Raw genomic sequence first — 48,063 nt, 5'->3', positions numbered from 1 at the left:
CCGTGGGTGAGCTCGTCGCGCGTTCCGAGGCCGACCTCCTCGACATCCGCAACTTCGGTGCGAAGTCGATCGACGAGGTCAAGGCGAAGCTGGCCGGCATGGGCCTGGCCCTGAAGGACAGCCCGCCCGGATTCGACCCCACGGCCGCTGCGGACGCCTTCGGCGCCGACGACGACGCGGACGCGGGTTTCGTGGAGACCGAGCAGTACTGATCGGTCGCAGCCGGTGAGCATCCGCTCATCGGGTTCCTGACCCCGGTACCTGATACGGCCGGGGCAGACACACAGGAGAAGAACAATGCCGAAGCCCACCAAGGGTGCCCGTCTGGGCGGCAGCGCCGCGCACGAGAAGCTGCTCCTCGCGAACCTGGCGAAGAGCCTCTTCGAGCACGGCCGTATCACCACCACCGAGGCGAAGGCCCGCCGCCTGCGCCCGTACGCCGAGCGTCTGATCACCAAGGCGAAGAAGGGCGACCTTCACAACCGCCGTCAGGTGCTCCAGGTCATCACGGACAAGAGCGTCGTCCACACGCTCTTCACCGAGATCGGCCCGCGTTACGAGAACCGTCCGGGTGGCTACACCCGCATCACCAAGATCGGTAACCGCCGTGGCGACAACGCGCCCATGGCCGTCATCGAGCTGGTCGAGGCGCTGACGGTGCAGCAGAAGGCCGTGGGTGAGGCCGAGGCCGCCACCAAGCGTGCGGTCAAGGAGGCCGACGAGGCCAAGGCTGCGGAGACCACCGAGGCGCCGGCCGAGGAGGCCGCTGCCGAGGAGTCGGAGGCCTGAGTCTCTGCCTGACGTGAAGCGGGTCCGCCCTTCGGGGCGGGCCCGCTTTCGCGTCCCTGAGAGGATTTCCACGTGAGCGAAGAAGTACAGCCCGGGTTCGTCCGTATCCGCCTCGACCTGTCCTACGACGGCACCGGCTTCCACGGCTGGGCCAAGCAGGCCGGCGGCAGGCGGACCGTGCAGGGTGAGATCGAGGACGCCCTGCGTACGGTGACACGGTCGAGGGAGACGTACGACCTGACCGTGGCCGGCCGGACCGACGCGGGCGTGCACGCGCGCGGGCAGGTGGCACACGTCGATCTGCCCGAGGGCGTCTGGCGGGAGCACCACGAGAAGCTGCTCAAGCGGCTCGCCGGGCGGCTGCCGAAGGACGTGCGGGTCTGGGCGCTCAGGGAGGCTCCCAGCGGCTTCAACGCCCGTTTCTCGGCCGTCTGGCGGCGCTATGCCTACCGGGTGACGGACAACCCCGGGGGAGTGGACCCCCTGCTGCGCAACCACGTCCTGTGGCACGACTGGCCCCTCGACGTGGACGCCATGAACGAGGCCGCGCGGGCGCTGCTCGGCGAGCACGACTTCGCCGCGTACTGCAAGAAGAGGGAAGGGGCCACGACCATTCGGACCCTTCAGGAGCTCAGCCTCGTGCGCGGGTCCGACGGGATCGTCACGGCCACCGTGCGCGCCGACGCGTTCTGTCACAACATGGTGCGCTCGCTGATCGGCGCGCTGCTGTTCGTCGGGGACGGGCACCGCGGGCCGGAGTGGCCCGGAAAGGTGCTGGCCGCGGGGGTGCGGGACTCCGCCGTACACGTCGTACGGCCGCACGGGCTGACCCTGGAGGAGGTCGGCTACCCCGCCGACGAGCTGCTGGCCGCGCGCAACAAGGAGGCGCGGAACAAGCGGTCGCTTCCGTCGGCGGGGTGCTGCTGAGCTACCGGTTCGCCGCCGCGGACGCCTGGGCCTGGCCGCGGCGGTAGATCTGGTTGAAGATGAACTGCTGCAGGTCGTTGCCGACGGAGAAGACCTGGGTGTCCTTGTTGGTGACGTTCTTGCCGTTGAGGAAGCCGCCGGTGGTGAAGTAGGCGTAGCGGCCGACGGCATTCGTGGTCGTCAGGCAGATCGCGGCGTTGCAGAAGTCCTTGACGCCCTTGCCGGGCAGGGAGCGCACCACGGCCTTCTTGGTGGCCTGTTTCCTGACCTTCGTGGCCTGCGCCTGGTCGTCGAAGACGGCGACGCCGACGGTGATCGCGACGCCTCCGCTGGTGTAGGTCGCGCGGATCAGGCGGGTGCAGCCGCCCGCGGTGAGGATCTTCGGCAGGTTGCCGCCGGCGGCCGAGGCGCAGTTCGTGGTGTCGGCCGTGGCGCCCTTCTTGTACACGGTGGTGCCCATGGTCAGCTGGGTGCCCGGGAAGAGCGTGTCGGCGCTGAGCGGGGCGGTGTCCTTCTTGGCGCTGGATATGAAGTCCTTGGGGTCCAGCGGCGGCGGGGCGCTGGTGGGCGCGAAGGACGGCGTGGCCGAGCCGCTGGGCACGGAACCGCTCACGGGCAGGTTCGTGGGCGTGCCGTGGGCGTCGTTGCCGCTGTTCGCGGAGACGACGGCCATGGCGACGGCCGTGCCGACGGCGACCGTGGCGACCGCGCCGGCGCCGACGAAGAGCAGCTTGCGGCGCTTGTTGCGGCTCTCCGATGCCTCGGCGAGCGCTGCCCAGTCCGGGGTTCCGTCGTCACCGCCGCTGTTCCAGGACTGCTGCTGGGAATGCGGTTTCCAGGGATCCCACTGAGACTGGGGTCCCCCCTGCCCGTAACTCATGGGGCGCATCTTAGACGGGGGGCGCGGCTCGGCACGCTGATCGCTCGTTTTGACCCTCGCCGACGACCCCGGTATTCTGCTTGTTCGTTGTGTATTGGCTTGCTCATTCTCACGGGACGGGCCCTTACACCGGTCCACCGGGCCGATGACCAGCGACCCCATGTACGCGGTATGCGTCGCCGCCGTGCGGTCCAGGCTGTCGTGATCGTTTCGGTGACCTGTTCAGGACCATTCACTCGAAGCGAAGGCTACGAACCGTGCGTACGTACAGCCCCAAGCCCGGCGATGTGACGCGCCAGTGGCACGTCATCGACGCTCAGGACGTTGTCCTGGGCCGTCTCGCCACCACTGCAGCGACCCTTCTCCGGGGCAAGCACAAGCCGATCTACGCGCCCCACGTCGACGCTGGTGACTTCGTCATCATCATCAACGCGGACAAGGTGCACCTCTCCGGCAACAAGCGGACCCAGAAGATGGCGTACCGCCACTCCGGCTACCCGGGTGGTCTGCGCTCCGTCCGTTACGACGAGCTGCTCGCCAAGAACCCCGAGAAGGCCATCGAGAAGGCCGTCAAGGGCATGCTCCCCAAGAACACCCTGGGCCGTCAGATGCTCACGAAGCTGAAGGTCTACTCGGGCGACCAGCACCCGCACGCTGCCCAGCAGCCGGTGCCGTTCGAGATCACCCAGGTCGCGCAGTAAGTCCGGCCACCCCCTAAGACTGAAGAGAATCTGAGGAGAATCGTGGCCGAGACCACTGCCGAGCAGCCGATCGAAGAGATCGACATCGAGAGCTACACCACCGAGTCCGAGGTCCCCGTCGAGGGCGAGTACACCTCGGAGTCCCTGGCCTCCCGCTTCGGCGAGCCCCAGCCGGCCGCCGGCCTGGGCCGCCGCAAGAACGCCATCGCCCGCGTCCGGATCGTTCCGGGCACCGGCAAGTGGAAGATCAACGGTCGCACCCTCGAGGACTACTTCCCGAACAAGGTGCACCAGCAGGAAGTCAACGAGCCCTTCAAGGTGCTCGAGCTCGACGGCCGCTACGACGTCATCGCCCGCATCGCCGGTGGCGGTGTCTCCGGCCAGGCCGGTGCCCTCCGTCTCGGTGTCGCCCGTGCCCTGAACGAGGCCGACGTCGACAACAACCGCGGCCCGCTGAAGAAGGCCGGCTTCCTGCGCCGCGACGACCGCGCGGTCGAGCGGAAGAAGGCCGGTCTGAAGAAGGCCCGCAAGGCTCCGCAGTACAGCAAGCGCTAAGCGTCGCCTGCTCGTACTCCGAACGCCCCGGCGGCACGCCACATGTGCCGTCGGGGCGTTCGTTTATCCCAGTCGAGGGCGTATAACGACACAAGACGCTCAGGTGCTCAAAGGCTTGTGCGATCGGATGGAGGACAAGTGGGACGACTCTTCGGCACGGACGGCGTGCGCGGCGTCGCCAACGCGGACCTGACGGCCGAGATGGCGCTCGGCCTGTCCGTTGCGGCGGCCCACGTGCTCGCCGAGGCGGGCAGTTTCGAGGGCCACAGGCCGACGGCGGTGGTCGGTCGGGACCCGCGGGCGTCCGGGGAGTTCCTGGAGGCGGCCGTGGTCGCCGGCCTCGCGAGCGCCGGCGTGGACGTGCTGTGCGTCGGTGTGCTGCCGACGCCCGCGGTGGCGTATCTGACCGGCGCGCTCGGCGCCGACCTGGGCGTGATGCTCTCCGCCAGCCACAACGCGATGCCGGACAACGGCATCAAGTTCTTCGCCCGCGGCGGCCACAAACTCGCCGACGAGCTGGAGGACCGGATCGAGGCGGTGTACGACTCCCACCGGCACGGCGAGCCGTGGGAGCGGCCGACGGGTGCGGGCGTGGGCCGCGTGCGGTCGTACGCCGAGGGCTTCGAGCAGTACGTCGGCCACCTGCTGTCCGTCCTCCCGAACCGGCTCGACGGACTGAAGATCGTCCTGGACGAAGCGCACGGCGCGGCCTCGGGGGTCTCGCCGGAGGCGTTCGCGCGGGCCGGCGCCGAGGTCGTCACGATCGGCGCCGCGCCGGACGGTCTGAACATCAACGACGGCTGCGGCTCGACCCACTTGGGCCTGCTCAAGGCCGCGGTGGTCGAGCACGGCGCCGACTTCGGCATCGCGCACGACGGCGACGCCGACCGGTGCCTGGCCGTGGACCACACCGGCGAGGAGGTCGACGGCGACCAGATCCTCGCCGTGCTGGCGCTCGCCATGCGGGAGCACTCCGCGCTGCGGGCCGACACCGTCGTCGCCACCGTGATGTCCAACCTGGGCTTCAAGCTGGCGATGGAGAAGGCCGGGATCCGCCTGGTGCAGACCGCCGTCGGCGACCGGTATGTGCTGGAGGAGATGAAGGAGCACGGGTTCGCCCTCGGCGGCGAGCAGTCCGGGCACGTCATCGTCCTCGACCACGCGACCACCGGTGACGGCACGCTGACCGGGCTGCTGCTGGCGGCGCGGGTCGCCGAGACCGGCCGCAGCCTGCGCGAGCTGGCGTCGGTGATGGAGCGGCTGCCGCAGGTGCTCATCAACGTGCCGGACGTGGACAGGTCCCGGGTCAGGACCTCGGCCGAACTCGCGGCCGCCGTCAGCGAGGCGGAGCGGGAGCTGGGGGAGACGGGACGGGTGCTGCTCCGGCCGTCCGGCACCGAGCCGTTGGTGCGGGTGATGGTCGAGGCGGCGGACATCGACCAGGCGCGGTCGGTGGCCGGCCGGCTGGCCGACGCGGTGAAGTCGGCTCTGGGTTAGTCCAGCGGGATGCGGCCGGGGCGGGAGTGCTTCCTGCCCCGGACGTCCCACACGTGTGCGTCCTTTCGCGCGACGCGAGTCACTCTATGAACCTAATAAAGGATGCGTGATCGATCGCTGTCGGTATCCCTTCCGTCGAGGCCGTCCCGTGTGACGCGCCCCCCTCGACGGAAGTGAGAAAACCCAGCATGAAGATCGTGAGCAGTACCTTGAAGCGAGCGGTCGGTCCGGCCCTGGTGGCGGGACTGGTCGTCACCTCGGCCGCCACCCCGGCCGCCGCCCAGACACCGGGCTCCACGGCGTTCCGGCTCTTCGGCATGGCTTTGCTCCAGGCCCGCTCCGGCGTGGCGAACCACGTCACGGCCAGAGTCGACCCCATCACCCACCATCTGATCTTCACCGACACCACGGGCATCGCGGTCGGTCCAGGGTGCACCCGAGTGCCCAACGACCCCAACAGCGCCGACTGCGGCGTTGTCACCAGCATCGCGGTCCAACTGGGCGACGGGAACGACACCTTCGACGGTTCCATGGCTCCGGTCAACTCCACCGTCGACGCCGGTACGGGCGTCGACATGGTGACCACCAACGGCGGCAACGACACGATCGGTGTGCAGGACAACGCCGGCGGTGACGTCGTGAACTGCGGCGGTGGCACCGACACGGTGTTCCGCGACCCCGGCGACACCGTCGTCAACTGCGAAAGAGTGTTCTAGAGGCCCCTGTCTAGAGCTTGCGCAGTCTCAGCCGCTGGACCTTGTGGTCCGGTCCCTTGCGGACCACAAGGGTGGCCCGGCCGCGGGTGGGGGCGATGTTCTCGACCAGGTTGGGCTTGTTGATCGTCCGCCACAGGGTGCGGGCGTAGTCCAGGGCCTCGTCCTCGGAGACCTGGGTGTACTTGCGGAAGTAGGAGTCCGGGTCCTGGAAGGCGGTCTGGCGCAGCTTCCTGAAGCGGCTGAGGTACCAGCGCTCGATGTCCTCGGCACTGGCGTCGACGTACACGCTGAAGTCGAAGTAGTCGGCGAGACCGACCCGGGTGCGGCCGTCCTGGCCGGGCAGGGCGGGCTGCAACACGTTCAGGCCCTCGACGATCAGGATGTCGGGGCGGCGGACCGTGAGCTTCTGGTCCGGGACGATGTCGTAGATGAGGTGGGAGTAGACGGGGGCCGTGACCTCGGCCTTGCCCGCCTTGATGTCGGCGACGAAACGGGTCAGGGCCCGGCGGTCGTAGGACTCGGGGAAACCTTTCCGCGACATCAGGCCGCGCGCCTGGAGCTCCTTGGTGGGCAGCAGGAAGCCGTCCGTGGTCACCAGCTCCACCCTTGGGTGCTCGGGCCAGCGGGAGAGCAGCGCCTGCAGCAGGCGGGCGACGGTGGACTTCCCTACGGCCACCGAGCCGGCGACGCCTATGACGAACGGGGTGCCGGACTGGGAGCCCTGCTCGCCGAGGAAGGTGTTCAGCGCGCTTCTGAGGCCGTCCGTGGCGCCGACGTAGAGGTTGAGGAGCCGGGACAGCGGGAGGTAGATGTCCCGCACCTCGTCCAGGTCGATCACGTCGCCCAGACCGCGCAGCTTCTCCACCTCCTCGGCGGTGAGCGGCAGCGGCGTCTTGTCGCGCAGCGCGCTCCACTCGGCGCGGGTGAGGTCGACGTAGGGAGTCGCCTCCGGCCTGTGCCGGTGGGCGCTCCGGGGCATCGAGGAGACCGGTGAGATCACAGTCCATTGTTAACGGAGTTTGAACACGACGGCGGGTGGGCTCCGTCACGCCTCCAGTGAGGGGGAAGCGGTGGCCCAGGTCTCCCGGTGATGTCCCTGACGGCCGGGCGACGTGTTTCCGAGGCGTGCCCGTGGAACGTCGCGGCGCCGTCCCCGCACCGGACCGTTCGACCACGAAACGGCCCTCGTACGGCGGTGGGAATTTCCGATTTCGGGCAGGCGGAGGCCAGTTCGGGCCGTTCGCGGGTCGTAGGCTGCGACTCATGTGCGGAATCGTTGGATACGTAGGATCACAGTCGGCGCTCGAGGTCGTGATGGCCGGGCTGAAGCGGCTGGAGTACCGGGGTTACGACTCGGCGGGTGTCGCCGTGCTGGCCGACGGCGGGCTGGCCGCGGCGAAGAAGGCCGGGAAACTGGTCAACCTGGAGAAGGCGCTGGCCGAACGGCCGCTGCCGACGGGCCCGACGGCCATCGGCCACACCCGCTGGGCCACGCACGGCGGCCCCACGGACGCCAACGCCCACCCGCATCTCGACAACGCGGGCCGGGTCGCCGTCGTCCACAACGGCATCATCGAGAACTTCGCCGTCCTGCGGGCCGAACTCGCCGAGCGCGGCCACGAACTGACCTCCGAGACGGACACCGAGGTCGTCGCCCACCTGCTGGCCGAGGAGTTCTCCGCCGGCGCGGACCTCGCGGAGGCCATGCGGCTGGTGTGCCGGCGGCTGGAGGGCGCGTTCACGCTGGTCGCGGTGCACGCCGACGAGCCGGACGTGGTCGTCGGCGCGCGGCGGAACTCGCCGCTGGTGGTGGGCGTTGGAGAGGGTGAGGCGTTCCTGGCCTCGGACGTCGCCGCGTTCATCGCCCACACGCGCTCGGCGATCGAGCTGGGCCAGGACCAGGTGGTGGAGCTGCGCCGCGACCGCGTGACGGTGACGGGCTTCGACGGCCGCCCGGCCGAGGTCCGCAGCTACCACGTGGACTGGGACGCCTCCGCCGCGGAAAAGGGGGGTTATGACTATTTCATGCTCAAGGAGATCGCCGAGCAGCCCAAGGCGGTCGCCGACACGCTGCTGGGCCGCATCGACCCGTCGGGTTCGCTGACGCTGGACGAGGTCCGCATCTCGCCCTCCGAGCTGCGGGAGATCGACAAGGTCGTCATCGTCGCGTGCGGTACGGCCTTCCACGCCGGCCTGATCGCCAAGTACGCCATCGAGCACTGGACGCGCATCCCGTGCGAGGTGGAGCTGGCCAGCGAGTTCCGCTACCGGGACCCGATCCTGGACGGCCGCTCCCTGGTCATCGCCATCTCCCAGTCCGGCGAGACCATGGACACCCTGATGGCACTGCGCCACGCCCGCGAGCAGGGCTCCAAGGTGCTGGCGATCTGCAACACCAACGGCTCGACGATCCCGCGCGAGTCGGACGCGGTGCTCTACACGCACGCCGGACCGGAGGTCGCCGTGGCCTCCACCAAGGCGTTCCTGACCCAGCTGGTGGCCTGCTACCTGGTGGCGCTGTACCTGGGCCAGGTGCGCGGCACCAAGTGGGGCGACGAGATCCAGGCCGTGATCAAGGACCTGTCCCGCATCTCGGTGGAGGTCGAGCAGGTCCTGGAGACGATGGAGCCGGTGCGTGAGCTGGCCCGGAGCCTGGCGTCGAAGAACACGGTGCTGTTCCTGGGCCGGCACGTGGGCTACCCGGTCGCCCTCGAAGGCGCCCTGAAGCTCAAGGAACTCGCCTACATGCACGCGGAGGGCTTCGCCGCGGGCGAGCTGAAGCACGGCCCGATCGCGCTGATCGAGGAGGACGTGCCGGTCGTGGTCGTCGTCCCGTCGCCGCGCGGCCGCTCGGTCCTGCACGACAAGATCGTCTCCAACATCCAGGAGATCCGGGCCCGTGGGGCGCGCACGATCGTGATCGCGGAGGAGGGCGACGAGGCGGTGGTCCCGTACGCCGACCACCTGATCCGCGTCCCGGCCACCCCGACCCTGCTGCAGCCGCTGGTGGCGACGGTGCCGCTCCAGGTCTTCGCGTGCGAGTTGGCCACCGCCCGGGGGAACGAGGTGGATCAGCCGCGCAACCTGGCCAAGTCGGTCACGGTCGAGTAGGGGCGGGTGCGGCCACTCGTCTGCCGGGTGCCCGTTTCGGGCGCGGGCTCAGTGCACCGAGAAGCCGCCGTCCACGAAGATCGACTGGCCGGTGACATAGGCGGAGGCGCGGCTCGCGAGGAAGACGGCCGCGCCCTCGAAGTCCTCGGCCAGTCCGTTGCGGCCGGTCATCGTGCGGGCGGCCAGGGCGGCCACCTTCTCCGGGTCGGACGACAGCCGCCGGTTGAGCGGCGTCATCACGAACCCCGGCACCAGGGTGTTGACGGTGACGCCGTACGGCGACCAGGCCTCGGCCTGCGAGCGGGCCAGCGACTCCAGCGCGCCCTTGGAGACGCCGTACGCCCCGCTCTGCACGAAGGCGCGGTGGGCCTGCTGGGAGGTGAGGTGGATGATCCGGCCGAAGCCGCGCTCCGCCATGCCGGGCCCGAACCGCTGCCCCAGCAGGAAGGGCGCCTGAAGGTTCACGGCCATGGTGGTGTCCCACACGTCCTCGCCCAGTTCGCCCATCGGCGGCCGCAGGTTGATCCCGGCGGAGTTGACGAGGATGTCCGGCTCGCCGAAGACACCGGCGGCCTCCTCGGCGGCCGCGCGCGCACCGTCGCGGGTGCCCAGGTCGGCCGCGACCCAGCCGGCCCGGCCGCCCTCGGCCGTCAACTCGCCGACGGTCTCCTCCAGTTGCTCCTTGGTGCGGGCCACGACCACCACGCTCGCGCCGGCCCGCGCCAGCGCCCCGGCGATGGCCCGGCCGATGCCGGAGCTGCCGCCGGTCACCACGGCGACACGGCCGTCCAGCGAGAAGAGTTCGGAGAGATAGGCCTGGGATGTCATGGACGGAGCGTAGACGGCACGGGCCCTGACCGGCAGTCGGGTTTCGGCAGGTGGGCGGGTGCGGCCGGGTCCGCGACCGTAGGCTGCCCGGCATGAGCATCATCGGAGTGGGGATCGACGTCGCCGAGATCGACCGGTTCCGCGCGTCCCTGGAGCGGACGCCCGGGCTGGCCGACCGGCTGTTCGTGGCGCGGGAACTGCTGCTGCCCAGCGGGGAACGGCGCGGGGTCGCCTCGCTCGCGGCCCGGTTCGCCGCCAAGGAGGCGCTGGCGAAGGCGCTGGGGGCACCGCCCGGGCTGCACTGGACCGATGTCGAGGTGTACGTCGAGGACAGCGGGCAGCCCCGGCTGCGGGTGACGGGCACCGTGGCCGCGCGGGCCGCGGAGCTGGGTGTGCGGTCCTGGCATGTGTCGCTCAGTCATGACGCGGGCGTCGCCTCGGCCGTGGTGGTGGCCGAGGGCTGAGCCCCCCGGGTGTGGGCGGTGGTGGTTCCGGGGCAGACTCGGTGCCATGCGTAGTGCGTACAGCGTGGAGACGGTGAGGGCGGCCGAACGGGCCCTGATGGCGCGGCTGCCGGAGGGTGCGCTGATGCAGCGGGCCGCCGCGGGGCTGGCCGCCGCCTGCGCCGAGTTGCTCGGACGGGTGTACGGCAGCCGGGTGGTGCTGCTCGTCGGCAGCGGCGACAACGGCGGGGACGCGCTGTACGCCGGGGCGCGGCTGGCCCGGCGCGGGGCCGGGGTCACGGCCGTACTCCTGACGCCCGAGCGGGCGCACGCGGGCGGACTCGCCGCGCTGCGGCGGGCGGGGGGCGCGGTCGCCGCGGCCGATTCCGCCGGCGGGCTGATCGAGCGGGCCGACCTCGTCGTGGACGGGATCGTCGGGATCGGCGGCAAGGGCGGGCTGCGGCCCGAGGCCGAGGCCCTGGCCCTGGCCGCCGGGCGGTCCCGGGCCGCCGTGGTGGCCGTGGACCTGCCCAGCGGGGTCGAGGCGGACACCGGGGAGGTGCGGGGGGCGGCGATCCGGGCCGATCTGACGGTGACCTTCGGAACGTACAAGCCGGGCCTGCTGATCGATCCGGCGCGGGAGTACGCCGGGGTGGTGCGACTCGTCGACATCGGTCTCGACCTGCCCGCCGGGCCCGAGCTCCACGCCCTGCAACACGCCGATGTGGCACGGCTGTTGCCGGTGCCCGCCGCGGAGAGCGACAAGTACCGGCGCGGGGTCGTCGGCATCGCCGCCGGGTCCGCGCGCTATCCCGGCGCCGCCGTGCTCGCCGTCTCCGGGGCGCTGCGGGGCGGGGCGGGGGCCGTGCGGTACGTCGGGCCCGCGGGGGAGGCGGTCATCGCCCGCTTCCCGGAGACGCTGGTGTCCGACCAGGGGCCGGCGAAGGCGGGGCGGGTACAGGCGTGGGTGGTCGGGCCGGGCGCCGGGGAGGACGCGGCGAGCGTCGCCGAGGTGCTCCGGGCGGACGTGCCGGTGCTGCTCGACGCGGACGGGCTGCGGCTGGCCGACCGGGACGCGGTGCGCGGGCGTACGGCACCGACCCTGATGACGCCCCATGCCGGGGAGGCGGCCGCGCTGCTCGGGGTACGGCGCGAGGAGGTCGAGGGGGGCCGGCTGGCCGCGGTACGGGAGCTGGCGGCGGCGTACCGGGCGACGGTGCTGTTGAAGGGCTCCACGACCCTGGTCGCCGACGCCGGGGGCGGGGCCGTGCGGGTGAACGCCACGGGGACCTCCTGGCTGGCCACGGCGGGCAGCGGTGACGTGTTGTCGGGCCTCGCCGGGTCGCTGCTGGCGGCGGGCCTGTCCGCGCTGGACGCGGGGAGCGCGGCGGCGTATCTGCACGGCCTGGCGGGGAGGTTCGCGGCGAACGGGGCGCCGGCGGGGGCGCATGACGTGGCCGAACAGATTCCGGAGGCCTGGAGGGACGTGCGCGCGCTGTAGCCGACAGGGGGGACCGGTGCTGCGGTGCGGCACGACTGCCCGCAGCGGCGGGGCCGCCTCGAAGCCGCCGCCCCCACCCGCGCAGCCGCACCCTGACGACCACCGGCGTACCCAGGTCCACCCCCCGGGGTGACCCTCCCGCGCGGCACCGCTGATCCGGCGGAGCCCCACGCTTGGCTGATCGCATGATCAGCAGACGAATCGCGTCCAGAGGCGTCGCGGTGCTGCTCGCCACCGCGACGGCTCTCCCGGCGGCCGGCACCGCCATGGCCTCCTCGGCGGCCGGCGCCCCCGCGGCCGGCGCTCCCGTGCCCCCCGCCCCTGCCCCCGCCCCCGAGCTGGTCCCCGGTGTCGCCCCCGGGCCGGGCCGGCCCTGGCAGATCGACACGCCCGACCAGGCGTTGCCGCCGAAGGTGTACACGCCCAGCGCCCAGGAGGACGCCGTGGAACCCGAGCCCGCGGCGCCGGGGACGTACGACCTCATCGAGTACGTGCCGCTCGCCGACGCCGTCGGCAAGGCGACGTGCAGCAAGCAGGCCGGGCCCTATCAGCGGCAGGTGGAGAAGTGGCTGAAGCTGAAGGTCGACGGGAAGCAGTCCGCCGCCGACTGCAAGGCCGTCCGCGCCTTCCAGCTCAAGTACAAGATCAAGCCCGCCATCGGCTTCGCCGGGCCCGTCACCTGGTCGACCATGATGCTCGTCTCGGCGAGGAAGAACCCGAACGCCGCCAGGAAGTGCCCCGTCCGGTCGTACAAGGTCGCCTGTGTCGATCTGGACCGTCAGCTCACCTGGGTCCAGAAGGGCTCCGAGGTGGAGTTCGGGCCCGTGCCCATGCGCAGCGGGCGCACGGGGCATCTCACGCGCAAGGGCTGGCACACCATCTACTGGCGGCACAAGAACCACTGGTCGACCCTGTACGACCAGCCCATGCCGTACGCCCAGTTCTTCGACGGCGGCGAGGCCTTCCACGCCGTCTACGGCAGCATCTACACCACCGTCGGCTCCTACGGCTGCGTCAACCTGACACTCGGCGACGCCGCCAGACTGTGGGACGTTCTGAAGAAGGGCGACCACGTCTACGTATGGGGGAAGCGGCCGGGTACCTGAGTTCCCGAGACTGCGACCGGGGCCCTGACGGCCCTCTGAGAGACTGGGGGCGCGATGAGTGAGACTGCGACTGTGCCGACCGCCCCCCTGCGCGCCCGTGCCGAGATCGATCTGGGCGCCCTGCGGGCCAATGTGCGCGCCCTGCGTGCCCGGACGCCGGGCGCGGCCCTGATGGCCGTGGTCAAGTCCGACGGCTACGGCCACGGGGCGGCGGCCTGCGCCCGCGAGGCCCTGGCAGCGGGCGCGACCTGGCTCGGCACGGCCACGCCCGAGGAGGCCCTCGCGCTGCGCGCGGCCGGACTGCAGGATCCCCTCCTGTGCTGGCTGTGGGTGCCGGGCGGCCCCTGGCGGCAGGCGATCGAGGCCGGCATCGACGTGTCGGTGAGCGGTATGTGGGCGCTGCGCGAGGTCGTCGCGGCGGCCAGGGAGGCCGGGCGGCACGCGCGCGTGCAGCTCAAGGCCGACACCGGGCTCGGCCGCAACGGCTGCCAGCCCGGGGCGGACTGGGCCGAGCTGGTCGCCGAGTCCCTGCGCGCCGAGGCCGAGGGGCTGGTGAAGGTCACCGGGCTGTGGTCGCACTTCGCCTGCGCCGACGAGCCCGGCCATCCCTCCATCGCCGCCCAGCTCGGCCGCTTCCGGGAGATGCTGGCGTACGCCGAGCAGCAGGGGGTGCGCCCCGAGGTGCGGCACATCGCCAACTCGCCCGCCACCCTCACCCTGCCCGAGACCCACTTCGACCTGGTCCGCGCGGGTATCGCCCTGTACGGCATCTCACCCAGCCCGGAGCTGGGCACCCCGGCCGACTTCGGGCTGCGCCCGGTGATGACGCTCAGCGCCTCGCTGGCCCTGGTCAAGCACGTACCCGGCGGGCACGGCATCAGCTACGGCCACCACTACGTCACGCCCGGCGAGACCACGCTCGGCCTGGTGCCGGTGGGCTACGCGGACGGCATCCCCCGGCACGCCTCCGGCACCGGTCCGGTGCTGGTCGACGGCAAGTGGCGCACGGTCGCCGGCCGGGTGGCCATGGACCAGTTCGTGGTGGACCTCGGCGGCGACGAGCCCGCGGTGGGCAGCGAGGCCGTGCTGTTCGGGCCCGGTGATCGCGGTGAGCCCACCGCCGAGGACTGGGCGCAGGCCTGCGGCACGATTGCATACGAAATCGTCACGCGCATCGGAACCCGGGTTCCGCGCGTCTATGTGAACGGGTCCGTGTGACGGCGTCCGAGCGGCGGCGCCCATGTGACGCGTCCGTGTGACGCGTTCATGTGACCGTGTCCATGCGAACGGGGAAGGACCCGGGTAACCCGTTGGGGGCGCGCGACCGGGATCACGTGTAACTCCGGTCATACCTGTTACCGCCGGAGCACAGGCACCATCGTCGCACCAACCCAGCGAACTGCAGTACGGCGAAGAGGAGCGGTACGTGAGCGAGAGCAGTGCCGAGGCCGTGGCGGACGTCGTCGCCTCGGCGGCCGCCTCCGCCGCGGGGGCGGTCGGCAGCTGGCGCAAAGCGACCGGCATCGCCGGTGCCGCGATAGGGGTGATCGCCGCGGGTGCAGCGGCCGGCGTCGCCATAGAGCGGATGACAGTGGGGCGCGGGATGCGCAGGAAGGCCCGGCTCGCGCTGGACTCCGCGGGCCCCTACGGCACCCTGCGCGGCACCCCCGGCAAGGCGATCGCCGACGACGGCACCGAGCTGTACTACGAGGTCGACGAGGTCGAGCCCGACCCGGGCCCGAACGTCTCCCCGCGCCGGCGCCGGCTGTTCGGCCGTAAGGCCCCCGCCCCGGTCACCGTCGTCTTCTGCCACGGCTACTGCCTCAGCCAGGACTCCTGGCACTTCCAGCGCGCGGCCCTGCGCGGGGTCGTGCGCACCGTGCACTGGGACCAGCGCAGCCACGGCCGCTCCGGGCGGGGCGTGGCCCAGACCCGGGACCGGGTGCCGGTCACCATCGACCAGCTCGGCCGCGATCTGAAGGCCGTCCTCGACGCCGCCGCACCGGAGGGCCCGGTCGTGCTGGTCGGCCACTCGATGGGCGGCATGACGATCATGGCGCTCGCCGCCCACTTCCCCGAGCTGATCGCGGAGCGGGTCGTCGCCACCGCCCTCGTCGGTACCTCGTCCGGGCGGCTCGGCGAGGTCAACTTCGGGCTGCCGCTCGCCGGCGTCAACGCCGTGCGCCGGATCCTGCCCGGAGTGCTGAAGGCGCTCGGGCAGCAGGCCGAGCTGGTGGAGAAGGGGCGCCGGGCCACCGCCGACCTGTTCGCCGGGATCATCAAGCGCTACTCGTTCGCGGGGCGGGACGTCGACCCGGCCGTCGAACGGTTCGCGGAGCGGATGATCGAGTCCACGCCGATCGACGTGGTCGCCGAGTTCTACCCGGCCTTCACCGACCACGACAAGACCGAGGCCCTCGCCTGTTTCCGGGACATGCCCGTGCTGGTCCTGGCCGGTGTCCAGGACCTGGTCACGCCCAGCGAGCACAGCGAGGCCATAGCCGACCTGCTGCCCGAGGCCGAGCTGGTCCTCGTCCCGGACGCCGGGCACCTGGTGATGCTGGAACACCCGGAAGTGGTCACCGACCGCCTCGCCGACCTGCTCACCCGGGCGGGTGCGGTACCCGCAGGAGCTACGGTTATGGGCTATGGAAGCACCAGCAGCACCGCAGAACCCCGCTGAGACCCGGCTCACGATCACCGCGCCCGAGCAGATGCGGGAACTGGGCCGCAGGCTGGCCAAGCTGCTGCGCGCGGGTGACCTGGTGATGCTCAGCGGTGAGCTCGGCGCGGGCAAGACCACGCTGACCCGCGGGCTCGGCGAGGGGCTCGGCGTGCGCGGCGCGGTCACCTCCCCGACCTTCGTGATCGCCCGGGTTCACCCCTCCCTCGGCGACGGCCCGCCCCTGGTCCACGTGGACGCCTACCGGCTCGGCGGCGGCCTGGACGAGATGGAGGACCTCGACCTCGACGTCTCGCTGCCCGACTCGGTGATCGTCGTGGAGTGGGGCGAGGGCAAGGTCGAGGAGCTGACCGAGGACCGGCTCCAGGTCGTCATCCACCGCTCCGTCGGCGACACCACGGACGAGGTACGGCACGTCACCGTCACGGGGCTGGGGGAGCGCTGGGCGGACGCGGGCCTGGAGACGCTCGCAGCCTGAGCGCCAGGATTCCGACAGGCCGTCGGCAACATGTTGCGCGGAACGTACCGGGCGTGGTCACATGGTGTCCAGCCCGTAGTTAGGCGTACCTAACTACGCCCGCCCCCGCACGTCAGGAGGCGTCCCATGACCGAGTCCGGTTCCACCGCCGTGTCCATGCGCGACCTCTTGGCGTCATGCGAGGCGGCGAAGGCGGTCTCCCGTCCACCCCGGGCCCCTGAGGAGCGCCCGCGTCCCAAAGAGGCGCCGCACACGCCCGAGGACACCTCGCGGGACCCACGAGCGGCGGCTTAACGCACGACCACCACCCGCACCCCGATCGTCGCGAACATCCACATCGCATCCCCGTCGGCCCGGCTCTCCCGAATCCCCCCGGTCCGCACCTTCGGACCGGCAGCCGTCCGCGGAGCGACCGCCGCGCTGAACCCGATCGCGATCCCGTCCACGCTGGTGAACCGGACCACATGCTCGACGGGAACCCCGTCCGTGCCGGTGGTCGCGCTCGACCGGGACGTGACCCAGTACATGCCCGGCGGAGGGTCGACCGTGCCAGGGTCGACCTTGAAGCTGCGCTCCAGCCGGTTCCCGGTGTCGACCAGCCAGACCCGGTCGTCGTCCACCGAGTACACGACCCGTTCACCCGTACCGGACCCGCCCGGCACTGCGGTCGGGCTGTGCCGGTGTGCCGTGGCGGTCACCGCGGCCGCGTTCGGGCCGGGCCTGCCGCTCAGGCTCGCCGGTACGTTCGCCCGGGCCTGGAAGGCGAGGAAGCCGACGGCTCCGAGGGCCGCCGCGGTGAGGCCGGCCACGATCGCCGAGCTGGTCCCTGCCACGTGCGCCCACCTCTGCCTCGTGCGCCCTGCCTCGTGCGCTGTGTACTCGTGCGCTGTGTCTCATGCGATATGTCGTACTTCGTACAGACCGTAGCAGTCAGTGACCGTCCGCCCCGGACGGCCATGCACGCGGCGCGGGCGCCGTAGGCTGTTCGCGTGCTCTTGCTCGCTCTGGATACCGCAACACCCGCCGTCACCGTCGCGCTGCACGACGGCACGGACGTCATCGCCTCGTCGAGTCAGGTGGACGCGCGCCGGCACGGAGAGCTGCTGCTGCCGGCCGTGGACCGTGTGCTCGCCGAGGCCGGGCTCGGACTGGACGCCGTCACCGGCATCGTCGTCGGCATCGGCCCCGGCCCCTACACCGGCCTGCGCGTCGGCCTCATGACCGCCGACACCTTCGGTCTGGCGCTCGGCGTCCCCGTCCACGGCGTGTGCACGCTGGACGGCCTCGCCTACGCCGCCGACATCGAGAAGGGCCCCTTCGTCGTGGCGACCGACGCCCGGCGCAAGGAGGTCTACTGGGCGACGTACGCCGACTCCCGCACCCGGCTGACCGACCCGGCTGTCGACCGGCCGGCCGACATCGCCGGGCAGGTCGCGGGTCTGCCCTCGGTGGGCGCGGGCGCGCTGCTCTACCCGGACACGTTCCCGAGCGCCCACGAGCCCGAGCACGTCTCCGCCGCCGCCCTCGCCTCGCTCGCCGCGGAGAAGCTGGCCGCCGGCGAGGAACTGCCCGCACCCCGGCCGCTGTACCTGCGCCGCCCGGACGCGCAGGTGCCCAAGAACTACAAGGTGGTCACCCCGAAGTGACCGTACGACTGCGCGAGATGCGCTGGTGGGACATCGACCCGGTCCTGGAGCTGGAGAAGGACCTGTTCCCCGAGGACGCCTGGTCCCGGGGCATGTTCTGGTCCGAGCTGGCACACGCGCGGGGTCCCGAGGCGACCCGGCGGTACGTCGTGGCGGAGGAGGCCGGCCGGATCGTCGGATACGCCGGGCTCGCCGCCTCCGGCACTGCACCCGACAGCGGCTCCGCCGCGGTCGGCGACATCCAGACCATCGCCGTGGCCCGCGGCCTGCAGGGCACCGGCCTCGGCGGGCAGCTGCTGACCGAGCTGCTGAGGGCGGCCACCGCCTTCGAGTGCGCCGAGGTCATGCTCGAATGCCGGGTCGACAACGTCCGCGCCCAGAAGCTCTACGAGCGCTACGGCTTCGAACCCATCGGCTTCAGACGCGGCTACTACCAGCCGGGCAATGTGGACGCCCTGGTCATGCGCCTGACCGACCCTTCTTCAGTACAAGGAACCGAGATCAATGGCTGACGAACCTCTCGTCCTCGGCATCGAGACCTCGTGCGACGAGACCGGCGTCGGCATCGTCCGCGGCACCACCCTGCTGGCGGACGCCGTCGCCTCCAGCGTGGACGAACACGCCCGCTTCGGCGGTGTCGTACCGGAGGTGGCGTCCCGGGCCCACCTGGAGGCGATGGTCCCGACCATCGACCGCGCGCTGCAGCAGGCGGGGGTGAGCGCCAGGGACCTCGACGGCATCGCCGTGACCGCCGGCCCCGGTCTCGCGGGCGCCCTGCTCGTCGGCGTCTCGGCGGCCAAGGCGTATGCCTACGCCCTCGGCAAGCCCCTGTACGGCGTCAACCACCTCGCCTCGCACATCTGCGTCGACCAGCTGGAGCACGGCCCGCTGCCCGAGCCGACGATGGCCCTGCTGGTCTCCGGCGGCCACTCGTCCCTGCTGCTGTCGGAGGACATCACCTCCGACGTCCGGCCGATGGGCTCGACCATCGACGACGCGGCCGGCGAGGCCTTCGACAAGATCGCCCGGGTGCTGAACCTGGGCTTCCCGGGCGGCCCGGTCATCGACCGGTACGCGCGCGAGGGCGACCCGGAGGCGATCGCCTTCCCACGCGGCCTGACCGGCCCCCGCGACCCGGCCTACGACTTCTCCTTCTCCGGCCTGAAGACGGCCGTGGCACGCTGGATCGAGGCCAGGCGCGCGGCCGGCGAGGAGGTCCCGGTCCGCGATGTGGCCGCCTCCTTCCAGGAGGCCGTCGTGGACGTCCTGACCCGCAAGGCCGTCCGCGCCTGCAAGGACGAGGGCGTCGACCACCTGATGATCGGCGGCGGCGTCGCGGCCAACTCCCGGCTGCGCGCGCTCGCCCAGGAGCGCTGCGAGGCGGCCGGCATCCGCCTCCGCGTCCCGCGCCCCAAGCTGTGCACGGACAACGGCGCGATGGTGGCCGCGCTCGGCGCCGAGATGGTCGCCCGCAACCGGTCCGCCTCCGGCTGGGACCTGTCGGCCGACTCCTCCCTGCCGGTCACGGACCCGCACGTCCCCGGCGACCACGACCATGTGCACGAGGTCAGCAAGGAGAACCTGTACTCGTGACCGTGGCGCTGATGTGGGAGGCCCGGGCCGTCGAGGGCCGGGGCGAGGAACTGCTGGCCTGGGTGCGGGAACAGCCGCTGGACCCGGAGCCGTTGCGCCGCGAGACCTTGCGCGCGCCGCAGGACCGCGTCCTGGTCATCACCTGGTGGGACGCGCCGTTCGACGCCGGGATCCCCGAACTGCCGGAGCCTGCGGAAGAGGTGGTGACGCGTCCGGTGCACCGCTGGCGGTTCGAGTCGGTGGCCGACGGCTGAGTTGCCAAGAACCCCCCGGCCTGCGCTATGATCATCACACAGCGAACGGCAGGAAACCGGAAACGGAAAACCGGCCAGATCGCAGTGCGTTGGTGGTCCAAGGAAAGACGCCCCGCTTCCTGCGGGGAGATGCAGGTGCAAGGCCTGCCCGGCGCTCCATGAAAACCCCGCCCCCGGTGATCCGCGGGCGGGGTTTCGCGTTACCGGCGCCCGGCCTCCTCGGGCTGGACCGCCGCCGCCTCGGGGCCGCCGAAAGCGTGGGCCGCGGCCCGCCGTTCCTTCACCTGCGCGTATCCCATCAGCCCGAACAGCACCGCGAGCAGCACCGCCGAGGAACCGGCCGTCCCCAGGTCCAGGCCGCCCTTGGCGACCGGCTTGGTCAGGAAGTCGCCGGCCGTGGCGCCCAGCGGGCGGGTCAGCACGAACGTGATCCAGAAGAGCAGGACGTTCGGCACCGCCGGGACCTTCATCAGGGCGACGAGGACCAGGAGGAGGCCGGTCACCAGGGACGCGCCGCCCAGATAGCCCAGGCCCGAGCTGTCGGACAGGAAGTCGCCCATCGAGGTGCCGAGGGTGTTGGAGACGAGGATCGCCGACCAGAACAGGGCCTCGCCCCGGAAGGTGACGATCTCGGTGATCTGGAAGGTCATCCCGCTCAGCTTCCAGCCGAGGAAGATCAGCAGCAGGATCGAGATCAGGATCGCGGCGCCCTCCGGGTAGCCGAGGCCGAGCCCCTGCGGGCCCCAGCCGAGGCGTGTCGCGCCGTTCGCGAGGTACTTCTCGCTGGCGTCCCGGTTCATGAAGTCGGACATGGTGGTGCCGGCCATGGAGGTCGACAGGATCACGGTCCAGTAGAAGAACGGGTTGTAGTGCGCGGAGCGCAGCTGGACCACCAGCGTCACCACGAAGACCAGGAACAGGGCGATGGTGGTGAGGAAATAGCCGAGTTTGAGGGTCTGCGCGAACAGGTCGCCCGCGGTCTCGCCCAGGGTCGTCGCCGCGATCTTCATGATCCAGAACGCGAGGGTGACCTCGGGCAGTTTCTTCATGACGGATTTCGTGGTCGTCACGGACGTCAAGGTTGCTCCTGTGGGGGGTGTCAGGTGATCAACGACCCTGTCAGGGGCAACCTGAAAGCATCCTGAACGCCCGTGTCAGGGGTCTTGCGAAAGCACGTTCGCTGTGCTTCGCCGTGACTCAATACGTTCCACCCGCCCCCTGAGGTTCAATCGGTTCCCTGGGACACCACCACATCGCACCGCAGTCGCCGCCCGGGCCCGACCGCCCGGACCGGCCCCGTCAGCCGCAGCCGCACCCGGTGCCGTACGTCCGTGCTCGACGCGGCCAGCCGCAGCTCCAGCGCGCCCGGCTCCACCACCCGTGCCCCCGTGCGGTCCGTGAACGAGGACAGGTCGGCGTGGAAGCGGAAGGTCAGCCGGCGGGACACGCCCGGCGGCAGTTCCACCCGCTGGTACCCGATCAGCCGTACGTCGGGCCGGGTCACGCTCGCCACCGGGTCGTGCAGATACAGCTGGACGACCTCGGCGCCCGCGCGGTCTCCGGTGTTGCGGACGGTGACGGAGAGGTCGTACGAGCCGTCGGTCGGGATCTCGGCCCCGGGGGCGCGGACGTCCTCCCAGGCGAACGTCGTGTACGAGCGGCCGTGGCCGAACGGGTACAGCGGGGTCGGGTCCAGGCTGCTGACCTCTCCGGCCAGGCCCAGCGGGGGCTGGAGGTAGGTCCAGGGCTGGCCGCCGGGCACGCGCGGCACGCTCACCGGGAGCCGCCCTGAGGGGTTCACCCGGCCGGACAGCACCCCGGCCACCGCGGGTCCCCCCTCCTCGCCCGGGAAGAAGGCCTGGACGACCGCGCCGAGCCGGCCGTGCCAGCGGCCCAGGGCGTACGGCCGCCCGGTGAGCAGGACCAGCACCACCGGGACTCCCGTCGCCACCAGCCGGTCCAGCAACTCCCCCTGCACTCCCGGGAGTTGGAGGTCGGCCACGTCACAGCCCTCGCCCGAGGTGCCCCGGCCGAACAGGCCCGCCCGGTCGCCGAGCACCGCCACGCACACGTCCGCCTCCGCCGCCCGCGCCACCGCCTCCGCGAAGCCGCTCGTGTCCGGGTCCGAGACGCCGCAGCCCTCGGAGAACGTGACCTTGGCGTCCGGGAGTTCGGTGCGCAGGGCGTCCAGGACCGTGGGGATCCCGATGCCGAGCGGGACGCCGGGGTGGTGGGTGAGGACGTGGGCGGGGAAGGAGTAGCAGCCGAGCATGGCGAGCGGGTCCGCCGCGCGCGGGCCGACCACCGCGATCCGGGTGCCGGGGGCCAGCGGCAGCAGCCCGCCGGGGTTGTCCAGCAGCACCACCGACTCCTCGGCCAGCCGCCGGGCCACGGCCCGGTTCTCCGCCGAGTCCAGGTCCACCGTGCCCCGCGGCTCCGGCCGCCAGTCCGGGTCCAGCAGGCCCAGCTCGCACTTCTGCAGCAGCACGCGGCGGGCCGCCCGGTCCACCAGCGACTCCGGGACTCGTCCCTCGCGTACGGCGGTGACGAGCGGGGTGCCGTAGCACTTCACGGTCGGCAGCTCGACGTCGATGCCCGCGGCCAGCGCCCGGTGCGCCGCCTCCGCCTCGTCCGCCGCGACCCGGTGCAGGCTCTGAAGGAACCCGATGCCGAAGTAGTCGGCGACCACCGTGCCGGTGAAGCCCCACTCCTCGCGCAGCAGCTCGGTCAGCAGGCGAGGGTCGGCGGAGGCGGGCACGCCGTCGGTCTCGGTGTAGGCCGCCATCACCGAACGGGCCCCGCCCTCGCGCAGCGCCATCTCGAAGGGGGGAAGGGTGAGGTCCGCGAACTCCCGTACGCCCGCCCGGACCGGCGCCAGATTGCGGGCGCCCGCCGAGGACGCGTACCCGGCGAAGTGCTTGAGCGTGGCGACGACCCCGGCCGACTCCAGGCCGCGTACATACGCCGTGCCGATCGTGCCGACCAGGTACGGGTCCTCGCCGATCGTCTCCTCCACCCGCCCCCAGCGCGGGTCGCGGACCACGTCCAGGACGGGGGCGAGGCCCTGGTGGACGCCGGACGCGCGCAGGTCGTGGCCGATGCGCCGGCCCATCTCCTCCACCAGCGCCGGGTCGAAGGCCGCGCCCCAGGCGAGCGGCACCGGGTAGGCCGTCGCGCGCCAGGCGGTGAACCCGGCCAGGCACTCCTCGTGGGCGACGGCCGGGATGCCGAAGCGGCCGGCGGCGGCGATCCGGCGCTGGGCGCGGGCCAGGGCCCGGGCGCCGAGGGCCGGGTCCACGGGGGCGGTGCCGAAGGAGCGGGTCAGCTGGCCGAGGCCGTGGGTGATCAGCTCGTCCCAGTCGACGTCGGCGGTCATCTCGCGCTGCAGGGGGGCCACGCCGTCGCCGTCCGTGGCGGCGCCCACCCACACGCCGTACAGCTGGGCGGCCTTCTCCTGAAGGGTCATCCGGGCGAGCAGGTCGGTCACGCGCGCGTCGGCGGGCAGGGCGGGGTCGCGCCAAGGAGCGGTGGTCATGGAACTCCCGTCACTCTGACTGTCGCTCACGAATGGTATCGAATGTTTCGCTAGAGATATCGAATGTTCCGGGAACCTATGGCGCGCACAGACCTTCGTCAAGGGGTAACGGCGGGGATACGATCGCGGGCATGAAGCCTTCGAAGCCCGCAGAAACGCAGACGGCGACCCTCGCCGAAATCGCCCGTGCGGCCGGGGTGTCGGCTCCGACTGTTTCGAAGGTGCTCAACGGCCGTGCCGATGTCGCCCCCGCGACCCGCACCCGGGTCGAGGAGCTCCTGCGCGCCCACGGCTACCGGCGCCGCCGCGCCGAGGCGTCCCGCTCCCCGCTGATCGACCTGGTCTTCCACGAGCTGGAGAGCGCCTGGGCGCTGGAGGTCATCCGGGGCGTGGAGAACGTGGCCCGGGACGCCGGACTGAGCGTCGTGCTGTCCGAGTCGGCCGGCCGGCTCACCCCGGGCCGTACCTGGGCCGACCAGGTGGCCGCGCGCCGCCCGCACGGCGTGGTGCTGGTGCTGTCCGGGCTCGACGAGTCCCAGCGGGCCCTGCTGACCAGCCGCTCCATCCCGTTCGTGGTGATGGACCCGGCGGGCGACCCCGGCCCGGACGTGCCGTCCATCGGCGCCACCAACTGGCAGGGCGGACTCGCCGCCACCCGCCATCTGGTCGAGCTCGGCCACACCCGGATCGGCGCGATCAGCGGCCCGTCGAGGATGATGTGCAGCCGGGCCCGCGTCGACGGCTACCGCGCCGCCCTGGAGACGGCCGGCCTGCCCGTCGACCCCTCGCTGATCGTGGCCGGCGACTTCCACCACGACGCCGGCTACCGCCTGGGCCTGCGGCTGCTGCGCCGCCCCGACCGGCCGACGGCCGTGTTCGCGGGCAACGACCTGCAGGCGCTCGGGCTGTACGAGGCCGCTCGTGAGCTGGGCCTGCGCATCCCGGAGGACCTCAGTGTGGTCGGCTTCGACGATCTGCCGGTGGCCCGCTGGGTCGGCCCGCCGCTGACGACCGTACGGCAGCCGCTGACCGAGATGGCCGAGGCCGCCGCCCGGCTGGTGCTGGAGCTGGGGCGCGAGCGGCAGGACCGGGCGGCGACCCGGGTGGAGCTCGCGACCAGCCTTGTCGTCCGCAGCAGCACGGCCTCGCCCGCGGCCGTGTGACGGATGAGGTGGGCGCCCCCCACACTGCCCCGAAGCAAATCGGTTGGCTGACCGAAACTTTCGGATGGCTTTCCCCGGCTTACGGGGCGGCGTTGGGATGAGAATTTCCCAAGAAAGCGGGTTCTCGCAGCTTCCGCTAACAGTCCCCTAATAATTCGGACTTACGTTCCTGACCGTGACGCGACAAGAGGAGCAAGGCGACGCGGGCAGACGAGTGGGCCGGCGGTCGGGAGCGCTGAAGGCCGTCGGCCTCACTCTGGCGGGATTCCTGGTGCTGGGCACGGCCGTGGCCGGCTATGCGTACTGGCATCTCAACCACAACATCAAGGGCGTCGACATCAACAGCGCGCTCGGCGACGACCGCCCGGCGAGGGCGGTGATCGCCCCGGCGGCCACCGCCTCCCCGCTGCCGACCGGCTCCCTGAACATCCTGGTCCTCGGCTCGGACTCGCGCAGCGGCAAGGCCAACAAGGAGCTCGGCGGCGGCGACAGCTCCGGAGCCCGCTCGGACACGGCGATGGTCGTGCACATCGACGCGGGCCGTACGAAGGCCACCGTCGTCAGCATCCCCCGCGACACCCTCGTCACCCGCCCGTCCTGCCCGCTCGCCTCCGGCGGCTCGACGGCGCAGGCGTACGGCGCGATGTTCAACACCGCCTACGAGGTGGGCGGGCCGGTGTGCGCGGTGAAGACCGTGGAGTCGATCACGAACGTCCGCATGGACCACTACATCGAGATCGACTTCTCCGGTTTCGCCAAGCTGGTCGACGCGCTCGGCGGGGTCGACGTCACCACCACGCAGGACATCGACGACGACTACAGCCATCTGCACCTGCGGGCCGGCAGCCACCATCTGAACGGCACCCAGGCCCTCGCGCTCGCCCGCACCCGGCACGGCATAGGCGACGGCAGCGACCTCGGCCGCATAGGACTGCAACAGATGCTGGTCAAGGACCTGCTGGAGCAGATGGCCGGCACCGACCTGCTCACGGACCCGGCCAAGCTGTACCGGGTCGCCGACGCGGTCACCGCGAGCCTCACCACCGACACCGGCCTGGACTCCCTGAGCGAGCTGATGCGGCTCGGCCAGAGCCTGAAGGGCCTCACGGCCGACCATGCGAGGACGGTGATGATGCCGGTCGTCACCGCCCCCTCCGATCCCAACCGGGTGATCGCGAAGGAGCCCGCGGCGACCGAGCTGTGGGCGTCCCTGCGCTGAGCCGGTACGGCCCCGACCAGGACCGGACAGGTTCGTCGGAAAAATCCGCCGGAAAAATCTTCGGCGAGCGTGTCGATCCGGGTGCCTCCCGTTCGACGCACGGGTGAGCGGCGGGGAAGAGACCCCGCCGCCCGACCGAAGGAGTCACCATGCCCCGCTACCTGTCGCTCGTGCGCATCGACGAGTCCTCCGCGCCCGCCGAGGGCCCCAGCCCCGAGCTGATGCAGCGGATGGGCGAGCTGATCGAGGAGGTCACCAAGGCCGGCGTCATGCTCGACACCGCCGGGCTCACCCCGTCCGCCGAGGGCACCCGGGTGCGCTGGGAGGGCGGCAGGATCTCCGTCACCGACGGGCCGTTCACCGAGACCAAGGAGGCCGTCGGCGGCTACGCCCTCATGCAGTGCAAGGACAAGGCCGAGGCCCTGGAGTGGACCAAGCGGTTCCTGCAGGTCCACGAGGACTTCTGGACCGTGACCTGTGAGGTGCGGGAGATCGCCGAGGGCTGAGTGCCTGGCGCCGTGCCGTACGGCGGTGTTGCATGGTGGGCTGTGGAACCACAGCCCACCGCGGCGCCCACCGCCGCGCACACGATCGAGACCGTCTTCCGCCTGGAGTCGCCCCGGGTCATCGCCGGCGTCGCCCGGATCGTGCGGGACGTCGGCATCGCCGAGGAACTGGCGCAGGACGCGCTGGTCGCCGCCCTGGAGCAATGGCCCCGCGACGGCGTGCCCGGCAACCCCGGCGCCTGGCTCATGGCGACCGCCCGGCACCGCGCCGTCGACCTGATCCGGCGCCGCGAGACCTACGCCCGCAAGCTGCAGGAGATCGGCCGGGACCTGGAGACGGCCCCGCCGTCGTACGACGAGCCCGCCGACCCGGACGACATCGACGACGATCTGCTCCGGCTCGTCTTCACCGCCTGCCACCCGGTGCTGTCGCCCGAGGCCCGCACCGCGCTCACCCTGCGCCTGCTCGGCGGCCTGAGCACGGCCGAGATCGCCCGGGCCTACCTCGTCCCGGAGCCGACGATCGCCCAGCGCATCGTCCGCGCCAAACGCACCCTGGCGAAGCAGAACGTCGCCTTCGAGGTGCCCTACGGCCCCGACCGCGAGGCCCGCCTCGGCTCCGTCCTGGACGTCATCTACCTGATCTTCAACGAGGGCTACGCGGCCACCGCGGGCGACGATCTGCTGCGCCCCGGCCTGTGCGAGGACGCGCTGCGCCTGGCCCGCGTCCTGTCCGCGCTGATGCCCAAGGAGCCGGAGGTGCACGGTCTGACCGCGCTGCTGGAGTTCCAGGCGTCCCGCACGGCCGCCCGCACCGGTCCGGGCGGCGAGCCGGTGCTGCTGAAGGACCAGAACCGCCGCCGCTGGAACCGCATGCTCATCGCCCGCGGCATCCGCGCGCTGGACCGGGCCGGCGCCACAGCGACCGGTGCCCCGGGCCCGTACGCCCTCCAGGCGGCCATCGCCGCGTGCCACGCGCACGCCCACCGCTACGAGGAGACCGACTGGCGTGCCATCGCCACCCTGTACGGCCTGCTGGCCACCCGCGCCCCGTCACCGGTGGTCGAGCTGAACCGCGCGGTCGCCGTGTCGATGGCCGACGGCCCGGCCGAGGGCCTGAAGCTCGTGGACGCCCTGACCGCCGAACCCGCCCTGCGCGACTACCACCTGCTGCCCAGCGTCCGCGGCGATCTCCTCGCCCGCCTCGGCCGTACGGCGGAGGCCTGCGCGGAGTTCGAGCGCGCGGCCGGCCTGGCCCGCAACGAACGCGAGCGGCAGCTGTTGCTGACGAGAATCCGTTCCCTCGCCGATCACTGAGGGTTCACAGCGGCGCGGGCGCCCCGATCAGCATGGCCGGCGCCCCCACGACCCGGGTGAGGAACACGGTCGCCGCGTTCGGCCCCTGCGGCTTGACCTTCCTGCGCAGTTCCTCCGGCTCGACGGCCGACCCGCGCTTCTTCACGGTCAGCGTGCCGACCTCGCGCTCCCGCAGCAGGGCCTTCAACTTCTTGACGTTGAACGGGAGATGGTCGGTGATCTCGTAGGCGGAGGCGTACGGGGTGGGGTGCGGTTCGTCGGCGGTGACGTAGGCGATGGTGGGGTCGATCAGGCCGCCGTCCAGGTGCTGCGCCACCTCGGCGACCAGATGGGCGCGGATGACGGCGCCGTCGGGCTCGTACAGATAGCGCCCCACCGGCCGGACCTCCGGGTCGGGCAGCCCCTCGCCGAGGAGGGTGCGCGGCCCGGGCAGCAGGGTGGCGCGCACCGCGCCCGGCTCGGTGCCGAACCACACCACGGCCTCCTTCACGTCTCCGCCGTCCGAGATCCACTCGGCCTCGGCGTCGTCGGGCACCGCCTCGTGCGGGATGCCCGGCGCCACCTTCAGGGCCGCGCGGGGTGCCGTGCGGGCGGCCTCGACCGCCCAGGACAGGGGCGGCGAGTACGCCTCCGGATCGAAGATCCTTCCCCGCCCGCCCCGCCGGGCGGGGTCCACGAACACGGCGTCGTACCCGCCCGTGTCCACCCGAGTGACATCCGCCTCGCGCACCTCGACCAGCTCGCCCAGCCCCAGCGCCTCGGCGTTCGCCCGCGCCACGGCGGCGGTCACCGGATCGCGGTCCACGGCCAGCACCCGGATCCCCGCCCGGGCGAACGCGATCGCGTCCCCGCCGATCCCGCAGCACAGGTCGGCCACGGAGGTCACGCCGAGGCCCCTGAGCCGCTGCGCGCGGTACGTCGCCACACTCGTCCGCGTCGACTGCTCGACCCCGTTCGGCGTGAAGAACATCCGCCCCGCGTCCTCCGCCCCGAACTTCGCCGCCGCCCGCTGCCGCAGCCGGGCCTGGCCGAGCGCGGCCGACACCAGCTCGGCGGGGTGGTCGCGGCGCAGCCGGGTGGCGACGGCGAGTTCGTCGGCCGGGGCGGTGTCGCGGACCTCGTCGAGGAGGGCACGGCCTTCGGGGGTGAGGAGGAGAGCGAGGTCGTTCACCGGGTCATTGTGGGCCAGCCGGTGGATCGTGCGCCTTCCGGCGGCGGTGTCGGCCCGGGCTCCGGGCTCTGGCCTGGGAGGATCCGGCACTATGCGAGTAGTCGTACAAAAAGATAAAAATCGGGTCAGGCGTGGGCGTCTCACTCTCGGCTGCGGAGCCGCCGCCCTGGCCTGTTCCGCCCTTTTGTCCAGCTGTGCCGGCTCCTCCGACGCGACTCGCCCCGCGCCCGCCCAGGGCGGCCCCGTGCAGGTCCTGAGTCCCCAGGACCGCCAGGCCGCCGAACATGCCCGCCAGGCCGCCGAACACGCCCGCCTGGTCGCCGCCGCCCGGCGCTGGGGCCTGGCCCGGGTCCCCCTGGCACCGCCCCCGCCGCCCAGGAACAAACCGGAGATCGCCGCCCGGGCCGGTTTCGAGGTGGACCACCAGGAGGACTGGGACCTGCCCCCGGTCTTCACCACGATCCCCACCAAGCAGAAGATCGTCTTCCTCACCATCGACGACGGCTCGGAGAAGGACCCGAGGTTCCTGCGGATGATGCAGGACCTGAAGATCCCCTACACCGCCTTCCTCAGCAACTACCTGGTCAAGGACGACTACGGCTACTTCCGCACGATGCAGTCCTACGGCCACACCCTCGACAACCACACCCTGCACCACCCCTACCTGCCGGGCCTGTCCTACGAGGACCAGAAGCACGAGATCTGCGGCATGCAGGACATCATGAAGAAGCAGTTCGGCCGGCGTCCGACGGTCTTCCGGCCCCCTTACGGCAACTACAACCAGGACACCCTGCGCGCCGCCAAGGCCTGCGGCATCAGGTACGCGCCGATCTGGAACGAGGAGGTCTACGTCGACCACTGGGAGTACCGCGAGGACGACCAGAAGATGCGCCGCGGCGACATCGTCCTCACCCACTTCCGCGGCCGCTCCGACTGGAACGGCACGATGGTCGACGACATGCGCCGCTTCCTGAACAAGGTCACGCGCGAGGGCTACGCCGTGGCCCGCCTGGAGGACTACCTGTGAGGCCGGGGGCGGTGCGCGGGAGAGCCGGCCGCGGGCGGCGCCCGGTCCGGTACGCCGGCGCCCTCCTCGCCTCGGCCCTCCTCCTCACCGGCTGCGCCCAGTCCGTCGACCCCATCGAACGCCTCGGCAAGAAGGCCGCCGAGGGAGTGCACCCGCACGGGCCCGCCCCCGACCAGACCTACCGCCGCTGGGGCCTGACCGAGCCCCTCGCCCGCCCTCCGCAGCCCGCCGCCCGCGCCCTCCCCCTCGGCCCGCGGACCGGGGACCGTGCCGCCCTGCCCCGCGTCCTGGACCACGTCCCCACCCGCGACCGGGTCGTCTTCCTCACCTACGACGACGGCGCCGAGAAGGACCCCCGCTTCGTCGCCATGGTCCGCGAACTCCGGCTGCCGGTCAGCATGTTCCTCACCGACAGCGCCGTCGGCCCCGGCTACGGCCACTTCGCCCGCCTGCACGGGCTGGGCGCCGGCATCGAGAACCACACCCTCGACCACCGCGCGCTGGCCGGACTGCCGTACGCCGGGCAGCGCGCCGAGATCTGCGGCCAGCAGGACAGGCTCGGATCCCGCCTCGGCCTGCGCCCCCGGCTCTTCCGCCCGCCGTACGGCGCGTACGACACCACCACCCTGCGCGCGGCGGCAGACTGCGGCATCTCCACGGTCGTCCTCTGGCGCGCCGCGATGACCCCGACCGAGCTCGCCTACACCCACGGCGAACACCACCTGCGCCCCGGCGACGTCATCCTGGTCGGCCCGGACGAGACGCCGGGCCCCAGCCAGCGGGAACGCACGGCGAGGGTGCTGCGGAGGGTGCAGCAGCGGGGGCTGACGGTGGGGAGGCTGGAGGACTATCTGTAGAGCCCTTTTCGGCGCCGGTCGGCGAAAAACAGCCGTCCGGCGTGTGAGGACGAGGCCGTTCAGGCCGAAGCGGGGATCTGGGGGCGGCAGCCCCCGGGACGGCGGGGCGACACCGGCCCACCAGGAACCCGGCGCGGACGAGATTCCGCCGACGCGCCGCACGGCATTGGCACTCCGCTTGACCGAGTGCTAATCGCGGTCATAGTCTCGGCTCTGGCACTCCCCCCTGGAGAGTGCCAACAAAGCGACGGGCAGGTCCGGCACCCGCGACGACGGATCGACCTGGTCGCCACCTCAGACAGTTAACCCCGTGAGATCTCCGAAGGGGGAGGTCGGATCGTGACGACCGCCAGCTCCAAGGTTGCCATCAAGCCGCTCGAGGACCGCATCGTGGTCCAGCCGCTGGACGCCGAGCAGACCACGGCCTCTGGCCTGGTCATCCCGGACACCGCGAAGGAGAAGCCCCAGGAGGGCGCCGTCCTCGCCGTGGGCCCGGGCCGGTTCGAGAACGGCGAGCGCCTTCCGCTCGACGTCAAGGTCGGCGACGTCGTCCTCTACAGCAAGTACGGCGGCACCGAGGTGAAGTACAACGGCGAGGAGTACCTCGTCCTCTCGGCTCGCGACGTGCTCGCGATCATCGAGAAGTAATTCACCCCGAGCATTCTTTTGCTCCTGAGCTGCGCCCCTGGCCCCCGCGACCGATAAAGAAGCCGGGCGTCCGGGGCGCAGTTGTCTTGTCACCCATAGATTTCCGAGAGGGCTCCCGCTGTCATGGCGAAGATCCTGAAGTTCGACGAGGACGCCCGTCGCGCCCTCGAGCGCGGCGTCAACAAGCTGGCCGACACGGTGAAGGTGACGATCGGCCCCAAGGGCCGCAACGTCGTCATCGACAAGAAGTTCGGCGCCCCCACCATCACCAACGACGGTGTCACGATCGCCCGCGAGGTCGAGATCGAGGACCCGTACGAGAACCTCGGCGCCCAGCTGGTGAAGGAGGTGGCGACCAAGACCAACGACATCGCGGGTGACGGCACCACCACCGCCACCGTGCTCGCCCAGGCGCTGGTGCGCGAGGGCCTGAAGAACGTCGCCGCCGGCGCCTCCCCGGCCGCCCTGAAGAAGGGCATCGACGCGGCCGTCAAGGCCGTCTCCGACGAGCTGCTCGCCTCGGCCCGCCCGATCGACGAGAAGTCCGACATCGCCGCCGTCGCCGCGCTGTCCGCCCAGGACCAGCAGGTCGGTGAGCTCATCGCCGAGGCGATGGACAAGGTCGGCAAGGACGGTGTCATCACCGTCGAGGAGTCCAACACCTTCGGTCTGGAGCTGGACTTCACCGAGGGCATGGCCTTCGACAAGGGCTACCTGTCGCCGTACTTCGTGACGGACCAGGAGCGCATGGAGGCCGTCCTCGACGACCCGTACATCCTCATCAACCAGGGCAAGATCAGCTCCATCCAGGACATGCTGCCGCTGCTGGAGAAGGTCATCCAGGCCGGCGCCTCCAAGCCGCTGCTGATCATCGCCGAGGACGTCGAGGGCGAGGCCCTGTCGACCCTGGTCGTCAACAAGATCCGCGGCACCTTCAACGCCGTCGCGGTGAAGGCCCCCGGCTTCGGCGACCGCCGCAAGGCGATGCTGCAGGACATGGCGATCCTCACCGGCGCCACGGTCATCTCCGAGGAGGTCGGCCTCAAGCTCGACCAGGCCGGCCTCGAGGTGCTCGGCTCCGCCCGCCGCGTCACCGTCACCAAGGACGACACCACCATCGTCGACGGCGCCGGCAAGTCCGAGGACGTGCACGGCCGCGTCGCGCAGATCAAGGCCGAGATCGAGAACACCGACTCCGACTGGGACCGCGAGAAGCTCCAGGAGCGCCTCGCGAAGCTGGCCGGCGGCGTGTGCGTGATCAAGGTCGGCGCCGCCACCGAGGTGGAGCTGAAGGAGAAGAAGCACCGTCTGGAGGACGCCATCTCCGCGACCCGCGCCGCGGTCGAGGAGGGCATCGTCTCCGGTGGTGGCTCCGCCCTGGTCCACGCCTCCAAGGTCCTCGAGGGCAACCTCGACAAGACCGGCGACGAGGCCACCGGTGTCGCGGTCGTCCGCAACGCCGTCGTCGAGCCGCTGCGCTGGATCGGCGAGAACGCCGGCCAGGAGGGCTACGTCATCGTCTCCAAGGTCAAGGACCTGGAGAAGGGGCAGGGCTACAACGCCGCCACCGGCGAGTACGGCGACCTGGTCAAGGCCGGCGTCATCGACCCGGTGAAGGTCACCCGCTCCGCCCTGGAGAACGCCGCCTCCATCGCCTCCCTGCTGCTCACGACCGAGACCCTGGTCGTCGAGAAGAAGGAAGAGGAAGAGCCGGCCGCCGCGGGCCACGGCCACGGCCACGCCCACTGAGCCCGACACGCTCGCACGAAGGCCCGGTTCCCTGCGGGGGAGCCGGGCCTTCGCCCTTTTCCCCGCCCGCGGCGGCTGTGCTTCCGGTTCGTGACGGAGGACGGAATCGTGGCGCATGCCCGCGGCCGGAGGCACCGCGAGCATCGCCGCGGCGCTGAAGCACCACCTCCAGGTGGTCTAAGGTTCACGCTCGCGCGTCTTCTAGTGCTCCAACTCGTCCAGCGCACCCAGCTGTTGCATCAGACCCAGCTGGTCGTGCTGCCACCACATCTCGGCGATCTTGCCGTCGTCCGTGAGGCGGAACAGCGTCAACCCGGACATGGTGACCTGCCTGCCGGTGGGCGGGATGCCGAGGAAGTCGCCGTTGTGCGTGGCGTTCCAGGTCCACCGTGCGCAGGCCCGGTCGCCCTGGGCGAGCACGTCCTCGAGCGTGAACGTGAAGTCGAAGCCCCCGCGCCACATCCGGAATTCGCTGCGGGCGTTGTCCAGGCCGATGGTGTCCTGGGGGTTCACCGGATCGTGGCTGTGGATGTCCTCGTCCAGCACGTCGTTGAGCGGCGGCAGTTCACCGGAGGTCTGCAGCGCCGCGAAGAACCGCCGCACCGTGTCCTCGGCCAGCCGTTCGTCCCGCACGACGTCCAGATCGATGAACGTCGGCATCTCGTCGCACAGCGCGACCATCCCCTGGAAGGTCCGGCCGGTCTCCGGGAGGTTCGAGTTCCGCATCGCCTCCTCGTACGACGGGAACTCCACCACTTCGACGATGTGCGACGCGTCCGACCGGTCCTTGCCGACCAGCGCGTGCGTCGCCGTCCGCTTCCCCTTGGTCTGCGCGACCCAGTCGTCCATGAGCCGGTTCATCTCGTCCAGCCGGCTCGTCCGGCACTCGATGAGCTGTACGAAGGTCATGACGCCGCCTCCCGGCCCCCCTGGCCCGGTCTGTGTCACGCTCATTTTCGCACCGTGACGGCAGCGCCACCCGTCCGCTACTGCGGCCCGTACCTGCGCCCCGTCTTCGACGTGATCCCGCCCAGCAGTCCCCGCGGGGTGACCTTCACCAGGCCCATCAGCGCCTTGTAGCGGGGGTCGGGGATCGACAGGGACTTGCCGCGGGCGAGGTCGGACAGGGCCGCCCCGACCAGTTTGTCGGCGTCCAGCCACATCCAGCCGGGGATGTTGTCCGTGCCCATCCCGGCCCGCTGGTGGAACTCGGTGCGCACGAAGCCGGGGCACAGGGCCATCAGGCGGACGCCACTGCCGGCCAGGTCCTTCGCCGCGCCCTGCGTGAACTGCACGACCCAGGCCTTGGAGGCGCCGTAGGTGCCCCGGGGGACGAAGGCGGCCACGGAGGCGACGTTGACGACACCGCCCCGGCCCCGCTCGCGCATCGCCTCGGTCGCCGCCGAGGTCAGCCGGAGCACCGCCTCGCAGTGCACCTTGAGCATCCTGAGCTCGTCGGCCAGCGCCACGTCCAGATAGCGGCCCTTGTTGCCGAAGCCGGCGTTGTTGACCAGCAGGTCGACCGGGTTCTTCCGGTCGCCGAGGCGGTCGGCCACCGCCTCGATGCCCTTGTCCTCGGCCAGGTCGGCGCTCAGCACCTCCACCTCGATGCCGTGCCGGTCGTGCAGTTCGGTCGCCTGTTCGCGCAGCCTCTTGGTGTCCCGGGCCACCAGGACGAGGTCGTGCCCGTCAGCCGCCAGCCGCCGCGCGAACGCGGCACCGATCCCCGCGGTCGATCCCGTAATCAGAGCCGTTGTCATGACCCAAGGTTAGTGACCCGGAGCGAGCGCGTCCGCTGCCCTCGGACACGGCAGTTGGCCCACACGGGTTCCGAGCCGCGGCGCGGGGGGCGTGGTGCGCGGGACCTGCGCGGGGGCGGACCCGCGCGGCGTACGCTCCGCCCCGCACCGGCCTCCCGCGCCTCCCGGTGGGCCTGTTCGGCCCGGCCGGATCGCCGTGCTCGTGGGTGACGGCCGCTCAGCCCGCCTGTTCCGCCGTGTACTTGCGGGCCTTCGCCAGCGCCTCCGGATGCAGCGCCTCACCCGCCGCGAGCAGCCGCGGCAGCAGCTCCCGCTCGGTGGTGACCGCGCGGAACTGCAGCGCCGCCGTCACCCCGTGGTCCGGGCGGTGCACGATCTCGATCGGATCGCCCGCCCGTATCTCACCCGGTTCGATCACCCGGAGGTAGGCACCCGTTGCGCCCTTCTGTGTGAACCTCTTGACCCAGCCGCCTTCGCCCAGATGGCCCTGGAACGTACGGCACGGGATCCGGCCCGAGGTCACCTCCAGGACCACCCCGGAACCGATCCGCCAGCGCTCGCCGATCAGCGCGCCGGAGACGTCCAGGCCGTCCGTCGTCAGGTTCTCCCCGAAGCAACCGTTGGCCAACGGTCGGCCGAGTTCGCGCTCCCAGTCGTCGAGGTCCTCGCGCGCGAAGGCGTACACCGCCTGGTCGTGCCCGCCGTGATGCCGCAGGTCGCACACCGCGTCCCCGGCCAGGCCGCTCCCACCGACGCCCTTGGGGCCCGGCGCCGCCACCCGCACCGGCCCCTCGGCCGGCTTCTTGTCGATGCCTGTCACACCCTCCGCCTGGTCCGTGTACGGCACCGGCTGCGGGCGGCCCAGATTGACCGAGAGAAGCTTCATGACCGCACGGTACGGGACCGCACCTCAAAGCGTCGAGCGAATATCGCGCATCATCCCCAAGCTGCGCTTATACTCTAAGGGTGATCGAGGCCCGTCATCTCCGCGTCCTGCGCGCCGTCGCCGCCACCGGTTCCTTCTCGGCTGCGGGGCGCGAACTGGGCTGCACCCAGCCCGCCGTCAGCCAGCAGATGAAGGCCCTGGAGACCTCGGTCGGCACCCCGCTGCTGGTCCGCAGCGGCCGCGAGATGCGGCTGACCCAGGCCGGGGAGGCCCTGGTCAGGCACGCCTCCGGCATCCTCGCCGGGCTCACCGCGGCCGAGGAGGAGGTCGCCGCCATCGCGGGTCTGCGCGCCGGCCGGGTCCGGCTGGTCTCCTTCCCCAGCGGCAGCTCCACCCTGGTCCCCACCGCGCTGGCCGCCCTGCGCGCAGCCCACCCCGGCACCCGCGTCTCCCTGGAGGACGCCGAGCCCCCGAAGTCCGTCGAGCTGCTGCGCGAGGGCGACTGCGACCTGGCCCTGGCCTTCCGCTACGAGGGCGCGGCGGTCGCGGAGGACTGGGACGACCTCGTCGTACGGCCCCTGCTGATGGACCGGCTGGTGGCGCTGGTGCCCGAGCGGCACCGGCTCGCGCGCGCGGAGAGCGTCGCCATCGGTGAGCTGGCCCAGGAGCCGTGGATCGCGGGCTGCCCGCGCTGCCGCGGCCAGCTGGTCGAGGTGTGCGAGGGGGCCGGTTTCACCCCGCGCATCGACTTCGCCACGGACGACTATCCGGCGGTGGCCGGACTGGTCGGCGCGGGTCTGGGCGTCGCCGTGCTGCCCCAGCTGGCGGTGGAGTCGGTACGGCCCAGGGGCGTGCGCACGGTCCGGCTGGAACCGGCGGTACGGCGTGAGATCGTCGCCCTCACCCTGCCCGACCTGGCACACGTGCCGGCCGTGGCGGCGACGCTGGAACAGCTGGCCCGGGCGACGGGGCGCGGCTAGCGGACCGAGTCCCGCCCGACGGCCGGCGGACCGAACCCGGCCGGGTGGCGCCGGCAGAGTCGAGGGCACGCACGTGGCGAGGCGGCGTGCCCTGGGGGGATGAGTGCATCCGGTGGTCTGTGGATGCAAAAACGTTCCTTCAGTGGTTCGGGGCGGTGTCCGCGCCGGCGGCCGAAGCCGTCACCAGGCGGTTGCGCGCGCGCCCCATCAACTCCTCACGCTCGTCCTCGGTCAGGCCGCCCCACACGCCGTACGGTTCGCGTACCGCCAGCGCGTGCGCCGCGCACTCCGCGCGGACAGGGCACCTCATGCAGACCTCCTTGGCCGAGTTCTCGCGAGCGCTCCGAGCCGCCCCGCGCTCGCCCTCGGGGTGGAAGAAGAGCGAGCTGTCCACGCCCCTGCAGGCGGCCAGCAGCTGCCAGTCCCACAGGTCCGCGTTCGGTCCGGGAAGGCGGGAGAAATCTGCCATTACGTGACCCCTTGTAGCCGTTCTGAGCGGATACGGTGCCAACGACCGTACATCTCCGGTCTAAGGAGATGAAAATATGACTCATTGCGAATCTAGCCTCAGACACTGCGAAACGGGAAGAAAAGGGGCCAAACGGGGCATAGTTGTGATGAAAAGTTGAGGGTCTGTTGTTCGTGTCTGCACCGTGTCGAGGCCCTCACGTAGAGTGCCGAAGACGGCATGTAGCCCCGTAACTCTTTCGAGTGACCGTCGTTGAGAGTGCGGAGGCGGTTGAAAACACAAGAGCTCGGGCAGGCGTCCGAGACGGTCGACCGCACAGGTGACGATTCCGTACCAGCCTGGAGGCTCAAGGTGACGCGCATCAGCTGCGGAGGGCGGTCATGACATCCGTCCTCGTCTGCGACGACTCCCCGCTTGCCCGAGAAGCGCTCCGCCGCGCGGTCGCGACCGTGCCCGGTGTCGAGCGTGTGACGACGGCGGCCAACGGCGAGGAAGTCCTCCGCCGCTGGGGCGCCGACCGCTCCGACCTCATCCTGATGGATGTGCGCATGCCCGGCCTGGGCGGCGTGGAAACCGTGCGGCGCCTGCTGTCCGCCGACCCCGGCGCGCGCATCATCATGCTCACCGTGGCCGAGGACCTGGACGGCGTGGCCCTCGCGGTCGCCGCCGGCGCCCGGGGCTACCTGCACAAGGACGCCTCGCGCGCCGAGCTGCGGGCCACGGTGACGCAGGCCCTCGCCGACCCGACCTGGCGACTGGCCCCGCGCCGGCTCCGCTCGGCCGAGATGGGCGCCGCGCCCACGCTCACCGCGCGCGAGATCCAGGTCCTGGAGGGCATGAGCCACGGCCGCTCCAACGCGGAGATCGGCCGCGAGCTGTTCCTCTCCGAGGACACCGTCAAGACGCACGCGCGGCGTCTGTTCAAGAAGCTCGGCGCCTCGGACCGGGCCCACGCCGTGGCGCTCGGCTTCCGCTGGGGACTGGTCCGGTAGACAGTGCCCAGCCCTGCGGGGCGGGCGGGGCCGCTCCGGCGCCGGGTGCCACTCCCGGAGCCGGACGCATATCCGCCTCCCCTGGCAGCAGCGCAACGTCCCACCGGCCCCTCGGGGAGTCCCCGGGCCGACTGCCGACCCGAAGGCGACGCACGTACGGCACCGCGCCGGGCTCAGGCGCCGAAGCGCCGTGCCTCGGCCCCGCGCGCAGCCGGACGAGCATGCCCTTCGGCGGCGCCGTCGGCCCCGAGTCCGTACCGGCACGCCCTGGCGGCACGCGCGCGTGCGCGGAACTGCACTGCGGCTCCGTCGCCGTACAGGCGCGTCCTGCCCCGCGCCGCCGTGGCCGGCGCGGGCGCGCGCTCGTCTGCGGCGTCGACGACCGCCCTGCGGGGCGCCGCGCCAAGCGCTGTGTGGGGAACGGTCGCCAATGCGGGGTGTGGCTGCCGTGGGCGGGTGAGTCTGCGCAGCGGTGCATGGCGCGGCGTGGCGGCCGTGGAAGGGTGTCCTGCCCAGCATTGCCGCGCGCGGCGTGGCCGTCATGGGCGGGCGTGTCCTGCCCGGCCCTGGCATGGGCGGACAATCACCATGCACGACGCGCCGCCCATGCGTGGTGGGGACGATCACCATGCACGGCGCGCCGCCCATGCGTGGTGGGGACGATCACCATGCACGGCGCGGCGTCCGTGCGTGGTGCGGGCCACCGGGCCCCTCGGGTCCGGTGTCGTATCGGCGCGTCCGGTCCTGGTCCCGGTCCGCTCGAGGAGGTGGGGCCGGTGAGAAGCTCTGACGGGGGTTTCGGCTGCCCGTGGAATCGGCCGTGGTGTGCCGTCGAGGGGTGGACCCGGTCACATCCGGGGAACCGCGCGGCAGGCGGCCGGCCGTGAGCGCGCACGGAGATCCACTCCGGCAACACCCGTGGTCGGCGCCGCCCGGCGAGGCCCGCGACGTACACGGTCGGGCTGTCCGTGCCCCCGGCGTACGGCTCCGCAGGGCGCTTCGGCGGACGGTGCGCAAGTCGGCCCGCACGACGCGCGCTGCTCGTTTCGCCGCGGATGCCGCATCCTTGAGACGTGGAGTCTCTCGGGGACGAGTCGGTCGAGCGGAAGGGGAGGGCGCAGGAGATGAGTGCCGGCGCGCCTGCTCATAACGCTTCAGTGCACAACCACGAGCACAATGCGACGGACCGGACGGCCACAAGGCACCATGGACCGATGCGCGACGACGAGGCGGGCACGGCCCACGGGGCGATCGGTGCGCTCGTCCACCGCGCCGTCGACGGGGACCAGCAGGCCACGCACGACCTGCTCGCCCACGTCCACCCGCTGGCGCTGCGCTACTGCCGGACCCGGCTGTCCCGGCTGCCCGGCGACGCGCGTCACTTCGTCGAGGACCTCGCCCAGGAGGTCTGCGTCGCGGTCCTGCTCGCGTTGCCCCGCTACCGCGACACCGGCCGGCCCTTCGAGGCGTTCGTCTTCGCCATCGCCTCCCACAAGGTCGCCGACCTGCAGCGTGCCGCGATGCGCCACCCGGGTTCGACGGCGGTGCCCTCCGACGAGATGCCCGAACGGCCCGACGACTCCCTCGGCCCCGAGGAGCGCGCCCTGCTCAGCAGCGACGCCGAGTGGGCCAAGAAGCTGCTGGCCAACCTCCCCGAGAACCAGCGCGAACTGCTCCTGCTGCGCATCGCCGTGGGCTTGACCGCGGAGGAGACGGGGCAGATGTTGGGAATGTCACCCGGCGCGGTCCGGGTCGCCCAGCACCGGGCACTGAGCCGCCTGCGCGCGCTCGCCGAGCAGTAACACCCTTGTACGAAGCCTCTGCAGCTCCCTTTGGTGAACAGGCATGCTTCCGCTTCCGTACGAACATACGAAGCCTGAAGTCACCCCGTACCGTGGAATTTGCTAGCGATGCTTCCCGTTAGCATGGACATCCGCACCGATCAAGGCCATTTGGGGAAGGTGTCATGACTGCAAACGTCGACGGAGTGCCCGGAAAATTCGCGACACTCGGGCTGACCTACGACGACGTGCTGCTGCTTCCGGGCGCATCCGAGGTGCTCCCCAACGCGGCCGACACCTCGTCCCGCATCTCCCGCAACGTCCGGGTGAACATCCCGCTGCTGTCGGCGGCGATGGACAAGGTGACCGAGTCCCGCATGGCGATCGCGATGGCCCGGCTGGGCGGTGTCGGCGTCCTGCACCGCAACCTCTCCATCGAGGACCAGGTCAACCAGGTCGATCTGGTGAAGCGGTCCGAGTCCGGCATGGTCACCGACCCGATCACGGTGCACCCGGAGGCCACGCTCGCCGAGGCGGACGCGCTGTGCGCCAAGTTCCGCATCAGCGGCGTCCCGGTCACCGACCCGGCCGGCAAGCTGCTCGGCATCGTGACCAACCGCGACATGGCCTTCGAGAGCGACCGCACCCGCCGCGTGCACGAGGTCATGACCCCGATGCCGCTGGTCACCGGCAAGGTCGGCATCTCCGGCCCCGAGGCCATGGAGCTGCTGCGCAAGCACAAGATCGAGAAGCTGCCGCTCGTCGACGACGAGGGCGTCCTCAAGGGCCTGATCACCGTCAAGGACTTCGTCAAGGCGGAGAAGTACCCGAACGCCGCGAAGGACGCCGAGGGCCGGCTGCTCGTCGGTGCCGCGGTCGGTGCCAGCCCGGAGGCGCTGGAGCGCGCCCAGGCGCTCGCCGAGGCCGGTGTGGACTTCCTGGTCGTCGACACCTCGCACGGCCACAACAGCAACGCCCTGAGCTGGATGTCCAAGATCAAGTCGAGCGTGCACGTCGACGTGGTCGGCGGCAACGTCGCCACGCGCGACGGCGCCCAGGCGCTGATCGACGCCGGTGTGGACGGCATCAAGGTGGGCGTGGGCCCGGGCTCCATCTGCACCACCCGAGTGGTCGCCGGCATCGGCGTCCCCCAGGTCACCGCCATCTACGAGGCGTCCCTCGCCGCCCGTCCCGCCGGCATCCCGCTGATCGGCGACGGCGGCCTGCAGTACTCCGGTGACATCGGCAAGGCGCTCGCCGCGGGCGCCGACACGGTGATGCTGGGCAGCCTCCTCGCCGGCTGCGAGGAGTCCCCGGGCGAGCTGCTGTTCATCAACGGCAAGCAGTTCAAGTCGTACCGGGGCATGGGGTCGCTCGGCGCCATGCAGTCCCGCGGCCAGGGCAGGTCGTACTCGAAGGACCGCTACTTCCAGGCCGACGTCACCACCGACGAGAAGCTCGTGCCCGAGGGCGTCGAGGGCCAGGTGCCCTACCGCGGTCCGCTCGCCAACGTCCTGCACCAGCTCGTCGGCGGCCTGCGCCAGACCATGGGCTACGTCGGCGCCGCCACCATCGCGGAGATGGAGTCCAAGGGCCGGTTCGTGCGGATCACCTCGGCGGGTCTGAAGGAGAGCCACCCGCACGACATCCAGATGACGGTCGAGGCACCGAACTACAGCAGCAAGAAGTGACGCCCACGCGCGCGTGAAGGCGCGTGCAGGTCGCGCGGCGGCGGCTCCGGAGCATCCGGGGCCGCCGTTGTCGTCCCCACGGAGGGCTTCTGTCGTACCCGTCGGCGATACTGGAAGGCGCTGCAACGCATAGGGAAAGGCCACAGACGTGACTGAGATCGAGATCGGGCGCGGCAAGCGCGGCCGCCGGGCGTACGCCTTCGACGACATCGCCGTCGTCCCCAGCCGCCGTACGCGGGACCCGAAGGAGGTCTCGATCGCCTGGCAGATCGACGCCTACCGCTTCGAGCTGCCGTTCCTGGCCGCCCCCATGGACTCCGTGGTCTCCCCGGCCACCGCGATCCGCATCGGTGAGCTGGGCGGCCTCGGCGTGCTCAACCTCGAGGGCCTGTGGACGCGGTACGAGGACCCGCAGCCGCTGCTGGACGAGATCGCCGGGCTGCCCGCCGAGCAGGCGACCCGCCGCCTGCAGGAGATCTACGCGGCGCCCATCAAGGAGGAGCTGATCGGCGCGCGCATCAAGGAGGTGCGCGACTCCGGCGTGGTCACGGCCGCCGCGCTCTCCCCGCAGCGCACCGCCCAGTTCTCCAAGGCGGTCGTGGACGCGGGCGTGGACATCTTCGTCATCCGCGGTACGACGGTCTCGGCGGAGCACGTGTCGTCCTCGCACGAGCCGCTGAACCTGAAGCAGTTCATCTACGAGCTGGACGTCCCGGTGATCGTCGGCGGCTGCGCCACCTACACCGCGGCCCTGCACCTGATGCGCACCGGCGCGGCCGGCGTCCTGGTCGGCTTCGGCGGCGGCGCCGCGCACACCACGCGCAACGTGCTGGGCATCCAGGTCCCGATGGCGACGGCCGTCGCCGACGTGGCCGCGGCCCGCCGTGACTACATGGACGAGTCGGGCGGCCGGTACGTGCACGTGATCGCGGACGGCGGCGTCGGCTGGTCCGGCGACCTGCCCAAGGCGATCGCCTGCGGCGCCGACGCCGTGATGATGGGCTCCCCGCTGGCCCGCGCCACGGACGGGCCCGGCAAGGGCCACCACTGGGGCATGGAGGCGGTCAACGAGGAGCTGCCGCGCGGCCAGAAGGTCGACCTGGGCACGGTCGGCACCATCGAGGAGATCCTCACCGGCCCGTCCCACACCCCGGACGGCTCGATGAACTTCTTCGGCGCCCTGCGCCGCGCGATGGCCACGACCGGCTACAGCGAGCTGAAGGAGTTCCAGCGGGTCGAGGTGACCGTCGCGGACAGCCAGCACCGCCGCTGACACGCACGACGCACAGGGCCCGGCCACCGAGGAGGTGGCCGGGCCCTGCCGTTCGCGGGAAGGCGTTACGCGGCGGCCTTCTTGGTGCCGGAGAACGCGGCGAACGCGGCGATGGCGAAGAAGAGGAAGGTCAGCGGGTCGGCGTCCTTCTTCCAGGCCTCCTGGACCAGGCTGAGGTGGCCGAAGAAGACCTCGGAGAAGCCCGCGTGCACGTAGTCCGCGATGATCATGGCCTCGCCGACCAGCTGACCGACGTACACCGCGCCGAGCGCGAGGATCGCGCTCACCACGGGGAGTGCAGGGTTGCGGCCGCCCGCCTTGCCCGCCGCGACACCGACGACGAAGCCGACGCCGACGGCCGCGTAGCCGATCTCGTGCTTGGTGGCGCCGATGACGACGCCGTAGAGCGCGGCGGCGGCCAGGGCGGCGACGAACGCGGCGACCAGGCCGAGGACGAGGTTGTTCCGGCCCGGCGCGGGCGGTGCCGGCGGGGCGAAGGCGCCGGGCTGGGGCGCGTGGGCGCCCGGCTGCGGCGGGTACGGCGCACCGGCCGGGGCCGGCTGGGCGTACGCGTTCTGGGCGTACGGGTTGCCGTCGACCGGACCGGGCTGGGGCGGCTGCGGCGGTGGTGCTGACTGGCTCATGACAGAAATCCCCCCGAGATGGAGCACGACTGGAAGACGGATGCGGAAGGCCCGCGCACGCGTGCGTGCGCTCGCCGTGCACGTGCGTGCGGCGAGTCCGGGGGAGACTAACAGCCGGGGACGACAACGCCCCCGGCCGTTTTCCGTTCGTGACCGGGCTCAGAGCCGGTGCGCCGCCCCGGTGGGCGTGGCCCCGCGCGTGTCCAGCAGCAGCTGCGCCTTCACCGACAGCCCCTGCAGGTCGTACGTGCGGTGCTGCTGGAGCAGGATCGTCAGGTCGGCCTCGGCGGCGGTCTCGTAGAGCGAGTCCGCGCGCGGGACCGGGCGCTCCAGGACGTTCCAGGAGGCCACGAGCGGGTCGTGGTAGCTGACGGAGGCGCCCAGCTCCATCAGCCGGATCGCGATCTCCTGGGCCGGGGTGCCCTGCAGATCGGCGAGATCGGGCTTGTAGGTGACGCCGAGCAGCAGCACGCGCGCGCCGCGGGCGGACTTGCCGTGCTCGTTGAGGAGGGTGGCCGCGCGCTGGACGACGTACCGGGGCATCCGGCTGTTGACCTGCTGGGCGAGCTCCACCATGCGCAGGGTGCGGGTGGCGTGACCGGTCAGGTCCTGCGGGACGCCGTGCCCGCCGACGCCGGGTCCGGGTCGGAACGTCTGGAAGCCGAAGGGCTTGGTCTCGGCGCACCGGATCACGTCCCACAGATCGACGCCCAGCTCATGACAGAGCACGGCCATCTCGTTGACGAGCGCGATGTTGACGTGCCGGAAGTTGGTCTCCAGCAGCTGTACGGTCTCCGCCTCGCGCAGCCCACGCGCGCGTACCACCTTGTCGGTGATCCGGCCGTAGAAGGCGGCGGCCGACTCGGTGCAGGCGGGGGTGAGGCCGCCGATGACCTTGGGGATGTTGGCGGGGACGTGGTCGCGGTTGCCGGGGTCGACCCGGCTGGGTGAGTAGGCGAGGTGGAAGTCGCGGCCGGCGCGCAGCCCCGAGCCCTCCTCCAGCAGGGGGCGCAGGTACTCCTCGGTGGTGCCGGGGAGCACCGGCGACTCCAGGATGACGGTGGTGTGCGGGCGCAGCCGCTGGGCGAGGGCGCGGGCGGCCGCCTCCACCTGGCCGAGGTCGAGTCCGCCGTCGGCACCGCGCGGGGTCGGCGCGCAGATCACCGCGGTGCGCACCCGGCCGAGCTGGGCCGGGTCGGTGCCGGGCCGGAAACCCGCGGAGAGCATCCGGCGCAGCTCGGCGGGGCTGAGCGAGCCCGCCTCGGGGCCGGTGGCATAGCCGACGGTGGGGATGCCCGCGGCGACAGCGGCCTGGGCGAGCGGCAAACCGTACGGGCCGAGTCCGATGACGGCGAGGTCTGCGGGCATGGCTGGGCCGTCCTTCCCAATAGCCGAAGCGGGACAGGTGCGCAATCGCTGTGGGCAGCGTCAGCGAGCGCTATGTCAGGCTAGGTACATATATGACCGTTATGTGTGATTGTGTTCGTGTGTCTTCCGAGGGTTGTGCGCGAGTTGTCCACAGGTTGGGAACCCGTGGTGGCTGAAGTCGGGCAAGCCGGTCAGAATTTGGGCATGAGGAGGGGATGAACCGGGCTTCGCCCACCGGGTGCGGCCGACGCGAGCGAGTCTCGACAGCGGGAGGCAGCGTGAGGACAGCGACTCTGGGGCCGACGCAGCGCGCCGAGGCACTGGCGGCGATGGCGGAGCGGGAGCTGGACGTGCTGGTGGTCGGCGGCGGAGTCGTCGGCGCGGGCACCGCTCTGGACGCCGTCACACGCGGCCTGTCCACCGGTCTGGTCGAGGCCCGCGACTGGGCCTCCGGCACCTCCAGCCGGTCCAGCAAGCTGATCCACGGCGGACTGCGCTACCTGGAGATGCTCGACTTCGCGCTCGTCCGCGAGGCCCTGAAGGAGCGCGGACTGCTCCTGGAGCGGCTCGCCCCGCACCTGGTCAAGCCGGTGCCGTTCCTCTACCCGCTGCAGCACAAGGGCTGGGAGCGGCTCTACGCCGGCTCGGGCGTCGCGCTCTACGACGGGATGTCCATGGCCCGTGGCCACGGCCGGGGCCTGCCCCTGCACCGTCATCTGAGCCACCGTCACGCCCTGCGCGTCGCCCCCTGCCTGAAGAAGGACGCCCTGGTCGGCGCCCTGCAGTACTACGACGCCCAGATGGACGACGCCCGCTTCGTGGCCACCCTGGTGCGCACGGCGGCGTCCTACGGTGCGAGGGCGGCCAACCGCGCGCGCGTGACCGGATTCCTTCGCGAGGGCGAGCGGGTGGTCGGCGCCCGGGTGCAGGACGTGGAGAGCGGCGGGGAGTACGAGATCCGCGCCAAGCAGGTCGTCAACGCGACCGGTGTGTGGACCGACGACACCCAGGCCATGGTGGGGGAGCGGGGCCAGTTCCACGTCCGCGCCTCCAAGGGCATCCACCTGGTCGTGCCCAAGGACCGCATCCACTCCACCACCGGCCTGATCCTGCGCACCGAGAGGTCCGTCCTGTTCGTCATCCCCTGGGGCCGGCACTGGATCGTCGGCACCACCGACACCGACTGGAACCTCGACAAGGCCCATCCGGCCGCGTCCAGCGCCGATATCGACTACCTGCTGGAGCACGTCAACTCGGTGCTCGCGGTGCCGCTCGGCCGTGACGACGTGCAGGGGGTGTACGCCGGCCTGCGCCCGCTCCTCGCCGGCGAGTCCGACGCCACCAGCAAGCTGTCCCGCGAGCACACGGTCGCCCATCCGGTGCCGGGACTCGTGGTCGTGGCGGGCGGCAAGTACACCACCTACCGCGTGATGGCGAAGGACGCGGTCGACGCGGCGGTGCACGGCCTGGACATGCGGGTCGCCGACTGCGTGACGGAGGAGACCCCGCTGCTGGGCGCCGAGGGGTACCAGGCGCTGTGGAACGCGCGCGCCCGGATCGCCGCCCGCGCCGGACTGCACGTCGCCCGTGTGGAACACCTGCTGAACCGCTACGGCTCCCTGGCCGAGGAGGTCCTGGACCTCATCACCGCCGACCCCGCCCTGGGCCGGCCCCTGCAGGGCGCCGACGACTATCTGCGCGCCGAGGTGGCCTACGCCGCCTCGCACGAGGGAGCCCGGCACCTGGACGACGTCCTCACCCGCCGCACCCGCATCTCCATCGAGACCTTCGACCGGGGCACCCGCAGCGCCCGTGAGGCGGCCGAGCTGATGGCACCGGTCCTCGGCTGGGACAAGGACCAGATAGAGCGCGAGGTCGAACACTACGAGAAGCGGGTGGAGGCCGAGCGCGAGTCCCAGCTCCAGCCCGACGACCAGACGGCGGACGCGGCGAGGCTGGGAGCGCCGGACATAGTGCCGTTCACCTGAGGGACCGTGGCCGAAGCCGGCCCCTGAGCCGGGTGCCCGAGGGCACCCGAACGCCCGTCACCCCTGCCGAAACCAGGCGTATTTCCCCGAAACCGGTGCACCGGATCCCGCCTGCGGCGAAGGGCCCCCTGGGCGTCGGCCACTTGTCGAGTGAGAGACAATGGAGGCTCTGTCAGGGCGGGTTGTATGAGGGGACGCATGTCGGAGGCGGAGCGGGCGGGAACATCTCGTCAGGGGACTCGTCAGGACAAGAGCGAGCGTCGTCTCCTCGCCGGGCGGTACCGGCTGGGAGACGTGCTGGGCCGGGGCGGCATGGGCACGGTCTGGCGCGCCGAGGACGAGACCCTGGGCCGGACGGTCGCCGTCAAGGAACTGCGGTTCCCGTCGAACATCGACGAGGAGGAGAAGCGGCGCCTGATCACGCGCACCCTGCGCGAGGCCAAGGCGATCGCCCGGATCCGCAACAACAGCGCGGTGACGGTCTTCGACGTGGTCGACGAGGACGACCGGCCGTGGATCGTGATGGAGCTGGTGGAGGGCAAGTCCCTCGCCGAGGCCATCCGTGAGGACGGCCTGCTGGAGCCGAAGCGCGCCGCCGAGGTGGGGCTCGCCATCCTCGACGTGCTGCGCTCCGCGCACCGCGAGGGCATCCTGCACCGGGACGTGAAGCCGTCGAACGTGCTCATCGCCGAGGACGGCCGGGTCGTGCTCACCGACTTCGGTATCGCGCAGGTCGAGGGCGACCCGTCCATCACCTCCACCGGCATGCTCGTCGGCGCCCCCTCCTACATCTCGCCCGAGCGCGCCCGCGGCCACAAGCCGGGTCCGGCGGCCGACCTGTGGTCGCTCGGCGGCCTGCTGTACGCGGCGGTCGAGGGCGTGCCCCCGTACGACAAGGGCTCGGCGATCGCCACCCTCACCGCGGTGATGACCGAGCCCCTGGAGGAGCCCAAGAACGCGGGCCCGCTCAGGGACGTCATCTACGGCCTGCTCACCAAGGACCCGGCCAAGCGGCTCGACGACGCGGGCGCCCGGGCCATGCTCAACGCCGTGATCCACGCGCCCGAGCCGGAGCCGATGGACGCGACGCGCGTGGTGCCGCTGCCGCCGCAGCCGGGTTCGTCCGAGGGCAGGCGGGGCGAGGAGGCCGGGGAGAAGCTGCGCGGCGCGCTGCGTTCGGTCCGCAAGGCGGCCGGGGCGGCCACGGCGGCCGCGTCCGCGCGGACGAAGAGCGGCGACGACACGGCGGCGCCGGGTGCCGGTGAGGCCACGAAGGCGGGCGGCGCCACCGCGGGCGGGGCACGTCCTGCCGCCCAGGGCGGGACGCGGCC

46 protein-coding genes and 1 tRNA gene are annotated in these 48,063 nt (G+C 71.7%); 34 read left to right on the top strand and 13 right to left on the bottom strand.

Features of this window, described 5'->3' with window-relative positions:
* The 3 genes from ABT288_RS30555 to truA form a co-directional block, all read left to right on the top strand.
* A partial coding sequence (locus tag ABT288_RS30555; protein WP_351256086.1) for a DNA-directed RNA polymerase subunit alpha C-terminal domain-containing protein occupies window positions 1-212 on the top strand: 212 nt, incomplete at its 5' end.
* A gap of 85 nt (window positions 213-297) precedes the next feature.
* Window positions 298-789: a 50S ribosomal protein L17 gene (gene rplQ / locus ABT288_RS30550; protein ID WP_351614443.1), complete on the top strand. Its 492-nt coding sequence runs from the start codon at window positions 298-300 to the stop codon at window positions 787-789.
* Between the two features lie 72 nt (window positions 790-861).
* Window positions 862-1,716: a tRNA pseudouridine(38-40) synthase TruA gene (gene truA, locus ABT288_RS30545; protein WP_351614441.1), complete on the top strand. Its 855-nt coding sequence runs from the start codon at window positions 862-864 to the stop codon at window positions 1,714-1,716.
* Between the two features lies 1 nt (window position 1,717).
* Here truA and ABT288_RS30540 read toward each other — a convergent pair whose 3' ends face one another.
* Window positions 1,718-2,596, bottom strand: coding sequence for a hypothetical protein (locus ABT288_RS30540; RefSeq protein ID WP_351614439.1), 879 nt, complete (start codon window positions 2,594-2,596; stop codon window positions 1,718-1,720).
* 257 nt (window positions 2,597-2,853) lie between these two features.
* On the opposite strand from ABT288_RS30540, the gene rplM reads away from it, so the two are divergent.
* From rplM to ABT288_RS30520, 4 genes are all read left to right on the top strand, one after another.
* Window positions 2,854-3,297: a 50S ribosomal protein L13 gene (gene rplM / locus ABT288_RS30535; protein WP_189978663.1), complete on the top strand. Its 444-nt coding sequence runs from the start codon at window positions 2,854-2,856 to the stop codon at window positions 3,295-3,297.
* Between the two features lie 42 nt (window positions 3,298-3,339).
* Window positions 3,340-3,852, top strand: coding sequence for a 30S ribosomal protein S9 (gene rpsI / locus ABT288_RS30530; protein ID WP_351614436.1), 513 nt, complete (start codon window positions 3,340-3,342; stop codon window positions 3,850-3,852).
* Between the two features lie 138 nt (window positions 3,853-3,990).
* The gene (glmM, locus tag ABT288_RS30525) at window positions 3,991-5,349 is read left to right on the top strand and encodes a phosphoglucosamine mutase (protein WP_351614434.1); all 1,359 of its coding nucleotides are present in this window, start codon (window positions 3,991-3,993) and stop codon (window positions 5,347-5,349) included.
* Window positions 5,350-5,546: 197 nt separating this feature from the next.
* The gene (locus ABT288_RS30520; protein WP_351614431.1) at window positions 5,547-6,065 is read left to right on the top strand and encodes a hypothetical protein; all 519 of its coding nucleotides are present in this window, start codon (window positions 5,547-5,549) and stop codon (window positions 6,063-6,065) included.
* 10 nt (window positions 6,066-6,075) lie between these two features.
* Here ABT288_RS30520 and coaA read toward each other — a convergent pair whose 3' ends face one another.
* Complete coding sequence (gene coaA, locus ABT288_RS30515; protein ID WP_450859811.1) at window positions 6,076-7,044, bottom strand: type I pantothenate kinase; 969 nt, start codon at window positions 7,042-7,044, stop codon at window positions 6,076-6,078.
* Window positions 7,045-7,328: 284 nt separating this feature from the next.
* On the opposite strand from coaA, the gene glmS reads away from it, so the two are divergent.
* Entirely contained in the window at window positions 7,329-9,176 is a 1,848-nt protein-coding gene (gene glmS, locus ABT288_RS30510; RefSeq protein ID WP_351614425.1) for a glutamine--fructose-6-phosphate transaminase (isomerizing), read from the top strand.
* Window positions 9,177-9,224: 48 nt separating this feature from the next.
* Here glmS and ABT288_RS30505 read toward each other — a convergent pair whose 3' ends face one another.
* Window positions 9,225-10,004, bottom strand: a complete 780-nt coding sequence (locus ABT288_RS30505) for an SDR family NAD(P)-dependent oxidoreductase (protein WP_351614422.1) — start codon at window positions 10,002-10,004, stop codon at window positions 9,225-9,227.
* Window positions 10,005-10,096: 92 nt separating this feature from the next.
* Between ABT288_RS30505 and ABT288_RS30500 the strand changes: the two genes are divergently transcribed.
* The 6 genes from ABT288_RS30500 (at window position 10,097) to tsaE (ending at window position 16,215) form a co-directional block, all read left to right on the top strand.
* Window positions 10,097-10,468 carry a holo-ACP synthase gene (locus ABT288_RS30500; protein ID WP_351614420.1) on the top strand — a complete coding sequence of 124 codons (372 nt, stop codon included), beginning with the start codon at window positions 10,097-10,099 and terminating at the stop codon, window positions 10,466-10,468.
* Window positions 10,469-10,514: 46 nt separating this feature from the next.
* Entirely contained in the window at window positions 10,515-11,948 is a 1,434-nt protein-coding gene (locus ABT288_RS30495; protein ID WP_351614417.1) for an NAD(P)H-hydrate dehydratase, read from the top strand.
* A 185-nt stretch (window positions 11,949-12,133) separates the two neighbouring features.
* Window positions 12,134-13,054, top strand: coding sequence for a L,D-transpeptidase family protein (locus ABT288_RS30490; RefSeq protein WP_351614414.1), 921 nt, complete (start codon window positions 12,134-12,136; stop codon window positions 13,052-13,054).
* 54 nt (window positions 13,055-13,108) lie between these two features.
* Entirely contained in the window at window positions 13,109-14,272 is a 1,164-nt protein-coding gene (alr, locus tag ABT288_RS30485; RefSeq protein WP_351614411.1) for an alanine racemase, read from the top strand.
* 208 nt (window positions 14,273-14,480) lie between these two features.
* Window positions 14,481-15,737, top strand: coding sequence for an alpha/beta fold hydrolase (locus ABT288_RS30480; protein WP_351614409.1), 1,257 nt, complete (start codon window positions 14,481-14,483; stop codon window positions 15,735-15,737).
* Window positions 15,703-16,215: a tRNA (adenosine(37)-N6)-threonylcarbamoyltransferase complex ATPase subunit type 1 TsaE gene (tsaE, locus tag ABT288_RS30475; protein ID WP_351614407.1), complete on the top strand. Its 513-nt coding sequence runs from the start codon at window positions 15,703-15,705 to the stop codon at window positions 16,213-16,215. Before ABT288_RS30480 ends, tsaE begins: the two co-directional genes overlap by 35 nt.
* 290 nt (window positions 16,216-16,505) lie before the next feature.
* Here tsaE and ABT288_RS30470 read toward each other — a convergent pair whose 3' ends face one another.
* Window positions 16,506-17,048: a hypothetical protein gene (locus tag ABT288_RS30470; RefSeq protein WP_351614404.1), complete on the bottom strand. Its 543-nt coding sequence runs from the start codon at window positions 17,046-17,048 to the stop codon at window positions 16,506-16,508.
* A gap of 156 nt (window positions 17,049-17,204) precedes the next feature.
* Here ABT288_RS30470 and tsaB point away from each other — a divergent pair, with 156 nt between their 5' ends.
* The 5 genes from tsaB (at window position 17,205) to ABT288_RS30445 (ending at window position 19,867) form a co-directional block, all read left to right on the top strand.
* Window positions 17,205-17,861 carry a tRNA (adenosine(37)-N6)-threonylcarbamoyltransferase complex dimerization subunit type 1 TsaB gene (gene tsaB / locus ABT288_RS30465; protein ID WP_351614401.1) on the top strand — a complete coding sequence of 219 codons (657 nt, stop codon included), beginning with the start codon at window positions 17,205-17,207 and terminating at the stop codon, window positions 17,859-17,861.
* Between the two features lie 17 nt (window positions 17,862-17,878).
* On the top strand, window positions 17,879-18,373 hold the full coding sequence (gene rimI, locus ABT288_RS30460; RefSeq protein WP_351614446.1) for a ribosomal protein S18-alanine N-acetyltransferase: 495 nt from the start codon (window positions 17,879-17,881) through the stop codon (window positions 18,371-18,373).
* Window positions 18,366-19,454 (top strand): tRNA (adenosine(37)-N6)-threonylcarbamoyltransferase complex transferase subunit TsaD, encoded by a 1,089-nt coding sequence (gene tsaD, locus ABT288_RS30455; RefSeq protein WP_351614400.1) that lies wholly within the window; start codon window positions 18,366-18,368, stop codon window positions 19,452-19,454. Before rimI ends, tsaD begins: the two co-directional genes overlap by 8 nt.
* Complete coding sequence (locus tag ABT288_RS30450) at window positions 19,451-19,708, top strand: hypothetical protein (protein ID WP_351614397.1); 258 nt, start codon at window positions 19,451-19,453, stop codon at window positions 19,706-19,708. The genes tsaD and ABT288_RS30450 overlap by 4 nt, the downstream gene beginning before the upstream one ends.
* A gap of 86 nt (window positions 19,709-19,794) precedes the next feature.
* A tRNA-Gly gene (locus ABT288_RS30445) sits at window positions 19,795-19,867 on the top strand.
* A gap of 41 nt (window positions 19,868-19,908) precedes the next feature.
* On the opposite strand, the gene ABT288_RS30440 is transcribed toward ABT288_RS30445, so the two are convergent.
* Both ABT288_RS30440 and ABT288_RS30435 read right to left on the bottom strand, forming a co-directional pair.
* Window positions 19,909-20,778: a COG4705 family protein gene (locus ABT288_RS30440; protein WP_351614394.1), complete on the bottom strand. Its 870-nt coding sequence runs from the start codon at window positions 20,776-20,778 to the stop codon at window positions 19,909-19,911.
* A 155-nt stretch (window positions 20,779-20,933) separates the two neighbouring features.
* Window positions 20,934-23,243: a beta-xylosidase/alpha-l-arabinosidase gene (locus tag ABT288_RS30435; RefSeq protein WP_351614391.1), complete on the bottom strand. Its 2,310-nt coding sequence runs from the start codon at window positions 23,241-23,243 to the stop codon at window positions 20,934-20,936.
* Window positions 23,244-23,374: 131 nt separating this feature from the next.
* Here ABT288_RS30435 and ABT288_RS30430 point away from each other — a divergent pair, with 131 nt between their 5' ends.
* The 4 genes from ABT288_RS30430 to ABT288_RS30415 all read left to right on the top strand — a co-directional run bounded on the left by ABT288_RS30430 (window position 23,375) and on the right by ABT288_RS30415 (window position 27,448).
* Window positions 23,375-24,406, top strand: coding sequence for a LacI family DNA-binding transcriptional regulator (locus ABT288_RS30430; protein WP_351614387.1), 1,032 nt, complete (start codon window positions 23,375-23,377; stop codon window positions 24,404-24,406).
* 175 nt (window positions 24,407-24,581) lie between these two features.
* A complete protein-coding gene (locus tag ABT288_RS30425; RefSeq protein WP_351614385.1) occupies window positions 24,582-25,625 on the top strand; it encodes an LCP family protein in 1,044 nt (347 codons plus the stop codon).
* A gap of 149 nt (window positions 25,626-25,774) precedes the next feature.
* Window positions 25,775-26,131 (top strand): YciI family protein, encoded by a 357-nt coding sequence (locus ABT288_RS30420; protein ID WP_351614382.1) that lies wholly within the window; start codon window positions 25,775-25,777, stop codon window positions 26,129-26,131.
* Between the two features lie 42 nt (window positions 26,132-26,173).
* Window positions 26,174-27,448 (top strand): RNA polymerase sigma factor, encoded by a 1,275-nt coding sequence (locus ABT288_RS30415; protein WP_351614379.1) that lies wholly within the window; start codon window positions 26,174-26,176, stop codon window positions 27,446-27,448.
* A gap of 4 nt (window positions 27,449-27,452) precedes the next feature.
* Here ABT288_RS30415 and ABT288_RS30410 read toward each other — a convergent pair whose 3' ends face one another.
* Window positions 27,453-28,619, bottom strand: a complete 1,167-nt coding sequence (locus ABT288_RS30410; RefSeq protein ID WP_351614376.1) for a THUMP-like domain-containing protein — start codon at window positions 28,617-28,619, stop codon at window positions 27,453-27,455.
* A gap of 91 nt (window positions 28,620-28,710) precedes the next feature.
* Here ABT288_RS30410 and ABT288_RS30405 point away from each other — a divergent pair, with 91 nt between their 5' ends.
* The 4 genes from ABT288_RS30405 to groL all read left to right on the top strand — a co-directional run bounded on the left by ABT288_RS30405 (window position 28,711) and on the right by groL (window position 32,900).
* On the top strand, window positions 28,711-29,646 hold the full coding sequence (locus ABT288_RS30405) for a polysaccharide deacetylase family protein (RefSeq protein ID WP_351614374.1): 936 nt from the start codon (window positions 28,711-28,713) through the stop codon (window positions 29,644-29,646).
* A gap of 11 nt (window positions 29,647-29,657) precedes the next feature.
* Window positions 29,658-30,503, top strand: coding sequence for a polysaccharide deacetylase family protein (locus tag ABT288_RS30400; protein WP_351614371.1), 846 nt, complete (start codon window positions 29,658-29,660; stop codon window positions 30,501-30,503).
* Between the two features lie 339 nt (window positions 30,504-30,842).
* Window positions 30,843-31,151 carry a co-chaperone GroES gene (gene groES / locus ABT288_RS30395; protein ID WP_039652762.1) on the top strand — a complete coding sequence of 103 codons (309 nt, stop codon included), beginning with the start codon at window positions 30,843-30,845 and terminating at the stop codon, window positions 31,149-31,151.
* 123 nt (window positions 31,152-31,274) lie between these two features.
* Entirely contained in the window at window positions 31,275-32,900 is a 1,626-nt protein-coding gene (groL, locus tag ABT288_RS30390; RefSeq protein WP_351614368.1) for a chaperonin GroEL, read from the top strand.
* A 201-nt stretch (window positions 32,901-33,101) separates the two neighbouring features.
* On the opposite strand, the gene ABT288_RS30385 is transcribed toward groL, so the two are convergent.
* The 3 genes from ABT288_RS30385 to ABT288_RS30375 form a co-directional block, all read right to left on the bottom strand.
* Window positions 33,102-33,809: an ester cyclase gene (locus ABT288_RS30385; RefSeq protein WP_351614365.1), complete on the bottom strand. Its 708-nt coding sequence runs from the start codon at window positions 33,807-33,809 to the stop codon at window positions 33,102-33,104.
* 77 nt (window positions 33,810-33,886) lie between these two features.
* On the bottom strand, window positions 33,887-34,660 hold the full coding sequence (locus ABT288_RS30380) for an SDR family NAD(P)-dependent oxidoreductase (protein WP_351614362.1): 774 nt from the start codon (window positions 34,658-34,660) through the stop codon (window positions 33,887-33,889).
* Between the two features lie 217 nt (window positions 34,661-34,877).
* Window positions 34,878-35,546: an MOSC domain-containing protein gene (locus ABT288_RS30375; protein ID WP_351614359.1), complete on the bottom strand. Its 669-nt coding sequence runs from the start codon at window positions 35,544-35,546 to the stop codon at window positions 34,878-34,880.
* An 80-nt stretch (window positions 35,547-35,626) separates the two neighbouring features.
* Between ABT288_RS30375 and ABT288_RS30370 the strand changes: the two genes are divergently transcribed.
* The gene (locus ABT288_RS30370) at window positions 35,627-36,526 is read left to right on the top strand and encodes a LysR family transcriptional regulator (protein WP_351614357.1); all 900 of its coding nucleotides are present in this window, start codon (window positions 35,627-35,629) and stop codon (window positions 36,524-36,526) included.
* A gap of 139 nt (window positions 36,527-36,665) precedes the next feature.
* Here ABT288_RS30370 and ABT288_RS30365 read toward each other — a convergent pair whose 3' ends face one another.
* A complete protein-coding gene (locus ABT288_RS30365) occupies window positions 36,666-36,995 on the bottom strand; it encodes a WhiB family transcriptional regulator (protein WP_351210476.1) in 330 nt (109 codons plus the stop codon).
* A 380-nt stretch (window positions 36,996-37,375) separates the two neighbouring features.
* On the opposite strand from ABT288_RS30365, the gene ABT288_RS30360 reads away from it, so the two are divergent.
* The 4 genes from ABT288_RS30360 to ABT288_RS30345 all read left to right on the top strand — a co-directional run bounded on the left by ABT288_RS30360 (window position 37,376) and on the right by ABT288_RS30345 (window position 42,732).
* Window positions 37,376-37,987, top strand: coding sequence for a response regulator transcription factor (locus ABT288_RS30360; protein WP_003948568.1), 612 nt, complete (start codon window positions 37,376-37,378; stop codon window positions 37,985-37,987).
* 1,214 nt (window positions 37,988-39,201) lie between these two features.
* Window positions 39,202-39,789 (top strand): sigma-70 family RNA polymerase sigma factor, encoded by a 588-nt coding sequence (locus ABT288_RS30355; RefSeq protein ID WP_228621181.1) that lies wholly within the window; start codon window positions 39,202-39,204, stop codon window positions 39,787-39,789.
* A 164-nt stretch (window positions 39,790-39,953) separates the two neighbouring features.
* Window positions 39,954-41,459: an IMP dehydrogenase gene (gene guaB, locus ABT288_RS30350; RefSeq protein ID WP_351614354.1), complete on the top strand. Its 1,506-nt coding sequence runs from the start codon at window positions 39,954-39,956 to the stop codon at window positions 41,457-41,459.
* A 148-nt stretch (window positions 41,460-41,607) separates the two neighbouring features.
* Entirely contained in the window at window positions 41,608-42,732 is a 1,125-nt protein-coding gene (locus tag ABT288_RS30345) for a GuaB3 family IMP dehydrogenase-related protein (RefSeq protein WP_351614351.1), read from the top strand.
* 65 nt (window positions 42,733-42,797) lie between these two features.
* Here the strand turns inward: ABT288_RS30345 and ABT288_RS30340 are convergent, their stop codons facing one another.
* Window positions 42,798-43,376 carry a hypothetical protein gene (locus ABT288_RS30340; protein WP_351614348.1) on the bottom strand — a complete coding sequence of 193 codons (579 nt, stop codon included), beginning with the start codon at window positions 43,374-43,376 and terminating at the stop codon, window positions 42,798-42,800.
* A gap of 159 nt (window positions 43,377-43,535) precedes the next feature.
* Entirely contained in the window at window positions 43,536-44,744 is a 1,209-nt protein-coding gene (locus ABT288_RS30335) for a nucleotide sugar dehydrogenase (protein ID WP_351614345.1), read from the bottom strand.
* A 278-nt stretch (window positions 44,745-45,022) separates the two neighbouring features.
* Here ABT288_RS30335 and ABT288_RS30330 point away from each other — a divergent pair, with 278 nt between their 5' ends.
* Together ABT288_RS30330 and ABT288_RS30325 are read left to right on the top strand one after the other, a co-directional pair.
* Window positions 45,023-46,732 carry a glycerol-3-phosphate dehydrogenase/oxidase gene (locus ABT288_RS30330; RefSeq protein WP_351614342.1) on the top strand — a complete coding sequence of 570 codons (1,710 nt, stop codon included), beginning with the start codon at window positions 45,023-45,025 and terminating at the stop codon, window positions 46,730-46,732.
* Between the two features lie 198 nt (window positions 46,733-46,930).
* Window positions 46,931-48,063, top strand: a 1,133-nt coding sequence (locus ABT288_RS30325) for a serine/threonine-protein kinase (protein WP_351614340.1), incomplete at its 3' end; no start/stop codon positions are given.

Source organism: Streptomyces sp. NPDC001093 (assembly GCF_040298985.1).
Classification (GTDB): Bacteria; Actinomycetota; Actinomycetes; order Streptomycetales; family Streptomycetaceae; genus Streptomyces.
This window is presented reverse-complemented; position numbering and strand designations above follow the sequence as displayed.

Bases quoted from the DNA above. Each gene is read 5' to 3' on its own strand.
- rplQ (WP_351614443.1), top strand. From the start codon at position 298: ATGCCGAAGCCCACCAAGGGTGCCCGTCTGGGCGGCAGCGCCGCGCAC.
- ABT288_RS30540 (WP_351614439.1), bottom strand. From the start codon at position 2,596: ATGAGTTACGGGCAGGGGGGACCCCAGTCTCAGTGGGATCCCTGGAAA.
- coaA (WP_450859811.1), bottom strand. From the start codon at position 7,044: ATGCCCCGGAGCGCCCACCGGCACAGGCCGGAGGCGACTCCCTACGTC.
- glmS (WP_351614425.1), top strand. From the start codon at position 7,329: ATGTGCGGAATCGTTGGATACGTAGGATCACAGTCGGCGCTCGAGGTC.
- ABT288_RS30505 (WP_351614422.1), bottom strand. From the start codon at position 10,004: ATGACATCCCAGGCCTATCTCTCCGAACTCTTCTCGCTGGACGGCCGT.
- ABT288_RS30500 (WP_351614420.1), top strand. From the start codon at position 10,097: ATGAGCATCATCGGAGTGGGGATCGACGTCGCCGAGATCGACCGGTTC.
- ABT288_RS30495 (WP_351614417.1), top strand. From the start codon at position 10,515: ATGCGTAGTGCGTACAGCGTGGAGACGGTGAGGGCGGCCGAACGGGCC.
- ABT288_RS30490 (WP_351614414.1), top strand. From the start codon at position 12,134: ATGATCAGCAGACGAATCGCGTCCAGAGGCGTCGCGGTGCTGCTCGCC.
- alr (WP_351614411.1), top strand. From the start codon at position 13,109: ATGAGTGAGACTGCGACTGTGCCGACCGCCCCCCTGCGCGCCCGTGCC.
- tsaE (WP_351614407.1), top strand. From the start codon at position 15,703: ATGGAAGCACCAGCAGCACCGCAGAACCCCGCTGAGACCCGGCTCACG.
- rimI (WP_351614446.1), top strand. From the start codon at position 17,879: ATGCGCTGGTGGGACATCGACCCGGTCCTGGAGCTGGAGAAGGACCTG.
- tsaD (WP_351614400.1), top strand. From the start codon at position 18,366: ATGGCTGACGAACCTCTCGTCCTCGGCATCGAGACCTCGTGCGACGAG.
- ABT288_RS30435 (WP_351614391.1), bottom strand. From the start codon at position 23,243: ATGACCACCGCTCCTTGGCGCGACCCCGCCCTGCCCGCCGACGCGCGC.
- ABT288_RS30430 (WP_351614387.1), top strand. From the start codon at position 23,375: ATGAAGCCTTCGAAGCCCGCAGAAACGCAGACGGCGACCCTCGCCGAA.
- ABT288_RS30420 (WP_351614382.1), top strand. From the start codon at position 25,775: ATGCCCCGCTACCTGTCGCTCGTGCGCATCGACGAGTCCTCCGCGCCC.
- ABT288_RS30405 (WP_351614374.1), top strand. From the start codon at position 28,711: ATGCGAGTAGTCGTACAAAAAGATAAAAATCGGGTCAGGCGTGGGCGT.
- groL (WP_351614368.1), top strand. From the start codon at position 31,275: ATGGCGAAGATCCTGAAGTTCGACGAGGACGCCCGTCGCGCCCTCGAG.
- ABT288_RS30385 (WP_351614365.1), bottom strand. From the start codon at position 33,809: ATGACCTTCGTACAGCTCATCGAGTGCCGGACGAGCCGGCTGGACGAG.
- ABT288_RS30380 (WP_351614362.1), bottom strand. From the start codon at position 34,660: ATGACAACGGCTCTGATTACGGGATCGACCGCGGGGATCGGTGCCGCG.
- ABT288_RS30375 (WP_351614359.1), bottom strand. From the start codon at position 35,546: ATGAAGCTTCTCTCGGTCAATCTGGGCCGCCCGCAGCCGGTGCCGTAC.
- ABT288_RS30365 (WP_351210476.1), bottom strand. From the start codon at position 36,995: ATGGCAGATTTCTCCCGCCTTCCCGGACCGAACGCGGACCTGTGGGAC.
- ABT288_RS30360 (WP_003948568.1), top strand. From the start codon at position 37,376: ATGACATCCGTCCTCGTCTGCGACGACTCCCCGCTTGCCCGAGAAGCG.
- ABT288_RS30355 (WP_228621181.1), top strand. From the start codon at position 39,202: ATGCGCGACGACGAGGCGGGCACGGCCCACGGGGCGATCGGTGCGCTC.
- guaB (WP_351614354.1), top strand. From the start codon at position 39,954: ATGACTGCAAACGTCGACGGAGTGCCCGGAAAATTCGCGACACTCGGG.
- ABT288_RS30340 (WP_351614348.1), bottom strand. From the start codon at position 43,376: ATGAGCCAGTCAGCACCACCGCCGCAGCCGCCCCAGCCCGGTCCGGTC.
- ABT288_RS30335 (WP_351614345.1), bottom strand. From the start codon at position 44,744: ATGCCCGCAGACCTCGCCGTCATCGGACTCGGCCCGTACGGTTTGCCG.